44 protein-coding genes are annotated in these 57,671 nt (G+C 56.8%); 28 read left to right on the forward strand and 16 right to left on the reverse strand.

The features are described 5' to 3' along the window. Positions 1-15 precede the first annotated feature (15 nt). From ACQKLP_RS25770 to ACQKLP_RS25820, 11 genes are all read left to right on the forward strand, one after another. Positions 16-417 (forward strand): GPW/gp25 family protein, encoded by a 402-nt coding sequence (locus ACQKLP_RS25770; protein ID WP_126247612.1) that lies wholly within the window; start codon positions 16-18, stop codon positions 415-417. Between the two features lies 1 nt (position 418). Continuing rightward, complete coding sequence (locus ACQKLP_RS25775; RefSeq protein WP_427326027.1) at positions 419-3,691, forward strand: baseplate J/gp47 family protein; 3,273 nt, start codon at positions 419-421, stop codon at positions 3,689-3,691. A gap of 18 nt (positions 3,692-3,709) precedes the next feature. Continuing rightward, positions 3,710-4,783, forward strand: coding sequence for a tail fiber domain-containing protein (locus ACQKLP_RS25780; RefSeq protein WP_427326029.1), 1,074 nt, complete (start codon positions 3,710-3,712; stop codon positions 4,781-4,783). Positions 4,784-4,789: 6 nt separating this feature from the next. Next, on the forward strand, positions 4,790-8,116 hold the full coding sequence (locus ACQKLP_RS25785) for a hypothetical protein (RefSeq protein ID WP_427326031.1): 3,327 nt from the start codon (positions 4,790-4,792) through the stop codon (positions 8,114-8,116). Beyond that, positions 8,109-9,722 (forward strand): contractile injection system tape measure protein, encoded by a 1,614-nt coding sequence (locus ACQKLP_RS25790; RefSeq protein ID WP_427326033.1) that lies wholly within the window; start codon positions 8,109-8,111, stop codon positions 9,720-9,722. Before ACQKLP_RS25785 ends, ACQKLP_RS25790 begins: the two co-directional genes overlap by 8 nt. Positions 9,723-9,745: 23 nt before the next feature. Further along, positions 9,746-12,082 (forward strand): vWA domain-containing protein, encoded by a 2,337-nt coding sequence (locus tag ACQKLP_RS25795; RefSeq protein WP_427326035.1) that lies wholly within the window; start codon positions 9,746-9,748, stop codon positions 12,080-12,082. Positions 12,083-12,188: 106 nt separating this feature from the next. After that, positions 12,189-13,640, forward strand: a complete 1,452-nt coding sequence (locus tag ACQKLP_RS25800) for a DUF4157 domain-containing protein (RefSeq protein WP_427326037.1) — start codon at positions 12,189-12,191, stop codon at positions 13,638-13,640. Further along, positions 13,633-14,997, forward strand: coding sequence for an ATP-binding protein (locus tag ACQKLP_RS25805; RefSeq protein ID WP_427326039.1), 1,365 nt, complete (start codon positions 13,633-13,635; stop codon positions 14,995-14,997). The genes ACQKLP_RS25800 and ACQKLP_RS25805 overlap by 8 nt, the downstream gene beginning before the upstream one ends. An 18-nt stretch (positions 14,998-15,015) precedes the next feature. Next, positions 15,016-15,690 carry a chitosanase gene (locus ACQKLP_RS25810; protein ID WP_427326041.1) on the forward strand — a complete coding sequence of 225 codons (675 nt, stop codon included), beginning with the start codon at positions 15,016-15,018 and terminating at the stop codon, positions 15,688-15,690. A gap of 5 nt (positions 15,691-15,695) precedes the next feature. Beyond that, positions 15,696-19,646: a DUF4157 domain-containing protein gene (locus tag ACQKLP_RS25815; protein ID WP_427326043.1), complete on the forward strand. Its 3,951-nt coding sequence runs from the start codon at positions 15,696-15,698 to the stop codon at positions 19,644-19,646. 78 nt (positions 19,647-19,724) lie between these two features. Continuing rightward, positions 19,725-21,602 (forward strand): M1 family metallopeptidase, encoded by a 1,878-nt coding sequence (locus tag ACQKLP_RS25820; RefSeq protein WP_427326045.1) that lies wholly within the window; start codon positions 19,725-19,727, stop codon positions 21,600-21,602. Positions 21,603-21,670: 68 nt separating this feature from the next. Here ACQKLP_RS25820 and ACQKLP_RS25825 read toward each other — a convergent pair whose 3' ends face one another. The 8 genes from ACQKLP_RS25825 to ACQKLP_RS25860 form a co-directional block, all read right to left on the reverse strand. After that, positions 21,671-22,684 (reverse strand): radical SAM/SPASM domain-containing protein, encoded by a 1,014-nt coding sequence (locus ACQKLP_RS25825; protein ID WP_427326046.1) that lies wholly within the window; start codon positions 22,682-22,684, stop codon positions 21,671-21,673. A gap of 70 nt (positions 22,685-22,754) precedes the next feature. Continuing rightward, a complete protein-coding gene (locus ACQKLP_RS25830; protein WP_427326048.1) occupies positions 22,755-24,317 on the reverse strand; it encodes a hypothetical protein in 1,563 nt (520 codons plus the stop codon). Continuing rightward, positions 24,310-25,266, reverse strand: coding sequence for a FecR domain-containing protein (locus ACQKLP_RS25835; RefSeq protein ID WP_427326050.1), 957 nt, complete (start codon positions 25,264-25,266; stop codon positions 24,310-24,312). Before ACQKLP_RS25835 ends, ACQKLP_RS25830 begins: the two co-directional genes overlap by 8 nt. A gap of 8 nt (positions 25,267-25,274) precedes the next feature. Beyond that, positions 25,275-25,841: an RNA polymerase sigma-70 factor gene (locus tag ACQKLP_RS25840; RefSeq protein WP_427326052.1), complete on the reverse strand. Its 567-nt coding sequence runs from the start codon at positions 25,839-25,841 to the stop codon at positions 25,275-25,277. Between the two features lie 91 nt (positions 25,842-25,932). Further along, positions 25,933-26,493, reverse strand: coding sequence for a DinB family protein (locus ACQKLP_RS25845; protein WP_427326053.1), 561 nt, complete (start codon positions 26,491-26,493; stop codon positions 25,933-25,935). Between the two features lie 13 nt (positions 26,494-26,506). Next, positions 26,507-26,749, reverse strand: coding sequence for a hypothetical protein (locus ACQKLP_RS25850; protein ID WP_126247582.1), 243 nt, complete (start codon positions 26,747-26,749; stop codon positions 26,507-26,509). A gap of 26 nt (positions 26,750-26,775) precedes the next feature. Then, complete coding sequence (locus ACQKLP_RS25855; protein WP_427326056.1) at positions 26,776-27,153, reverse strand: hypothetical protein; 378 nt, start codon at positions 27,151-27,153, stop codon at positions 26,776-26,778. 4 nt (positions 27,154-27,157) lie between these two features. Beyond that, positions 27,158-27,718: an RNA polymerase sigma factor gene (locus ACQKLP_RS25860; RefSeq protein ID WP_341841283.1), complete on the reverse strand. Its 561-nt coding sequence runs from the start codon at positions 27,716-27,718 to the stop codon at positions 27,158-27,160. A 110-nt stretch (positions 27,719-27,828) separates the two neighbouring features. On the opposite strand from ACQKLP_RS25860, the gene ACQKLP_RS25865 reads away from it, so the two are divergent. Continuing rightward, positions 27,829-28,602 (forward strand): cation diffusion facilitator family transporter, encoded by a 774-nt coding sequence (locus ACQKLP_RS25865; protein ID WP_427326058.1) that lies wholly within the window; start codon positions 27,829-27,831, stop codon positions 28,600-28,602. Continuing rightward, positions 28,556-28,729, forward strand: a complete 174-nt coding sequence (locus ACQKLP_RS25870; RefSeq protein ID WP_427326060.1) for a hypothetical protein — start codon at positions 28,556-28,558, stop codon at positions 28,727-28,729. Before ACQKLP_RS25865 ends, ACQKLP_RS25870 begins: the two co-directional genes overlap by 47 nt. On the opposite strand, the gene rsmG is transcribed toward ACQKLP_RS25870, so the two are convergent. Together rsmG and ACQKLP_RS25880 are read right to left on the reverse strand one after the other, a co-directional pair. Next, complete coding sequence (gene rsmG, locus ACQKLP_RS25875) at positions 28,730-29,347, reverse strand: 16S rRNA (guanine(527)-N(7))-methyltransferase RsmG (protein WP_427326061.1); 618 nt, start codon at positions 29,345-29,347, stop codon at positions 28,730-28,732. 1 nt (position 29,348) lies between these two features. After that, positions 29,349-30,488 (reverse strand): glycosyltransferase, encoded by a 1,140-nt coding sequence (locus tag ACQKLP_RS25880; RefSeq protein ID WP_427326062.1) that lies wholly within the window; start codon positions 30,486-30,488, stop codon positions 29,349-29,351. 169 nt (positions 30,489-30,657) lie between these two features. Between ACQKLP_RS25880 and tgt the strand changes: the two genes are divergently transcribed. The 14 genes from tgt to ACQKLP_RS25950 all read left to right on the forward strand — a co-directional run bounded on the left by tgt (position 30,658) and on the right by ACQKLP_RS25950 (position 50,384). Then, positions 30,658-31,785: a tRNA guanosine(34) transglycosylase Tgt gene (gene tgt, locus ACQKLP_RS25885; protein ID WP_427326064.1), complete on the forward strand. Its 1,128-nt coding sequence runs from the start codon at positions 30,658-30,660 to the stop codon at positions 31,783-31,785. A gap of 101 nt (positions 31,786-31,886) precedes the next feature. Beyond that, entirely contained in the window at positions 31,887-32,966 is a 1,080-nt protein-coding gene (locus tag ACQKLP_RS25890) for an LptF/LptG family permease (RefSeq protein ID WP_427326065.1), read from the forward strand. Positions 32,967-33,100: 134 nt separating this feature from the next. Beyond that, positions 33,101-34,426 (forward strand): citrate (Si)-synthase, eukaryotic, encoded by a 1,326-nt coding sequence (locus tag ACQKLP_RS25895; protein ID WP_427326066.1) that lies wholly within the window; start codon positions 33,101-33,103, stop codon positions 34,424-34,426. Between the two features lie 140 nt (positions 34,427-34,566). Continuing rightward, positions 34,567-36,657 (forward strand): ATP-dependent DNA helicase RecG, encoded by a 2,091-nt coding sequence (gene recG / locus ACQKLP_RS25900; RefSeq protein WP_427326067.1) that lies wholly within the window; start codon positions 34,567-34,569, stop codon positions 36,655-36,657. 195 nt (positions 36,658-36,852) lie between these two features. Next, positions 36,853-40,542 carry a PKD domain-containing protein gene (locus ACQKLP_RS25905; protein WP_427326068.1) on the forward strand — a complete coding sequence of 1,230 codons (3,690 nt, stop codon included), beginning with the start codon at positions 36,853-36,855 and terminating at the stop codon, positions 40,540-40,542. A 6-nt stretch (positions 40,543-40,548) separates the two neighbouring features. Continuing rightward, complete coding sequence (locus ACQKLP_RS25910; RefSeq protein ID WP_427326069.1) at positions 40,549-41,568, forward strand: PorP/SprF family type IX secretion system membrane protein; 1,020 nt, start codon at positions 40,549-40,551, stop codon at positions 41,566-41,568. Between the two features lie 72 nt (positions 41,569-41,640). Further along, positions 41,641-42,204, forward strand: a complete 564-nt coding sequence (locus ACQKLP_RS25915) for a hypothetical protein (RefSeq protein WP_427326070.1) — start codon at positions 41,641-41,643, stop codon at positions 42,202-42,204. Positions 42,205-42,265: 61 nt separating this feature from the next. Next, positions 42,266-43,387, forward strand: a complete 1,122-nt coding sequence (locus ACQKLP_RS25920) for a TIGR03364 family FAD-dependent oxidoreductase (RefSeq protein WP_427326071.1) — start codon at positions 42,266-42,268, stop codon at positions 43,385-43,387. 119 nt (positions 43,388-43,506) lie between these two features. After that, positions 43,507-44,997, forward strand: coding sequence for a sodium:solute symporter (locus tag ACQKLP_RS25925; RefSeq protein ID WP_427326072.1), 1,491 nt, complete (start codon positions 43,507-43,509; stop codon positions 44,995-44,997). Positions 44,998-45,032: 35 nt separating this feature from the next. Further along, entirely contained in the window at positions 45,033-45,731 is a 699-nt protein-coding gene (locus tag ACQKLP_RS25930) for a TIGR00730 family Rossman fold protein (protein ID WP_427326074.1), read from the forward strand. 240 nt (positions 45,732-45,971) lie between these two features. Then, positions 45,972-46,613 carry an O-methyltransferase gene (locus ACQKLP_RS25935; RefSeq protein WP_427326076.1) on the forward strand — a complete coding sequence of 214 codons (642 nt, stop codon included), beginning with the start codon at positions 45,972-45,974 and terminating at the stop codon, positions 46,611-46,613. 25 nt (positions 46,614-46,638) lie between these two features. After that, positions 46,639-47,997: a glucosaminidase domain-containing protein gene (locus ACQKLP_RS25940; protein ID WP_427326077.1), complete on the forward strand. Its 1,359-nt coding sequence runs from the start codon at positions 46,639-46,641 to the stop codon at positions 47,995-47,997. A 21-nt stretch (positions 47,998-48,018) separates the two neighbouring features. Then, on the forward strand, positions 48,019-48,549 hold the full coding sequence (gene hpt, locus ACQKLP_RS25945) for a hypoxanthine phosphoribosyltransferase (RefSeq protein WP_427326078.1): 531 nt from the start codon (positions 48,019-48,021) through the stop codon (positions 48,547-48,549). A 71-nt stretch (positions 48,550-48,620) separates the two neighbouring features. Next, positions 48,621-50,384 carry a YfbK domain-containing protein gene (locus ACQKLP_RS25950; RefSeq protein ID WP_427326079.1) on the forward strand — a complete coding sequence of 588 codons (1,764 nt, stop codon included), beginning with the start codon at positions 48,621-48,623 and terminating at the stop codon, positions 50,382-50,384. Between the two features lie 4 nt (positions 50,385-50,388). Here ACQKLP_RS25950 and ACQKLP_RS25955 read toward each other — a convergent pair whose 3' ends face one another. From ACQKLP_RS25955 to ACQKLP_RS25970, 4 genes are all read right to left on the reverse strand, one after another. Further along, entirely contained in the window at positions 50,389-51,780 is a 1,392-nt protein-coding gene (locus ACQKLP_RS25955) for a sodium:solute symporter family protein (protein ID WP_427326081.1), read from the reverse strand. Positions 51,781-51,786: 6 nt separating this feature from the next. Then, positions 51,787-52,743, reverse strand: a complete 957-nt coding sequence (locus ACQKLP_RS25960) for a class I SAM-dependent methyltransferase (protein ID WP_427326082.1) — start codon at positions 52,741-52,743, stop codon at positions 51,787-51,789. 98 nt (positions 52,744-52,841) lie between these two features. Beyond that, positions 52,842-54,011 carry a molecular chaperone DnaJ gene (gene dnaJ, locus ACQKLP_RS25965; protein ID WP_341841263.1) on the reverse strand — a complete coding sequence of 390 codons (1,170 nt, stop codon included), beginning with the start codon at positions 54,009-54,011 and terminating at the stop codon, positions 52,842-52,844. A 79-nt stretch (positions 54,012-54,090) separates the two neighbouring features. Next, positions 54,091-54,657, reverse strand: a complete 567-nt coding sequence (locus ACQKLP_RS25970; protein WP_427326083.1) for a nucleotide exchange factor GrpE — start codon at positions 54,655-54,657, stop codon at positions 54,091-54,093. A gap of 125 nt (positions 54,658-54,782) precedes the next feature. Between ACQKLP_RS25970 and ACQKLP_RS25975 the strand changes: the two genes are divergently transcribed. Then, positions 54,783-55,955, forward strand: a complete 1,173-nt coding sequence (locus ACQKLP_RS25975) for a class I SAM-dependent rRNA methyltransferase (RefSeq protein ID WP_126247541.1) — start codon at positions 54,783-54,785, stop codon at positions 55,953-55,955. Positions 55,956-56,101: 146 nt separating this feature from the next. On the opposite strand, the gene ACQKLP_RS25980 is transcribed toward ACQKLP_RS25975, so the two are convergent. After that, positions 56,102-56,464 carry a T9SS type A sorting domain-containing protein gene (locus ACQKLP_RS25980; protein WP_427326084.1) on the reverse strand — a complete coding sequence of 121 codons (363 nt, stop codon included), beginning with the start codon at positions 56,462-56,464 and terminating at the stop codon, positions 56,102-56,104. A 162-nt stretch (positions 56,465-56,626) separates the two neighbouring features. Next, positions 56,627-57,667 (reverse strand): PorP/SprF family type IX secretion system membrane protein, encoded by a 1,041-nt coding sequence (locus ACQKLP_RS25985; protein WP_427326086.1) that lies wholly within the window; start codon positions 57,665-57,667, stop codon positions 56,627-56,629. Positions 57,668-57,671 lie beyond the last annotated feature (4 nt).

Genomic DNA, 57,671 nt, shown 5'->3' on the forward strand with positions numbered 1-57,671 from the left:
TTAAAAAGATTTGTTATGCCCCAGGAAAACGCATTTCTCGGAAGAGGCTGGAGCTTCCCGCCCAGTTTCTCCAAACAGGACAAGTCGGTAAAAATGCTCGATGCCGAAGCCGACATCGAAAGCTGCATCTCGATCGTGCTCTCCACCGAATTGGGGGAACGGGTGATGCAACCCTCTTTCGGCTGGAAAAGGGACCGCTGGATCTTCGAATCCCTCGGCACCACCACGGCTACGGCCATCCAGTCGGAAATCGAAACCGCATTGATCGTGTACGAACCACGCATCCAGCTCAATAAAGTAGTGTTGCAGCAAGACCCCGCAGAAGCGGGGAAAGTGATCATCATCGTCGATTACACGATCAGAAGCACCAATGCGCGCCACAACCTTGTTTACCCGTTCTATCTAACCGAAAAATAACATGAGCGCTTCCGCACATATCTTGCAGTACCTGCTGTCGGCCGACGGCCTGAACCAGCCCGGCCGCTCGCAGCCCGCCCTTGACCCCGCCGCGCTTCCGGTAGACGGCCGCAGCCTGGGCGACCTCGCTGCGTTCATCCACAAAATGGCGGCACAGGTGCGGTATTACGACGAACAGCGGCATCCGCAGGGCGACTGGCAGGCGTTTTTCGAACAGATCAGCGGCGCCAGCGAATCCGAATTGCAGGCGATGCTCGCCGGCCCGGGGAACCTTTCGCCCCACCTGGCCTTGCTCATGGCTTATTTCAGGGCGTTCTCCATCGTTCGTTCAGATATCAACCAGCTGACCAAAAAACGACTCGATTATTACTACGAAGAAGTGCTGCGCCTGCGCCGTACTTCCGCCCGGCCCGATAAAGTGCATGTATTGTTCGAACCGTCGAAATTTGCGAAGCCCCTCCTCCTGAAAGCCGGCACGGAACTCGACGGCGGCAAGGCACAGAACGGAAAACCCCTCCACTACGCGCTCGACAGCGACCTGGTGGTCACTCAAGCGAAAATCAGCGGCCTCCGCAACAGCTACCGCGATTTCAATACCAACGGCAAAAGCATCCTGTTCCGTTCGATGGACGCATCCACCGTACGCATCGGCACCCGCACCGCGTGGCGGCCGCTCGGCGCCCGGCAGTTGCCCATCCCGGAAGACAGCGGGCGGATGGAAACCGCTACCATCGGATGGGCTGCAGCTTCGCCGAACCTCCTGCTTTCCGAAGGGCTGCGGACGGTTAAGATGACCGTTCGGATGAAAGCCCCTGTCATCACCACCGCCGTTATCATTACACCACACCTGAAAGTGGCGCTGAGCACGGAAAAGGGTTGGATGGAGACAGGCTTCGCCTACAACGCCATGCTCAAACCGAAAGGCCTGCAGCAACCGGACGCAGACAATGAAGCTACGCTGGAAGTGACGGTGACCATTCCCGTGGAGCTGCCTGCCATCACCGCGTATAAGGAAGCGGTGCATAAAGGCGCCTTCCGCACGCAATGGCCCGTCATGAAAGTGGGCCTCGAGCCCCAGAGCTTCCTCATCGAGCAACTGAGCGCCTATACGCTGATAGACGTGACGCTCGACGTCGGCGCGCAGGGCATGAAGAAACTGGTGCTCCAAAACGACCAGGCGCTGCAGGCGGCCGATAAACCCGTTTCGCCGTTTACCAGCTTGCCGCGCATCGGTTCGGCATTTTACGTGGGCAGCCAGGAAGCGTTCAGCAAAACATTGACGTCGATGAAACTGACGCTGGAATGGCAGGACCCGCCGGCCGATTTCAGCGAATACTACGAAGGTTATGGGAACGATAATGTGCAGAACGGCGTGTTCCGGGCGGATGTTCACCTGCTGAACAACCGCAACTGGGACATCCGGTTGCTGAACAAGGCGCTGCTGTTCGTGGGCAACAACCCCCTCGCGCCCGCGCCCATCACCGTCATCGAAAGTACTTTCACAGCACAGACCGCCGCCCAGCCCTATCGCCGCAATCCCTCGCTGGCGTTGGGCGACGGCTTCACCCACGATGTGAACCAGGGATTCGTCCGCCTGTCGCTCGTAACGCCGACCGCCGCCGAGCTGGACAACATGCCGGCGGAAGAGCCTTTCGAAGCGTTCGGACATAAAACTTACCCTGTCGTATATACGAAAACGGTCATCGCGATCAGCAAAATGACCAGCGGCACGCCTCCGCCGTTGCCCAAAACGCCCTATAACCCCATGCTCAAAAGTGTGGCGATGGATTATACGGCGAAAGATACTTTCCTGCCCGGCGAGCCCAACGGCATCGACCAGTTCTTTCTGCAAGACCTGTTTGGCCCGGCGGAACCCGCAGCCCATAAGTCTTCAGGCATATTGCCCGAGCATCCCGGCGGCGGCGCGCTGTACCTGGGCCTCGAAGGCGCGGAAGCGCCGCAGACCGTTTCGCTGCTCCTCCAGATCGAAGAAGGCAGCCTCGAAAGCGATACCCTGTTGCGCAGCGCCGATTTGCACTGGAGCTACCTTTCCGGCAGCGAGTGGCGGGCCATCACGGGGACCGATATTCTCGAAGAAAGCACCAACGGGCTGCAGCGCCCCGGCATCATCCGCCTGAACATCGGCGCGGACGCCAGCCTGGAACACAGCAGGATGCCTTCGGGCATGCGCTGGCTGCGGCTGCATGTAGACGATAATCCAGGCGGGGCGGCGTCTGTAAAAGACATTTTCACGCAGGCAGCCACTGCCACCCTGCTGTTGCCGGAAACGGGCAGCGGCGGGTTCGAAAACCATCTGGCGGCGCCCCTGGCAGCGGGCTCCATCAGCAAACTGGTACGGAAAATTCCGTCGCTGAAGAAAGTGACGCAGCCTTTCGCTTCGTTCGACGGGCAAAGCCAGGAATCGGATACTTCGTTCTACCGCCGTGTGAGCGAACGGTTGCGGCATAAGAACAGGGCCGTGTCTACCGAAGATTTCGAACGGATGCTGCTGGAATATTTCCCCGGCATCTACAAAGTGAAATGCATCCCGCACAACACGCGCGATGGCTGGATGGAACCCGGACAGGTGCGGATGGTGGTGGTGCCGGACTGGCGGAAACGCCCGACCGGCGACCCCTTGCAGCCAAAAGCGAATTTGCACCAGCTGCGCGAAATGGGGGATTTTCTCAAAGGGGCGTTCACTTCGCCGTTCGTCAATCTGCAAATCGACAACCCGACATACGAAACCCTGCTGATCGATTGCCAGGTCAGCTTCAACCCCGGATTCGATCCCGGATATTACGGCCAGGTGCTGGAGGAAGATCTGAAACGCTTCCTCAGTCCATGGGCGTACGACGAAGGGCAAGACATCGTTTTCGGCGGCAAACTGCATGCATCGGAGATACAGTCGTTCATCGAAGGGCGCGATTACGTGAATTACATCGTCGATTTCGCCCTTTACCACCGCCATGATACGGAACTGGGCGGAGGGATCGGTGATATGAAGATCGGGACGGATTTCATCGTGGGGATCACGCCCGAACCGGCGATCGCATCTTCGGAAGACAATACCATCGCAGGAAAGGCCATCGGCGTCGACTTCGTGATCGGGGAACCGGTAGACGTTGCTTCAGCTACCCGGCCGGATGCCATCCTGGTTTCCAACGGCAGTCACCGCATCATGGCGCTGCCCGACGGAGCCATTACCTGCAGCGGATTGCAGGATGGCATCGGGCAAATGGTCATCGGGCTCGATTTCATCATTTTTTCTTAATCCTAAAAAACTTGCATCATGGCAGAACGTAGCAAAGCCCATTTGAAACAGGAGTTCCGGGACGGCGAGCGCCCGACCGGTAAAGACTTCGAAGACCTGATCGACTCCTTCGTCTGCAAAACGGACGATGCGGTGACGGTAGACGCGCTCACCCACAACCTCAACATTCCCGGCGGCATCAACCTCGCAGACACGGCACAGGGCAAAGCCGGCACGCTGCGTTTCAACAGCGGCCAGGTGCAGGTGCACGACGGCGCAACCTGGGGCGCCATCAGTGGCGGCAACGAGGTGTTCCAACAGATCAACAACACCCCGAACGTCGGCTACAGCGCCGGTAATGTGGGCATCAACGTCGGCAACGTTGCGCCCACCTCGCGCCTCGAAGTGCGGTTCAACACCGTTGCCCCCACGGCCGTCGACATGGCCAAGTTCGGGAATGCGGCCGTTGCCAACGGAGCTTCCGGCTTTACGGATTTCGCGGTGTTCGGCCATGCCACTCACGTTGGACAGGCCAACAACTACGCCCTCCGCCAGGGCCCGAACGGCGACGTGTCTATCAACGCGCCTTCTACCCAGAACATTTCCTTCACCCACAGCCGCCTTTCCAACCGGATGACGCTCCATACCAGCGGCGCGGTGCTCGTGAACACCAATGCATTGCTGCCCGGCTCCATCATGAACGATGTGAACGGCAACAACCACATGCTGCAGGTTTCCGGCCATGCCGCCAAAACCCGCGGCGGCGGCACCTGGGCCGATCTGTCGGACTTCCGCGCCAAGCAGGATATCCGCAACCTCGAAGATGGCCTGGAGAAGCTGATGAAGGTACGCACCGTCCGTTACCGCTACAACGGCAAATACAATACTTCCACAGACCATGAAGAATTCGGCATCATCGGGCAGGAAATCCGCGAAATCTTTCCCTACATGGTTTCTACCGGCAAAGCGATCGATGAAGCCACGGGCAAGGAAGACGATGTCGTGATGTTCAATGCCAGTCCGCTGACATTCGTCATGGTAAACGCCATCCAGGAACTGACCAACCGCGTGCAGGAACTGGAAAAAAGATTAAGCGCGCTCGAAGGAAAATAACACATCATGGAACCGATCACGCAAATACCGGCCGGTGCGCCGCCCATGAAAGGACAGGATTTCAACCTGTTGCGGGCGGAAGGGCTGAAAGTGCTGCAGGCTGCAGCCGGCGCCAGCTGGACGAACCACAACCTCAGCGATCCCGGCATCACGCTGCTGGAGGCCTGCTGCTACGCCCTCACCGAAGTGGGGCTCAAAGCGGGCATCCCCATGCGCGACCTACTGGTGAGCGATGCCAGCGGGAAGGAACAGGAAAGTCCCACCCCGGGCGTGGTATTGCCCATGGCGCCGCTCACCATCAACGATTTCCGCAAAACCCTCATCGATCACCCGCTGGTGCGGAACGCGTGGGTTTTTCCGGTGGATGCTGCGCTGGGGGGATTGTTGAAAGTGCTCCTCGAATTCGAAGACAAGCAGCTCAATACCAATACCTTCAACGTGCAGCTGAACGTAGACGTGAGCACACCGCCCGATCCGCCGCAGATCGTGAATGTTTCGATAGACGTGGCGCTGCCGTTCTGGGACGAAGCGGCCGTACGGCCGTTCAGCACCGACATCCAGCTGCAAACCGTCGCGTTCCAGGATTTGGGCGGGGGGGCGAACTGGGCGCTGATCGAGAATTCCACTTCCTACCTCGCACGCATCAACGTCAATTACCAGCCGCCCGCCGCTTCGGTGACGGAACTGGTAGTGGTGGTGCAGATCAATACGCCGCTGGCGGACCCGTTGCAACAGGTCCCGAAAGTGCTGCAGGCGCTGCAAACGCATATTTCCACGCTGGGCGACAATTCCCCGGCCGACCAATCGCTCCTCAAGCAATACAACCGCTGGGTGATCGCCGCATCTACGGCCGTCCGCTGCGTGGAAGTCTACATGCGCGGATACCGGAACCTTTGCGAGCGCTTCGCCACCTTCAAGCCCGTCCGGCTGCAGGAAGTGGCCATAGCGGCGGGGATCGAGATCAATGCAGGCGTGGCGCCGGAAGAACTGATCGCATCGATCCTGTTCAACATCGACCAGCATATTACGCCTGTGGCCGTGATCAAGGGGATTTCGGAAATGGGGGCCGATGTTCCGGTAGACGAGCTGTTTGAAGGGCCGCCGCTGCACGGGGGATTTCTTCCGGATGCAACGCTCGTAGCCACGAACCTCCCGGAACGCCTGTTCAGCTCCGACATCCTGCGCATCATCCTCCGCCACCGCAATGCCGGTAACGAAGACGTGAACGTCCGCGAGAACGTGAACGAACGGAGGATCGTGTCGGTGCTCAGTCTTGGCATGTCTTTGTACATAGACAACCGCATCGTCACCGAAACCGCCCGGGACACCCTGTGCCTCGCCAACAGCCAGCAACACATCCCGCATCTGAGCTATTCCAAATCACGCATTACCTTATTCCGGAACGGGATTCCCGTTCCGTACGACTGGGCACAGGTGCTGGCCCGCGTGGAACAATTGAAAGACGATTGGCTGAACGGCAGTCTGGGTACGGGCGACGACCTGGCCCTGCCTGCCGGTGAAAATATTCCCGTGAAGGATTATTACCCCATCCAGGAAGATCTGCCGCTGGTGTATGGCGTGGGCTCCGCCGGCCTTCCCGATTCTGCGACTACCCTGCGAAAGGCGCAGGCGCTGCAGTTGCAGGGCTATATGTTGTTTTTCGAGCAGCTGACGGCGGGATTGACCAGTCAGCTCGCCAACCTGAATTCTTTCTTCTCCGCCAGTCCCGACATCGACCGTACCATTTTCAACCAGGCGCTGCCGCAATTACCGCAGGCGCAGCTGATCCTGGGAGACGGTTATCATCAAGCATTGCAAACGGCGGCGGAAACGCCCGTCCAGTTCCAGCAACGGAGGAACCGGGTGTTGAATCACCTGCTGGCTGCGTTCGGGGAGAATATGAACGATACTTCCAGCTTCGCGTTCCACGACGCGTTGCAGCCAGACGAGGCTACGCCTTTGTTGCTGGGAGATCTGCTGGCGCATCAGCAGGCGCAGATGGAAAAGGCGTCGTTGCAGCTCATCCGGGAGAAATCCGCTTTTTATTACGCGTTGCCCGTGTTGAGCCGGCACCGGGCGCAATCTTTCGGGAACCCGGTCTGGATGCAGGATTCGCTGGTAGACATTACGTTATCTGCCGGGCAATACAACTGGACGGTCCTCAATGCCGCGGGGCAACCGTTGCTGCGCGGATATACGGCTGAAGAGGAGCCGAGCTCCGCCCACGCCCGCGAAACGGCGATGAAAGCCCTCATGCAGGCGGCCGCCGCAATGAGCCTGGCGCGCTACAGCGAAGGGTTTGCACCCCGGCCCGGCGCCGCGCCGTTCCACCTGCAGTTGCGCGAACATCCCGATGCGCCGCCCTACGGGCGCTCCGTGGCGCAGTATCCCGACGTGCCTACGGCCAATGCAGACATCGCAGCCATCACCGCGGCCATCCGCGGCCACTGGCAACGGTACGCGCTTTCGCCGCTGGAAAGGAAACTGAGCCATTTGCTGGAAATCGTGGTGCAGGAGAAAAGGCCGCTGCTGGCGCCTTTCATGGACTATTTCGAAGTGTTCGACGAGCCGCCGCCCATTCAAAAGAAATTCCGGCTGTTTTCGGCAGCTGTTCATGCAGGAACGGTTTTACTCGTGAGTGAAGGTGTATATACCGGCGCCAACGATCCCGCGGCGGTGGCCGCAGCGGAAGGCGGCATCCGGCTGGCATTGAAAAAGGGATTGAAGCTGGAGAACTACCGCATCGTTCCGGCGGGGAACGCGTTCCATGTACAATTGATGCAATCTGCCGATACGGTACTGGCGTCGTCTGGCACTGCCTTACCGACGATGGACGCCGCAAAGGCACGCCTGCGGGAGATCTGGACGATGCTGAACCGGTTGTTCAGCGGCGAAGGGCTTTACCTGACCGAGCACCTGTTGCTCGCGCCGGGCGATGCACCTGCGCCGGAACTGGTGATCCCCGATGCGGGAGATCCCTATTCCTTCCAGGTGAGCGTGGTTTTCCCGTCTGGTTTCGCCAACGATTTCAACGGCGGGCCTTTGCAGGAGATCATGCCGGCGAAATACCGCGATCCCGAATTCCGCCGGTTCGCGGAAAAGCAGGTGCGGACGGCTTGTCCGGCGCATGTGCTGCCGCGGATTTACTGGGTCGACCGTGAACTGCCGGGCGCTCCGGCCGGCGCTCCGGGTTTCACGCGCTTTGAAACGGCCTGGCTGGCCTGGCAGAACGCGTGGCTGACCGATGAAACGGACGTAGCACAGTTGCAGGCGCCGCGCGATGCGCTGGTGGCTGTTTTGAATGATATAACCGCCGCTGCTGAAAATGAATGACCTCCGTCATATGATCCATCGCCAGCTGTTTGAGCTGACGGCGCAGACGGGGCAACCTGCCTGGGAATGGGACCGTGCTACCGCGGATTTCCACCGCGATCTCCTGTTGCCTGTGCTGGAAGCATGTTTCCGGGAGGCAGACAAAAGCGGGGTTCACCTGGTGATCGACCGGCTGGAAATCGATTTGGGTGTTTTCGGTGGAAAGGAAGCTTTCAGGAAGGAGGCCGGTGAGCGGCTGCGGGATCGGCTGGCAGAGGGTTTGCGGATGAAACGACAGGAGGCCTCCGCGCGGGGGGATCTCGCTTCCACCGCAAAATCATCCTCCCGGCCGTCCGGAAAAAATAATACCATTTCCGCGGCAAATCCTATATCAAACGGAAAAAATCACACTGCAAACGAACTTCTCCGCGAATTGCCGCCCGCTTTGCTGGACGGGAAAGAAGCACCGCTCGCCGCATTCCTCTTTTTCCTGGCAGAAGGCCGTTTGCCGTGGTGGTACGCAGAAGAAGGAAAAGACGCTTTTGGCAAATTATTCCAGCAGCAATTAACGGGATCGGATATACGGAAAATACGGCACGCAATAGCAGATGGAAGGGAGATGGAAAATGCAACATCCATCCCCGGTAATATTTACATCTCCGCGGAATGCATCCGCTGCATACGGTCTTTGGAAGACACGGCGCTGTTGCGGATAGCTGAAGAGAAAGGATGGGATATCGCGGAATTGCAGGCCGAATGGGAATTGCTGGGTACCGCCGCGCAGGGGTTCCCCGGATTCTTCCCTGCGTTCCGCCAACGATACTGGGCGCTCGTACTGCAGTTGCCCTCCACGTCCGGGATCAGCCAAAGCCAATGGGAATGGATCTTCCCCCAACATCAAACCCCGGAAAGCCTGCACAACCTTTTATCAGATAAAGCCCGGGAGGTGAAACGCCCGTCACTGCAAGCTTTCCTTACATCAAAATGGTTTACGGCCGAAAACGAAGTTGCTCCGGAATGGCGCGCACCCATCTCCGGAGAAAAGACAGCGGAACCTGAGATTGACTCCAGGCCCCGAAAGACCCCATCATCAAAAGAAATTACCAAACCGAATATAACATCCGGACCGGAAGGCCTATACGTAGAAGCCGCCGGCCTGGTGCTGCTGCATCCTTTCCTGTCGGAACTCTTTGCCAGCACCGGTTGCCGCGAAGGCAAGGACTGGGCGCCGGGCGGCCGGCAGACTGCCGTTCGCCTGCTCGGTTACCTTTCAGACAACGACGCCGACCTTCCCGAGTACCGGCTGGTTTTCCATAAGGTGCTGGCAGGTATGGCGCCGGAAGAGCCCCTCGAGGCCATCGCCCCCGCCACCACCGCCATGCTGGACGCCTGCAACGAACTGCTCGACGCCGTGCTCAGCCATTGGAGCGCCCTGAAAAACACGGGCCGCGACGGCTTGCGCGAAGGCTTCCTGCAACGCCCCGGCATGTTGCGGACCGCATCCGACGGCTTGCAGCTTGAAATGGAGAAACGTGCGCAGGACGTGCTGATCAACCGGCTGCCATGGAGTTGCTCGATGGTACGGCTGACGTGGATGGAGCAGCTGCTGGCGGTAAACTGGATATGAAAATTTTTTAAAACACACATATCATGAAGACTCCCAATTACATTGTTTGGAAGCGTGGCAGGAATCTTTTCGGTTTTTTGCTGCTGCTCATTTTCCCCAGCCTGGTTTTTAGCCAGTACACCGTCAACATCGGGTCGTCGCAGACGATCCATTTACCGGCGGTGAAAGTCGGCGATCCCATTCCGCCCATGTCTATCACCATCGGTGTAGGCGGTGCGTTGGGCCAGGTGCAATGGACGATCCAGGACCCGGCGCCTCCGGGCCTTTCCGGTCCTGATCCCGGGGAATTCGGTTTCAAGAAAGACGGCTGGAAAGGCAAGTTTCCGGCGGATGAAGGTGCCACAACGCCTGCGACCGGCGTTATGTCGGTAGAAGGAACGCCGCTCGTGGCAGGTGCCTGGGAAATCAATATCCGCGTGCGGGATGTCGACAATCCTTCTGCGGACATCGCCGTCAATTCCGCGCAGATCAAAGTGATTTTCGAAGCCGTGTATCCGCTCGACCTCGTGCTCGTGCTCGACCGTTCCGGCAGTATGACTTCGAGAACGAGTGGCGAGCCCACTTCGCCCTCGCGCTGGCAGGCGTTGAAAGACGCCGTGTCCAATTTCTCCAATATGTACAAGGAGCACGCCATCCCCGGCAGCCGCCTGGGGATCGTGTATTTCCATACCGACGTATCGCCGGTTTCTCCCTGCTGCGGCGTCCTGAAAAACGTGGACGGAACGCTCCCCGCTATCGTGACCGGTGAGCTTGCGACCGTAAACCCCGCCGATATGACGGCGATAGGCCTGGGCATGAAGGAAGCCGTGGGGAAACTCAATACGCCTCAACGTGCCCGTGGTATTTTGCTGTTTACGGACGGAGAGCAGAACATCCATCCGTATGTGTTGACGGAAGGGAACGGCATTGAAGGCCAGCCGCCGTTCCCGGGTGGGGCGGGCGGCATCAAGATCGCCACGATCGGTATCGGCAGTCCCGCCGGCGAATACCACACCGTACTCATGAACCTGGCGAATAACAACCGCGGGAAGTATAATACCACCCTGAATGGTATGGATTATACACCGCAGCCCGGCGGCGACGACGATGGTTCCCTCAGCATGGGCAGCGGCTTCACGCAGCAGTTTATCAACATGCTGTCCGAATTCAGTCCACAGCTGGTGACCTCTTCCGTGAAATTCGTGTCCAGCGCCGGGCGTACCGAACTGGCGAAATTCTCGCTGAACAAGGATGTGCCCAAACTGGTACTGGAATTCACCGGGAATATGCAATTCTCTTCCACCCAGCTGCCTTATCTCCGCCAGCTGATCGAAGTAAAGAAAAATGGTTTGAACGTCGCGCAGAAAGCCCGGCTGAGCTATGTGGGCAATGCTACCCGCAATTTCCTGCTCGTGTTCGATTTCGGCGCGAATGAAGATACGCTGACTTCCGGCGGGGATTGGGAAGTAGCTTATTTCGAGCCGGTGATCGGTGTGGCGGCTACCCATGCTGCGGCCAACGTTCCGAAATCCCTTCGCCTGGGCCTCAACGTAGTGGCAGACGACCATTATGTGGATATGACCAGCTCCTTCGCTCCCAAAGCCCCCCGCGTGAAGAACCCCCTGAAGCTGACCGTAAACCTCACGCGCCTGCAGATCCCGCTGACCGGCGCCATCGTTAAAGCAGCGGTGATCGAGCCTGGAAAAGACGTGGGAGACGTGCTGGCCCGCAATGCGCTCATCATCAAACCCAACGCGGCGGATTCCACTTCGCCCGGCGTGCAGAAATGGGAAGAGCTGATGAAGGATTCCGCCTTCCGCGCCCAGTTCAATGGCAACAGCAATATCGTAACCCTCAGCCATGTGGCCGACGGTAAATATGAAGGTACTTTCGACAGCCTGAAAGTTTCCGGCGTGTACCAGATCGTGTATTTCGTAACGGCGGAAACGCCTGCCATGGGCAAACTGGAGCGCACGTTCACCGAAGCGGTGTATGTGGCCTTCGGGGATGTGGACATGGCAGCGTCCAACGTGGTGACGCAAATTGTAAATGGTACGCTGGTGATGACTTTCCGGCCGATCACGAGCTACGGAATGTATCTGGGCCCGGCCATGGGAAGCGCTTTCTCCGTAACCAATCCCAATATTACCATTCAAAGCGTGGTAGACCATCAGGACGGTAGTTATACGATCACCTTCGGTGGAAAGATCGAAGAGGAAACGAAACTCGTTGTGGCAGGCCACGAAATCTATACCGGCAAGCTCGAAAACGCGGGCAAGGAGCCGGGATCGGTGATGGGGCTGCCGCAGTGGCTGATCTGGCTGCTGTTGCTGCTGATCATCATCATCCTGTTCCTGCTGCTGCGCAGAAAGAAAAAATAGGAGGGAAGGCTGGCGGATATGCCGGCGCCCTTTTATCACAGGAGGACTCATGAAGCCGCGCGCCCATGTGGCGTGCGGCTTTTGATGAAACTTAAAATGCATCCGGATGAAAAAGGAAAGAAGCGCGACCCCGGCGGCCGCTCATGCCGCCGCTCCGCGCGGGATGCCGTTCTTCCAGGCTAAGCTCGCCGTGAACGAGCCGGGAGACGCACATGAGAAAGAGGCAGACGCGATGGCCGACCATGTGATGCGGATGCCCTCGCCCCAGGCCACTTTCGGCGGGGCCGGCGTTCCCGTGCAGCGGAAATGCGCCGCCTGCGAGCAGGAAGACGAAAAGTTACACCGTATGCCCCTGGCAGAGCGGATCACGCCGGTAACAGCGCCCGCAGCACAACGCAAATGCGCGGCTTGCGAAGGGGAAGAAGAGGCCCACCGTTCCGGAGATACGCCGGCGCCCGCCGTGGGCGCGGGAACGGAAAGCGCCATCAATGGCATGCGCGGGGGCGGACAGCCCATGCCCGCCGAAACGCGCGGGTTCATGGAAAGCCGCTTCGGCAGCGATTTCGGGAATGTGCGCGTGCATACCGGCGGCGACGCCGGCCAGCTCAGCAGGAACCTCAGCGCCAGGGCCTTTACGACCGGCAACGATATTTTCTTCAACGACGGGGAATATGCACCCCACAGCCATGCCGGCCGCCAATTGCTGGCGCACGAGCTCACGCACGTGGTACAGCAGCGCGGCACATTGGCGCGTAAAAAGATCCAACGCTACCAATGGCCGTTCCGCCTGCGGCAATCGCGCGAGGTGTCTGAAGCACGGACGGAAACCATTTCCGGTGCGCCCGCTGCTTACGCCGCCTGGAACGGTACTTTCAACTGGACATCGAGATTCAACATTGTGCTGGACGCGCTGCGCGGACGGGCCAATCTCATCATGCGCCTCCATTCCACGGCCACGCCTGCCGTACAAAGAGCCTGGGCCGCGGCGATCGAGAGCAGGTGGAGCAACCATATGTACCTGCGGATACAGCCCGTGCAGCCAAGGCTCGGCCCCTGCAAAATGCCCATTCATGTGGATATTCAATGGCAGCGGAGAGCGGCCGACGCACATTATTCCATCAACCCGCAAGGCGCCGGCGGCACCACCGGCGGGCGGGCTGGCGTGGGTGGAACGTCGAGCATGACGGATTGGGGAACGGCAGACAGGACAGACATCACCCACGAATTCGGTCACATGATCGGCAATCCCGAAGAATATTTTACCACCAACGGCACGAACTACGCCACCGGCGGCCGCAGAGGCTTCCGCGACGTAGGGGGCGGCATCATGAACAATCCCGCGGAAGCGGCCCGCCTGCGACATTTCAATTTATTCCGCGAACAGGTGGCCATCATGCTGCGCATCCCTCAATCCAACGTATCCGTTATTTACGACGACCCGGGCATCGAGCTCTGCAAGGTAGAACTGGGCGATTTCCCCACACCACAGCGGGAACCCGGCGATTTCCCGGAACGGCCCGCAAACCCATCAGAAGACGGAGGAACCGCATATGCTTAAAACATCCAACATAAAACCCCCGCGCGCTTCCGGCAACGGCCTGCAGGAACCCTTCCTCGTTCATACCCTCGGATTCCTCAAAGCCTTTACCATCGCACGGCTGGAAGCCCACTTCCGCCAAACCCCCTTCGCCCGCCCCGATGCGCCCGTGCCCGCGGAAAGCGACGACAGCTCATTTGCCCGGTACGTCCGCCACGCGGAACTGGCTTCCGAAGAACTGCTGCTGCTCGCCTGTGCCCTGGCGCCCGGCGTGGTAGCGGGTTTCTTCGATAACATCGTGCAATCGTACCTCCCGCAGGGCGGCGAATTCCCGGAATTCGGCGGCATGAAAGGCAATCATCACCGCGGTACTTTACCGACCGGTGAAACGGCCATGTTCCTCCTCGCCGGCAACGACGCCGGGCTACGGCTCAGGCTGCTGCCGCTTTTCGGGGATGGCAGCTATCTGTTCAGGAGCCGGATTCTGTCGCTGGAGCCCGTCCGCGCCGGGGAACCCGCGCTCAGCGGCCGCCTCATGGCCGATCCGGAATATGCGGAAGTGTTCATGACAGGCCACATCGCCCGCCCGAAACTCAGCATGCAATTCCCCGCAGAATACATCGAAACGCTGCTGGAGTGGGACGATCTCGTGCTGCCCGACGGCGTGCGCTCCCAGATCCGCGAACTGGAAAGCTGGATCACGCACCAGGGCGCGCTGATGCAGGAGTGGAACATGGGCAGGAAACTGAAACCCGGATACAGGGCCTTGTTTTACGGTCCGCCTGGAACGGGCAAAACCCTCACCGCCACGCTCCTCGGCAAATACACGGGGCGCGACGTGTACCGGGTAGACCTGTCGTCGGTAGTATCCAAATACATCGGTGAAACGGAAAAGAACCTTTCCGCGTTGTTCGACAAGGCGGAGGATAAATCGTGGATCCTGTTTTTCGACGAAGCTGACGCGCTGTTCGGCAAGCGGACCGGCGTCAGAGATGCGCACGACAAATACGCCAACCAGGAAGTGTCGTATTTGTTGCAGCGGATCGAAAGTCACGCCGGCCTCACGATCCTGGCGTCCAACTTCAAGAACAATATGGACGACGCGTTCATCCGCCGGTTCAATTCCATCATTTATTTCCCGCCGCCTCGGGCGGAAGACCGGTTGCTGTTGTGGAAGAAAGCGTTCCCGGCAGCGGCGAAGCTCCAGAAAGACGTGGACCTTAAAGCGATCGCGGAGCAGTTCGAGCTAACGGGGTCGCATATACTGAATGTAGTACAATACGTGTGTTTACAGGCGCTGGACCGGGGGAGCCCCCAGATCGCGCATGCGGACGTATTGCGCGGCGTGAAGCGCGAACTGGAAAAAGAAGGAAAATAACCCATCAATAATTTCATCATGATTACTCCAGCTATCAAACAGAAGATCATTGCCATCGTCAACGTGTTCGAAACGGGATCGGCCGAAGGCGAATACGACGCGATCTCCATTTTCCCTGACGGGCGGCACGGCTCGCGCCAGATCACCTATGGCCGCAGCCAGACCACCGAGCAGGGGAATCTCCGCAATCTCATCGGGCGGTACATAGACCTGAACGGCATGTTCGCGGACGCCTTCCGGCAGTACCTGCCGAAAATCGGTATCGTGCCGCTGGTAGACGACAAGGAATTTAAGCGCCTCCTGAAAGTGAGCGCCCAGCAAGATCCGCTGATGCGCCAGGCGCAGGACGAAACTTTCGAGATCCTGTATTTCGCCCCGGCCATGCACTTTTTCCTCGCCGAACAATTTGCATTGCCCTTGAGCTTGCTGGTGATTTACGATAGTTTCATCCATTCCGGCACCGTTCCGGGATTCCTGCGCGCACGGTTCGCGGAGCGGACGCCCCTGCGCGGCGGCGATGAAAAAGCATGGACATCCGCCTATACCCAAACGCGGCAGCACTGGCTGGCCACGCATCCGAAAAAGGTGTTGCGGCCCACGGTGTACCGTACCAAGACTTTCCTGAACGAAATGAACAAAGGCAACTGGATGCTCGATCAGCCGGTTAAAACGCAAGGCGTAACGATCCCGTAATCAACATGCATTCCAACCCCGCACCGCATATCGGGCAAGTACATCCCGGTAACCAGCCTGCGCAGGAACGCGCGGAAAGCACCGGCCACGAAGAGCGTCCGTTCTTCGGCGGCATGCCCGTGCAGGCGAAGCTGGAAGTGAGCCCGCCAGACGATCCGCACGAGCGGGAAGCCGATGCCGTGGCCGATGTGGTCATGCGATCGCCCGACCCGTCTGCCCCGCCGGAAATGCCCGGTGGCGCAGGTGCCTTCGCACAGCGGGATTATGCCGGCGCACCGGCGATGGCCGTGCAACGGTCTTGCGCGGCCTGCGATGCCGAAGATATGGTACAGCGGTCGACGTATGCGGGCGCTCCGGCGGAAGGGGTGCAACGGAAATGTGCGCAATGCGATATGGAAGGGGAATCGCCCGTCCAGCGGAAATGCGAACAATGCGGACCGGAAGACAAAGTGCAGCGGTCGGCATACGCAGGCGGTTTGACGGACCTGGTGCAACGGAAGTGCGCGCTTTGCGAGGCGCAGGACGACAGGCCGGTGCAGCGGAAATGCGAAACCTGTGAAAAGGAGGAAATGGTGCAACGCTCGCCCTACAGCAGCGTAACGGGCAGGAACGTCATCGAGCGGGATTGCGACGAATGCAAGATCGGGGAGGCGACGAAAGAGGAAAACGACGAGGAGGCCGAAACCGAAACGATAGGAGAAGAAGCGCAGCCGGAGGAAACGGGCGGCGGGGACGCGGGCGGTACCGTGAGCCCCAAAGCCGCGCCTGGCGGCGCAGGGCCCGCCAGCTCAGGGTTCGAATCGGCCTTGGGCGCCAGCAAAGGCGGCGGGCATCCGCTGCCGGCCGATGTGCGCGCCAACATGGAAGGCCGGTTTGCGCAGGACTTCAGTCATGTGCGCGTGCACCAGGGCGCCAAAGCCGCAGGAATGGCCGCGAGCATCAATGCGCAGGCCTTCACCCACGGATCAGACATCTATTTCAACCAGAATAAATTCGACGGCAGATCAGACGCCGGGAAAAGACTGCTGGCGCACGAACTGACGCACGTTGTCCAGCAAACCGGCGCAGCGCCCATCCAACCGAAGGTCCAGCGCGCAGAAGAAGTGAAGATCGGGAACTGGGCGCATCATAACATACAGGCCGGCATGCGGGGGAAAGACAAAAACCTCATCACCGAAGCCGGCATTCCCGGCGCCACACGCCACGGCGCCAAGATCAACAACGCCGGCTTCGCGGATTTGTATAAGGCCGACGGGCACGTGGTTTCCGCCGTTCAGGCCGAGATCCGCGGCGCGGGCGGCGATAAGGACGATGTGGATTACACCTACAAAGGGTTCATGCAGTCGGGCGTGCGCGCCAATGCCATGAAACAGAATGCCAACGCCATTAAGCGCGGACCGAAATACACCGCTAAAACCGATACCTGGGACTGGTCTCCCAACTTTCCGGATAACTTCTGGATCGGGGAGATCAAGCCGCTGTTCCTGTTCGATTTTCCCGGATCGGCCGGCACGCTCAGTGGTGCGTACAACCAGCAAAGCCACTACATCGAAGGGTTCCAGGAATTCGTGAAGCAAGTTTACAAAGACACGAACCGCCCCGGTAAAACCGGCAGCAAGGCGCCCGCCAAGATCAGCGGCCACGTGCTGGACCTGGACCCGCTCATCCCCGATGCCATCAACTACAAAAAATTCGATTCGCAATACAACCAGTACGGAAAGGACGCCATCCTGAAAAAAGATACCAAACAGCGTGTCTGGATTTATAATGTAGGCCACGGCATCGCCGTATACTTCCTTATCAACGACCCTTACGCTCCGCCGAAATATCCCGAACATATCGAAAACCAGCTCAAGCAGCTCGACCCGCTGTTGAAAGACCTCCGCAAGAAGAAACCCGACATGAACCCCGTGCTAGGCACAAAGCGCATCCAGAAGAAAGACGAAAAAACGGACTGGGATGCCGCGCACAAGAAATGGGAAGAGAAGCGCAAATCCTGGGCCGGCGGGCATGCGGGCGTGGAGAAACCGAAGAAATTCCTGAAAGAACAGGCCAAAGGGGTTTTCAAACGGGGGAAAGTAGACAAGGAACTGAAGATCACATCGTCTGCCGACCAGGCCAAAAAGCTGAAGCAGGTGAAAGACATCCGCTTCTGGAGCGGATTACGGGGGCGGATTTTCGGTGCATTGCGGTTTAAATTCTCCAAAACGTTCGATAGGGTAGAGGCGCTATTCGAAAAAGTGCGCGACAAATTCCGCAAGCACAAGCAAAAGGCCGAAACGCTGAAATCCGGTTCCGGCGTGTTCGACGGATGGAAGAAAGTAGCCACCAAGGTCATTATCCGCCTCGCGGTGAAAATATTCCAGGACATGGTCAGCATCGCGTTCGAGGGCTTCGTGAAATGCATGAACGGCATCCTGGGCGTGATCGTGAAGAAATACGAAAAGGGGCTGGAGGAAAAAGCGGACGAAATCCTGAAGGAGTTGCGCCCGCAATGCTGCGAGGTAATGGGTTTCAAGGAAATGTTCGACAAGGAGGTGGAGAAGCACGAAGAGGAGATAAAAATGTTCACCGATGCCATGGAAACCATCCAGCAATGGCGCGAAATCCTGGACAAGGTGGAAATCGCCGTAAGGTTGGGGGTACAGATCATGTCTTGCGGAGCGCCCCCCGCACTGGGTTGCCTTTGGGGATTGGTGGCGCAATTGGGCATTTCGGCGGGCTTGAGTTTACTGTCGAGGACCGATTATTTCGAGACGAACATCGCCCGGCCCGCGGCACAGGCGCTGATGGACGCCATCGTAGGCGAAAAGCTGCATAATTTCATGATCGACCTGCTGGAGGGCACGCCGCTCAAACCGTACCTCGCGGAAGCGGAAGGCTGTCAAAGGATGAAGAAAGGCAGTGGCGGCGGAATGGGGGCCATTGGCGCGGGGCTCGACAAGATCAATCCCAACGATCCCGCCGTGGCAAAAGCCCGCAAGGAATGGGAAGCCGAACATAAAGACGAAATCCTCGCCGACCTGAACAAAGTCTTCAAAAAAGGCGATAAAGCCATGACGGAAGAAGACTTCAAATCCATGGTAGACGCGCTGAAGAAATCGGGGAAGAAACCCGAAGAACTGAAACGCCTCCTGGAAACCGGTAAGGAAACGGCTTCCGGACAGATCGATTTCGACAAGGCCTTCAAAGCCGTAAGCCGCAAGATCGACCACGACAAAGCCAAGCGCACCAACCCCCGGTACGAAAAAGCCATCGGCTGGAAACCGGAGCTCTTCCAGCCCGGCGCCACCGACGCATCTTCCGAAGAATTCGCCAACGCCGTGTACGACCTCCAGGAATCCATGGGCGAATATGCGGACGGCATCGCCGGGCCCGGCACCACCCAGAAAGTCTACGAAAAGAAAGGCCTCGAAAAAGACCAGGTGTACAAAAACGCCAAAGCCCTCGAAGCTTCGGAAAAAGCCGAAAAAGCAAAAGCGAAACTGCTCAAGGAAATCGAGAACTTCTACAAAATCAAGGAAGTACAGGACGCCATGGCGAAAACGTACCCTTCAGACGATGAGATCCGCAAGGAGCTGAACACCGTCAACTGGGACGCCGTTCCCAACGGCGGCGCGCGCTTCCTGCAACGCAGCTACGGCGCCCTGCTGCTCATGAAAACCGACGCCGGTTCGCGGATGGGCGGAGCGGCGAAAGTGGCAGACCTGCTGTACGAAGGCGTTCAGTCGAAAGTAGTGGTCGATGTTTCCAACTGCTGGGTGCTCGACGATATCAGGGACTGGATGCAGGACCCCTCCGGCAAGGGGCCCGAGAGCTTCATCCGGGTAACGATCACCACGGAAGGCAAAGCCGAGAAACCCGCATACTTCATGTTCTCCGGCGAAAAGGCCGGCACGCAGACCAACCTCACCGGGGTCTTCCTTTTCTGGCGCTTCAAGGAATTCGATAAATAATCATTTTCCGCGCATCCCAATTCTGTGAGCCCAACCCCGAATTTTCCCTATTTTCGCCCCTTTACCAATCTAGTCGACATGAAAAGATTAATTGGCCCGGTTGTCTTGTTTTTGCTGGGCACCGCCGCCGCCAACGCGCAAACCGACCGTTGGCAGCAGCGCGTAAAATACAAAATGGATATCGCGATGGACGTAAAGTCGCATCGCTTTACCGGCAAACAGCAATTGGCATACACCAACAATTCTCCCGACACCCTTTTCCGCGTGTTTTATCACCTGTACTGGAACGCGTTCCAGCCCGGCAGCATGATGGACCAGCGCAGCCAGGAGCTGGGCAAGAAAATCGTAGGCAAAGATGCCCAGGGCAATAACCGCCACGACTGGGACGCCCGCGTTACCGACCGCATTTCCAGGCTCACTCCCGACGAGATCGGCTACCAGAAAGTATTGTCGCTCAAAATGGACGGCCGCCAGCAGTCCTGGAAAACGGAAGAAACGATCCTCGTGGTGCAGCTGGACAAGCCCATCCTCCCGCACAGCACCGTTACTTTCGACATGGAGTTCGAGGCGCAGGTGCCTGTTCAGATCCGCCGCAGCGGCCGGAACAACAAGGAAGGCGTAGATTATTCAATGGCCCAGTGGTACCCGAAAATGTGCGAATACGATTATGAAGGCTGGCATCCCACGCCGTACATCGCCCGGGAATTTTACGGGGTTTGGGGCGATTATGATGTGAAGATCTCTATCGACAGGAAATTCGTGCTGGCAGGTACCGGTTACCTCCAGAACCCCAATTCGATCGGGTACGGTTATGAAACGCCGGGCACGAAAGTAACGCGCCCTTCCGGAAACACGCTCACCTGGCACTTCATCGCGCCAAACGTGCACGATTTCGTCTGGGCGGCCGATCCGGAATACAAGCACATCAGTAAAAAAGTGGATAACTTCACCGCCCACTTCTTCTACCTCGAAAACGAAACCACCCGCGAAACCTGGCCGAAGCTGGCGGAGATGATCCCCACTGCCTACGCCTACATCAAAAAGCATTACGGCGAATACGCCTGGGACCAATATTCCTTCATCCAGGGCGGTGACGGCGGCATGGAATATCCCATGGCCACGCTCATCATGGGCAACGGCAAGATCGACGGACTGTACGGCGTGGCCATCCACGAATGGATGCACTCCTGGTACCAGGGTATGCTGGCCACCAACGAGAGCCTGTACCCATGGATGGACGAAGGTTTCACCACTTTCGCGGAAGACAATACCATCGGCGAAACGATCGATTCGCTGAAAGGGAAATGGCACCACGAAGGCAGCTACAACAACTATTTCATGCTGGTGCGCCGCGGCTTCGAGGAGCCGATCAGCACGCATTCCGATCATTATAACACCAACTTCGGCTACAGCATCAGCTCCTATTCCAAGGGCGCGGTGTTCCTCGAGCAGCTGGGCTACGTGATCGGCGCGGCCAACCGCGACGCGGGCCTGCACCGCTATTACCGCGACTGGCGCTTCAAGCATCCCAACGCGAAGGATTTCGTGCGCGTGATGGAAAAGGAAAGCGGGCTGCAGCTGGATTGGTACCTGCAATACATGATGAACACCACCCGCCATATCAATTATGCGCTGGACAGTGTATACGAATCCAACGGTAAAACCATCGTCGTGATCCGCAACGCCGGCGATTTCCCCATGCCCATCGATCTGATGGTGGAAATGAAAGACGGCCGGAAGGAACTGCATTACATCCCGCTGACGCTTATGTTCGGCATCAAACCCGCTGAAGACGAAAGCGTGCAGCGCATCGTGCACGACGGCTGGAAATGGACGCAGCCCAGCTACCGCGTGGAGCTGAACCACCCGCTGTCGCAATTGCAATCCGTGGAGATCGATCCCAGCCAGCGGTTGGCGGATATCGACCGGAGCAACAACAAAGCGGTTTCCCGGTAAAGGAAATTATCCAGATATAGGAAAGGCTCCCGGCACCGGGAGCCTTTTTTTATGCATATAGTTGCAGGTTAAAAGGTTTCGCAGTCGCGGCAAAGGTCCAGCTGCGATTTGCGGCGGCGCAGCAGGAGGTTGAGGTAGCGTTTGCGGTTTTCGGAGTGGAGGATGGAAACGAGGTCTTGTTGTTGGAGGTTGCCCACCACGCCTTTGCTGTTGAGGTCGCTGCAGCAAACGGTGATGTCGCCGTTGGGGAGGAGCACCATTTGTTTCATAAGCATGCTGCAACCGATTTTATGGCGTTTCTCGCGCACGGAAACCGTCGAAATTTCGCCGGCCCAGTTGTGGAGGCGGCGCAGTTCGAACCAGTCGAGCCCGTCGTACAGTTCCCGGAATTGGGGGTGCATCCATTTGGTGTGGAGTGGATTTCCGGCGGGGATGCAGGTAATGCCGTACAGGCGGACCGGTTTGCCGAGGCGGGCGTTGACGGCCTGAAGGTTTTTCACGTTTTGGAAGAAGACGGGCCAGATGGCGTTTTTGCGCATGGTTTCGAAGGCTTCCGGCGTTCCACCGTCGAAGCTGAGGCCGATCACGTCTACCACTCCGAGTTGCAGGATTTCTTCCGCCAGTTTTTCGCGCAGGAGCATGCCGTTGGTGAGCATGCGGATCTCGGGGAAGGGGAGGCGGAGGGCGCGGGCCTGCTGTTTGTATTTGCCGATGACCGCCAGCATTTCCAGCCGTTTGGGATGCAGGAGGATCTCCCCGCCGTTGTGGAGATTGATGACTTCCACTTTCCGGAACCGGCTATCGGCCATCATCTGGGAAAAGAACAAATCGAGGGTTTCGGCGCTGATGGCCTGTTTGGGCTTAAAATGATCGAGCGAACAAAAGGAACAGCGCAGGTTGCATTGACTGGCGAACTCGATATTGATCTCCCGCACGCTGAGGCGGTTTTTATGGCCGGGCATGCGGTAGTAATAGAAATAGTCTGCCACGTAGGCGAGGCCCTGGAGGGTTTCGATGAAGGGCCACAGCACGGGCGCGTGGTAGAACCATTTTTTGAATTGCTGGCGAAGCGAGATGTACATGGTTTCTCCGAATTGGTTTCCCAGTAACACACGCGTCTGCCGGCTTACCCTGAACGGTGGCGGAAAAAAATTACAGCCGGAAGTATAAACCGACGTGAACGCCAATCCAGCGGTCTTTCCAGGTTTTATTGCCTTCGCTGAATTTGGAGGAAATGGTGTAGAACGGTTTCATGGCGCGGTAGCCTTCTTCGGGAACGGGATCGTCGAAGATACGGTCGCCCGGTGATAAGCGTGTGCCGTTGTCGGTGTTGGTCCGGTTAAGCATGTTCCACGACAATCCGCCGACGAGGCCCCAGCGTTTGCCCAGCGTCCGTTCCGCCTGGAGGCCGATGCGGTGGAGCCTTTCCCTGACGTCGATGGTTTTCTGGATGATGATGCCTGAGTCCGATTCGAGTTTCTTTTCTACGATCCCGGTAGTGAAACTTGCCTGTACATGCCAGCGTTCGCTGAAAGTCCACCGGGTGCCGGCGCCGTAGCGCAACGAGCCGTAAGTGCCGTTGCTGCTGTAGCCGATGATGCCGTGCAGGATAGAAACGCCGGCTTTGAAGGCGCCGTTGGCGGGAAAATATTCCGTGGCTTCGATGCCTGCGGCCGTGTATCTGGCGAAGATGCCGTTGTTGATATCGAATGGCGATTTGCGTTCACGGATGGCGGGAGCGCTGCCGGTAACGGTTTGTGGTGCCGGGCGACGCTCCGGTACCAGGCGATACGCCCGCTGGCGGATGCGCTCGTCGGCATGTGCGGTAGGGAAGGGCAGCGGGAGCGATAGTTGGTTTGACGAAGTTCCTCCAATTGCCAGGTCGCCGGAAGAGGGGGCGGTATTTTGTTTGGAAGCGGGTTTGTCCGGCTTCGCGGCGCCGTTCAGTTGAGGAGGCGCGCTTTGTTCATTTGGAGATGCTGTAGTGGAAGTTTTTGAGATTATACTGTCGGAAAGGGCGCTGGTCCGCTCATCCGCAGCACTCTTCGTCCCATTTTGTGCCGTCTTGTCTTGCGAATGCTTTCCTTTCAATTCATCGGCTTTGTCGGTTGAAGTACTGACTGGGTCAGATTTCCTATCCGCAGCACCCTTCTTCCCAATCTGTGCCGTCATGTTTTGCGAATTGCTTTTCCCATCCTGCGCAGATTTCTTTCCTTGCAATACACCAGCGTTGCCGGTTGATGTGCCAGCTGGGTCGGATTTCCTATCTGCCGTACCCTTCTTCCCGTTTTGTGCAATAATCTTCGGGGAATTGAGTTTTCCGTCCGCTGAGGCTTTCCCTTCTTTCCTTGCATTAACATTATCCGCGGATGTGTTACCGTTCCGCGCTTCCGTGGCTGCTTTGTTTCGCTTTGTGAATATGATATGGTCTTCGTAAATCCTGTAATCTGCTTTCAGTTGCTGCTGCATTTCGTCCAGCAACGACTTCGCGGTATAGTTTTTTTGTGGAAGCCGGATGAGTTGCCCGGGCCGGATGGTGTTGGAACCGAAGGAAAACTGGAGCCCCGTTTGCCGGGAGATCTCCTTGCGCAGTTCGCCCGCCGTGATCACCGTGGAAGGCAGCGAAACCCGCTTGCGCAGCGCGTCCTGGCCCGCCGAACGAAGCGCGGAAAAGAGTAATAGCAGGGGCCACCATCGCAGTAATCGCCTATTCACAAGCATTTCCATAAATGTAAACCGTGTCGTTCGCTTTGCGATATTCCAGCCGCAGGGATTCCGTGATCACGGTCAGCACATAATCCAGCGGTTTGTCGGTAAAATGGGTGTTGATGCGGCAGTTGGCCAATGCGGGATTGTCGAGCACAACGGGGATGCCGTAAGCGGCTGTCAACCGTTGCACGGCTTCTCCCAGCGGCGTGTCGTTGAATTCGAACACCGTTTTGGAAGGTTTCAGTCCGGCTGCGGGAACGGGTGTGCCGGAGAATCGCGCTTCGCGCAGCAGGTAATTCCCTTTCATACCCGCTTTGAGCAACAACGAATCCGATTCCCCGATCGCCAGTACGGCGCCTTCGCTCACTGAAACCGTGATGCTGTCGGCGTATTGCTGCACATCGAAAACGGTGCCAACCACTTTGATCATCAACGGGCCCGCATGCACGCTGAAAGGGTTTTCGGGATCTGATTTGGCTTCGAATTCCGCGCTGCCACTCAGTTCCACATGCCGGCCGTCTACGAAAGCCGCTTTGGCGCCGGGTTGCAGCCTGGCCAGCGATCCGTCGGGCAGTGTGAAAGATTGTGGTTGTTTTCCGGACTCGAAAGTGGCTACGGGGTTGTTCGCAGGCGAAAAGTTGCGCAGGAGGAACCACGCGCTCCCGGCCAGCAAAACCACAGCCGCCGCCGCGGCCCATCGCGGCCAGAGCCGGCGAAGGTTGGAGGGCTGCCGCGCCTGTTGCCATTGCTCCCATGCGGCTGGTACGTCTGGCGCGGCATAAGGGCGCCCCGGGCCGGAGGAATCCCAGGCCTGTTGCAGCTTTTCGAAAGCAGCGGCGTTGGCGGGCGTTTCCAGCCACCGGCCTACGGCCATAGCCTCTTCAGGACCCGCCTCTCCGGCCAGGAATCTTACGAGCAGCTCGTCGGTGACAGTAATATGTGGTTGTGCGCTCAAGTCCGGTTTTAAGATAGCAATTTATCGATATATAAGTACGCCGCGCCGCCCAAAGCGATGTAATCCGCGAGTTTTTCCCGCAGGATGCGCAGCGCCTTGCTCATTTGCGTTTCCACGGTTTTAACGGAAAGCGATAACGTTTCCGCGATTTCCGTGTATTTCTTGCCCTGTTCCCGGCTGAGGGTAAAGATCAGGCGGCATTGCGGGGGCAATGCGTCGAGGGCTTCCCCGATCCTGGCGCTCAGTTCCGCTACGGCCAGTTTGGCGCCCGCGTCTCCCGTGGCGCCGGCGTCGTGGCGCGCCAGCCAGTCCGCATACTTTTTGCCGTTCCCTTCCTTCCGGATGCGGTTGAGGCAATGGTTGTGGACGGAGCGGTAGAGGTACGGTCCGATATCTTCCAGGTCTTTCAGTTCCTCCATCTTTTCCCATAACCGCGAAAACACGGCCTGCACGGCGTCGCTGGCTTCGTCGGGGTCTTTCAGCAATGTATGTGCATAGCGATGCAGTTTTCCATACCAGGTATGGAAAACGGACTGAAAGTTAGTAGCCAGGTATTTTTTTCCGTTGCTGTCCAATGTCGGGTTATGCGGCGCCGATAAACGGGCCGGCCTTCGCAATGTATGACACGCGAGCGGAAATATACCCCTATCGTCCCCGGAAAAATTTTTAGAAAATCACGCGTTCGAGCTGGGTTGGCCAGGGTTGCTCGGGTTTTTCGCGCAACTGGAGGGTGTGGAGGTGGTGATAATTGTGGTAAATGGTGAAATAGAGCACTTCCCGGGCCGTTAATTTTCCCAGCAGGGGATGGGGAAGCTGGTAGCGGTCGAGCTCAGGCTCGTCCCAGTTGCCTACCAGCCCGATCATTTTCGATTTCTGCTGGTCGAACTGTTTGAGGAGCGTTTCGCGCTGCCCGATTCCCGTTACGGGCGGGATGTAGGGCCGGGTAGACACAGCGCCATGCTGTAACAGGTCGCGGTACACGTCGCGGATCTGTTCGAAACTGCGCGAAGCTTTGGCGGGCTTGCCGAACCAGCGGAGGAAGAACCTGGGCATGGACAGGGCTTTATTGACGGGTTTGGCGCTGCGGATCAGGTGGTCGAGCTGCTGGCCGGCCGACCATTTCCCTTCCGGGGAAACAATGAACCGATGGTCGGACAGGGAGCCGATAAAGGTGGTAAAATCTGAAAAGCTTTTATCTAAAAGTTGCTGAATCTCTGGTTTTTGCATAATTGGGCGGGTTTCATTCCAACACATCGCATTCGAAGCCCTGCTCGCGTACGAAGCGGATCATGGACCCTTCGTCGACTTTCATGTCCACGACACGAAGCACCTTGTCGCAGTCTTCGATGTCAACGTTGCAGGACGTTACTTCAAAGGTATTACAAATTGCGCTGATAATGGTTTTACGGGCTTTCATGGTGCCGATATTGGTTTTGAATATCCCAATATTGGCTTTTACAGATACGGAGAGATGGCGTTGCATATGTCAGGTTTTGGATGTTTGAAAGGTTATTCCGCCGGTTTTTCGGCAGGCGTTTCTTCGTCGCGCTCCCATCTTCTTCCCCATCCGCAACGATCGAAATGGCTTTTCAGTTTTTCTTTCTGTTCGGGCGACAGGTGCTCCATTTTTTCCTGCATCCGTTCCCATTTTCTTCTTTTCCAGTTATTTTTCCTCTCATGGTCTTTCATGAATCCGCCGAAGAGGATTTTGGAAAGGATGAACAGGCCGAGGGCTTGCCAGAAGTTGATGACGGGGCCGTGGAAAAGCTCGGGTACGAGCCAGTTCCAGAGTAGCATGACGGCGAATCCGAATGCGGTGACGCAGGCGATGCCGAGGATGACGAATCCTACGATTTTCAATGCTTTCAGTCCTTTATTGTGCCTCATCTTATTATGCGTTTTTCAATTCGTTATACAATTGTGCCAGCCTTTCCCGGAGGTAAAGCACGGCGTATCTTTTGCGGGAGAGCAGCGTGTTCACGGGCACGCCGGTCATTTCCGCGATCTGTTTGAACGGTTTGCCTTCCACTTCGTGCTGAAGGAATACAAACCGTTGATCTTCCGGTAGTTCGTCGATCGCTTCCGTGATGGCTTCCGACATGAACTTGCGGAGCATGGGCTCGTCTGTCCGGGAATCCGCGGCGGCGAGGATGTCTGACAGGTAGAGGGGGCCGTCGCCATCCGCGCCCTCGAGTGCGTGGTCGGAGAAACGGTCTTCCTTCTTCTTTCTGAACCAGTCTGTTATACGGTTCCGGGCCACGGCGAAGAGCCATCCGGTGAGGGATTCGATCGGCGAGCCCCCGCGGAGGTACTGGGTGAACTGGTACAGCACGTCTTGCAGAATATCTTCCGCATCGGCGCTGTCGTCCACCCGTTTCCGGATGAATTGCAGGAGCCGTTGGCGTTCTTTTTCCACCGTTCGCTGTATGCGCTCGTTTTGTTCCAGGGCCATTGGTTTTTTTATGGAGAGCCAATCGTTCATCTTATGGTTAAAGACGAACGGGCAGGCCGCATATTGTAGGATTTCCGAACTTTTTTTACCGGTCCTTGTAATTTTAGGTGATGCACGACCACGCCCCATCTTCCACACCGCTATCCGGCCAGCTGAACCGGGCCTTCCTCATAGGGATCGGCCTGAACCTCCTGTTCGTGACCGTGGAAGCCGCTATGGGCGTGGCCACCGGCTCACTCGCACTGTTGTCTGACGCCGGCCATAACCTGAGCGACGTGGCCAGCCTGGGCCTGTCGATGGTCGCCTTCCGGCTGGCGCGCATCCCGCCAACCTCACAGTATACGTACGGCTACCGAAAAAGTACCATCCTCATTTCATTATTAAATGCCGTCATTCTACTGGTGGCCGTGGGCGCCATCGGCATATCGGCGGTCCGCCGGCTGCAACATCCGGTGCCGCTGCCGGGGGGAACGGTGGCCATCGTGGCCGGGGTGGGCATCCTCATCAATGCTGCTTCAGCGCTGCTGTTCCTGAAAGATAAAGATAAAGACCTGAATATCAAGGGCGCATACCTCCACCTGGTGGCGGACGCCCTCGTTTCCCTGGGCACCGTGGTGGCGGGGCTCGTTATGCTGTTTACCGGCTGGTTCTGGATAGACGCCGCCGTGAGCCTGCTCGTGATGATCGTGATCGTGTACAGCACCTGGGGGCTGATGCGGGACAGCCTGCGCCTGTCGCTCGACGGCGTTCCGGGCGGCATAACGGTGGAAAAAGGTGCAGGAACAGGCGCGTGGGATCCCCGGGGTGGTAGACATGCATCACGTCCACATCTGGGCGGTGAGCACCACGGAAAACGCCCTGACGGCGCATGTAACGATCGATGAGGCGCTGACGGGGGAGGAGGTGGAACGGGTGAAGCGCGACCTCAAGCAGCTGCTCGAATCGCTCAATATCGTTCACGCCACACTGGAAACGGAATACAGCCATGCCGGCGAACATGCCGGGTTCTGACTATTGGACCGATACCACGTATTTTTCCTGGAAAAATTCTTCGGGGAAGAGTTTATAGATCGGCACCATTTTGGGGCGGACGCCGCTTTCGCTGATCTCGGCCGCCAGGTCGCCTCCCTTGAGGCAGATAAGGCCGGTGGGGCCGCCTGCCGCGGGTTTTTTAATGAGGGGCTTGCTCCAGCGCCAGAGGTCTTTCAGGGGCGCTACCGCGCGGGAAACCACCAGGTCGAACTTACGGTTTTTGATGTCTTCGACGCGGGTGTGCTGGACGGTCACGTTTTGCAATCCCAATCCTTCCGCAACCGCTTCCACCACTTTCAGTTTTTTACCGATAGAATCCACGAGATGGAACTTCACTTCGGGGAAGAAGATCGCCAGCGGAATGCCGGGGAAGCCGCCCCCCGTGCCCAGGTCTACCACCTGCCAGCCGGCGGGCAGATCGGCCACGGCGGCGATGGCCAGCGAGTGAAGGACGTGCTTTTCGTAGAGCGACTCGATGTCTTTCCGGGAGATCACGTTGATCTTCTCGTTCCACTCTTTGTATAAAGGCCCCAGCTGTTCGAACTGCTCGAGCTGCCGGGGGGTAAAATCACTGAAATACTGTAAAATATGCTCCATGCTATTTCCACTTGTTCTTTCCTTTCGCGAAGAACAATGCGGGCGTGAAGATAACATAATATAGGAACATGAGAATGTCCATCAGCCACACGTACCAGAACAGGTCGCGCTCGTCGAGGGTTTTGAGGGCGAAGCCGGAAATGATGGTTTGGGTGATGATGCGAAGCCCCAGGATGCCGAGCGTGAAATACAGCATGGGCGTGTAAAACAACGCGAGCACGAGGGCGGGGTAGAAGAGGAAGTGCGTGAGGGAAAAGAGCCCGAGCAGGAATTTGTGCGCCGGGCGGTAATAACGGCCCGTAGACATATGCCGGGTTTTCTGGCCGAACCAGTGCTTCCACTTGCGTTTCGGCTCGGAATAGGCGAAAGCCATTTTATCGATCACCACGGCGGTATTCTTGCTGGTGGCGGCGCGGTTCACGAACAGGTCGTCGTCGCCCGAAGCGATGTGCTGGTGCGCGGTGAATCCCTTGTGCCGGAAAAACAGGTCTTTCTTATACGCCAGGTTGCGGCCTACGCCCATGTACGGGATGCCGGAAAGGGCGAAAGACAGGTATTGGAGGGCGCTGAAAAAAGTCTCGTAACGGATGACCTTGTTCAGGAAGCCGGGTTTCTTGTAATAGGGGCCGTATCCCAGCACGATCTCCTTGCCGTCGGTGAATCCCTGCGCCATCATCGACAGCCAGTGGATGGAACCGGGTTTGCAGTCGGCGTCCGTCAATACCACGGTGTCGTGCTTCGCGCCTTTGATGCCGATGGACAGGGGGTATTTTTTCCCGGGGATGAATTTGGCGGCCTGCTTGATCTCGATGTGGCGGTAATGTGGATAACCGTTCTCGATGGAAGCGAGGTAATATTTGGAATCGTCTTCCGAATTATCGTTCACCACGATCACTTCGTACGAAGGATTGGCGTGCACATGGTATCGCTGCTGCAGCACGGTGGGGAGGTTCATGGGAAGGCTCCTTTCCTCATTTTTGGCGCAGATGATGACCGACATTTCTTCCGCCGGAGGATGGTCGAGGTCGAAGTCGCGGCGGTAAAACGCTACGCGGGAAAAGAATATCAGGTAATACAATACCTGGATGCCCGCGATCGCGGCGAAAGTATAGAAGAAGATCAAGCCCAGATTATCTGACATAAGGGTCAAAAATATATGTTTTTATTTATCTATATAATGTTGTGGAAAAAATTAATATATCCACGAGGGGTGCGAATCCGGAATTTGCCGGGCGGGCAGCAAATGTACAGTCAATTCAGGGACAATTTTAAATTCAATACCTTTGCGTCCTGAAAAAAACAGCGAGGCTTTGGATTTCAAACTGATTACCACAGACCCCTCGGGCGCAAGAGCCGGGGTCATCACCACCGGCCACGGCGCCATCGAAACGCCTATCTTCATGCCCGTGGGCACCGTCGGCTCCGTAAAGGCCGTTACCCAGGAACAGCTCCGCAGCGATATCAATGCGCAGATCATCCTCGGCAACACCTATCACCTTTACCTCCGTCCCGGCACCGGTGTCCTCGAAAAAGCCGGCGGCCTCCACAAGTTCAACGGCTGGGAACGCCCCATCCTCACAGACTCCGGCGGCTACCAGGTATTTTCCCTCGCCGCCAACCGGAAGATCAAGGAAGAAGGCGTTGTGTTCCAAAGCCATATCGACGGGTCCCGCCACCTGTTCACCCCCGAAAACGTCATGGACATCCAGCGCAGCATCGGGGCCGATATCATTATGGCGTTCGATGAATGCCCGCCGTACCCCAGCGAATACAAATATGCCAAAAAAAGCATGGAGCTGACCCATCGCTGGCTCGACCGGTGCATCCGCCGCCTCGCGGAAACCGGCCCTATGTACGGTCACGAGCAAACGCTTTTCCCCATCGTGCAGGGCAGTACGTATAAAGATCTCCGCCGCGCCTCCGCCGAAGCCATCGCCAGCCGGAATTGCGCCGGCAATGCGATCGGGGGCCTCAGCGTGGGCGAGCCCGAAAACGAAATGTACGAGATGTGCGGCATCGTGACGGAGCTCCTCCCCAAAGAGAAGCCCCGCTACCTCATGGGCGTCGGCACTCCCTGGAACATCCTTAATAATATTGAGCTTGGCATCGATATGTTCGACTGCGTGATGCCCACCCGCAACGGCCGGAACGGCATGTTGTTTACGTGGGACGGTGTCGTGAACATCAAGAATAAGAAATGGGCGGAAGATTTTTCGCCGATCGACGCCAAAACGCCCTGCTTCGCCAGCCAGCACTATACCCGGGCCTATCTGCGCCACCTTTTCGTGGCCGGCGAGTTCCTGGCCCTCACGCTGGCGAGCATCCACAACCTGGCGTTTTATCTCGACCTGGTGAAAACCGCCCGGCAGCAGATCCTGGCCGGCACCTACGGGGAATGGAAGCGGAAGATGGTGCCGCAGTTGCAGACGCGCCTGTAACAAGTATGTTAAAATTGATCGTTATACGATATATTGCCCCGGCAATCCGCCGGGATTGTTAGCTTTGCAACCTGGCGGCAAGGCCGTTCCGAATAATCCATATGAAGAAGATCGACTGGTATATATTACGTAAGTTCATCGGTACCTTTATTTACTCGCTGATGGTGCTGCTGGTCATTTCCGTGGTGATCGACATCACGGAGAAGATCGACGACTTCCTGGAGCACGATCTCTCTTTCGGGTTCGTGTTCATGAACTATTATATCGGCTTCATCCCGCATATCGCGGCGCTGCTGTTCCCGCTGTTCATCTTCATTTCGGTGATCTTCTTCACCTCCAAAATGGCCTACCGCACGGAGATCGTGGCCATCCTCAGCGCCGGCGTGAGCTTCCGCCGGTTCCTGCGGCCCTACTGGGTAGGCGCTATCCTCTTCGGCGGTATCCTCTGGGCGGCCAACCAATGGGTGGTGCCCCGCGCCAACCGCATCCGCACCACTTTCGAAGCCAAGTACGTGAGCGCGCCCAAGGAACATAAAGCTTTGGAAGACAAATCGCTCCGGGTAGACACAAATACCTACATCACTTTCGGATATTACGATCCCAACTACCGTACGGGCACCAGCTTCATCCTCAACCGTATCGACGAGCAGAAACTGCTCTACACGCTGCGCGCGGAAAGGGTGAATTATGACACCGCCACCAAAAAGTGGAAACTGGAAGGGGTGACCGAACGGAAGATCAACGGGATGAAGGAAACGTTCACTACCCGGCAAGACACCGCGCTGAAGCTTTCGCTCGAACCGTCGGAACTGATCGAGGTGAAGAACAAGCAGGAGGCGATGACCACGCCCGAGCTCGACCGTTACCTCGCAATGGAAGAGTTGCGCGGGGCGGAAGGGCTCAATGTATATTATGTGGAAAAGTACCGGCGGACGTCGGCCGCCGTGGCCGTGGTGATCCTGGTACTGATCGGCGCCATCCTCTCCAGCCGGAAGGTGCGGGGCGGGAGCGGGCTGCACCTGGCGATCGGGATCGTCATCAGCGCTACGTATATCCTTTTCATGCAATTCTCCACCGTATTCGCCACAAAAGCCGACCTTGACCCGCTTTTGGCGGCATGGATTCCCAACTTTGTTTTCGCCGGACTGGCCTTTTATCTCTATTTAAGGGCGCCCAAGTAAACCGGCTGACCATTTTTGGCCAAAAACCGGAATTCCTCCGTTAAATCTGTCTTAAAACGGCGGGATTTAATTTTTTAATCATTACTTTTGTTCATTGATCGAATACGTTAATTTTTCTAAATCATTGTGGGAAAATGAGTTATATAAAAGAGAAATTCAAGGCAAAGGCAGATGAACTGGGCGCAGAGGTTAAGGACCTGCTCAAGAATCATGGAACAAAGAAATTAGACGATGTTACAGTGGCCCAGGCATACCAGGGCATGCGTGGCATTACAGGGCTGGTTACGGAAACGTCCCTGCTGGATGCGAACGAGGGTATCCGTTTCCGCGGATATTCCATCCCCGAGTTGCGCGAACATCTCCCGAAAGCTCCCGGAGGCGCGGAACCCCTGCCCGAAGGCCTGTTTTACCTGATGCTGATCGGTGAACTGCCCACGGAAGCAGACGTTCAGAACCTCAGCAGCGTGCTCGGCCGCCGCTCTCACGTGCCCAACCACGTGTTCGACGCCGTGAACGCCCTGCCGCTCAGCGCGCACCCCATGACCATGTTCACCGTGGCCGTGATGGCGCTGCAAACCGAATCCGTGTTCGCCAAAGCTTACGCCGAAGGCATGAACAAAAAGGATTACTGGAGCTATATGTATGAGGACACCCTGAACCTCATCGCCCGCCTCCCCCGCGTAGCCGCTTATATCTATCGCCGCAAATACAAGAACGACCAGCATATTCAGCCCGACGGCATGCTCGACTGGGCTGCCAACTTCGCCCACATGCTCGGCTATGAGGACGAAGGGTTCAAGGAACTGATGCGCCTGTACATGGTTATCCACGCAGACCACGAAGGTGGTAACGTGAGCGCCCACACGACGCACCTCGTAGGCTCCGCCCTCAGCGACGCTTACCTGTCGTTCGCAGCCGGCATGAACGGCCTCGCAGGTCCGCTCCACGGCCTGGCCAACCAGGAAGTGATCAAATGGATCCTCGACATGCGCGAAGAACTGGGTGGCGGCGTTCCGTCCAAAGAACAGATCGCTGCGTTCGTGAAAAAGACCCTCTCCGAAGGTAAGGTTGTGCCCGGCTACGGTCACGCCGTTCTCCGCAAAACCGATCCCCGCTTCACCGCGCAACAGGAATTCGCGAAGAAACACCTGGCCAACGACGAACTGGTACAGATCGTTTGGAGCGTATACGAAACCGTTCCCGGCATCCTGGGCGACCTCGGCAAGGTTAAAAACCCCTGGCCCAACGTGGACGCGCACTCCGGCGCGCTGCTCCTGCATTACGGCCTGAAAGAATACGAATTCTACACCGTACTGTTCGGCGTGTCCCGCGCACTGGGCGTGCTCGCTTCCCTCTGCTGGGACCGTGCGCTCGGCCTGTCCCTCGAACGTCCGAAATCCGTGACCACAGAGTGGATGAAGCAATTCGTCGAAGGTAAGGTGGAAGCTTCCGCCGATTAATCCGGTCGGACCTTAACATACGATATCAGCCCGGAAGCCATGGCTTCCGGGCTTTTTCATGACACGGAGCGTTTGCCTTTTCCTCTTAAATTGCCGTACTTCGTACCTTCGAATCAGCCGTGAGTTTCATCGCATCCATATTGAACAATCCGATCGAATACCTGAAGGGCGTTGGCCCGCAGCGGGGAGAGCTGCTGCGCAAGGAGATCAATATCCACACCTTCCGCGACCTGCTCGAATATTTCCCGTTCCGGTACATCGACCGCACCCGGATCGACAAGATCCGCGAACTCAGCGGGATGGAAGAATTCGTCCAGATCCGCGGGCGCATCACGCATATGGAGGTAGTGGGGGAGAAGCGCGCCAAACGGCTCGTGGCCACTTTCCAGGATGAAACCAGCCGCATGGAACTGGTCTGGTTCCAGGGATGGCAGTGGATGGAAAAATCGCTCCGCGAAAACGTGCAATACCTCGTGTACGGCCGCATGTCGCAGTTCAACGGCAAGCTGCAGATTTCCCATCCCGACATGGAACTGGTGACCGAGGCTACGGCAGACGGGAAGCAAACGCTGGAGCCCGTTTACTACACCACGGAAAAACTCAAGACCAGGGGGCTTACCGCCAAAGCCATCGGCAAGCTGACCCGCAACCTGCTCGAACAGCTTTCCCTGTCCGAAATCCGCGAAAACATTCCCGCGCCCGTTTTGCAGCTGTACCGGCTCATGCCGCGCGCGCAGGCTTATTTCAAGATACATCTCCCCGCCAGCGAGGAAGAGGCCCGGCAGGCGCAGCGCCGGCTGAAGTTCGAAGAGCTTTTTGTGGCGCAGGTCCGCATCCTCCGGCTCAAAATCCGCCGGCATAAAAATTCCCATGGCTTCGTTTTCAACGCCGTGGGCGATGTTTTCAATACTTTCTACAATCAACACCTGCCTTTCCCGCTGACGGGCGCGCAAAAACGCGTGCTGAAGGAAATCCGGAAAGATACCACCACCGGCCACCAGATGAACCGGCTCGTGCAGGGAGACGTAGGCAGCGGCAAAACGATGGTGGCGCTGCTGTCGCTGCTCATAGCGATAGACAACGGTTTCCAGGGATGCCTCATGGCGCCGACCGAAATCCTCGCGCAGCAGCACTTCAAAGGCATTTCCGAGCTCCTGAAGGATATGCCCGTCAACGTAGCGCTGCTGACCGGCAACATCAAGGGCAAGGCCCGCAAGGAAATCCTCGCCGCCACGGCGGAAGGGAATATCCACATCCTCATCGGCACCCACGCACTGCTGGAAAAAGAAGTGGTTTTCAGGAAGCTGGGCATGGCCATCGTGGACGAGCAGCACCGTTTTGGCGTGGCGCAACGGGCAAGGCTATGGGAAAAAAGCGACACGCCGCCGCACATCCTCGTCATGACCGCCACGCCCATTCCGCGGACGCTGGCCATGACCGTTTACGGCGACCTCGACGTGTCGGTGATCGACGAAATGCCGCCGGGCAGAAAGCCCATTACCACCGTGCATAAGACGGAATACCAGCGCCCGCAGGTGATGGATTTTATTAAGGAGCAGATAAAACTGGGACGGCAGGCGTATATCGTGTATCCATTGATCGAGGAGTCGGCCAGCCTGGATTTCGAAAACCTGACGAAGGGATATGAGGAAGTGAAAGCCTTTTTCCCAGAACCGAAATATTACATCAGCATGGTCCACGGCAAGCAGCCGCAAGACCAGAAGGAAGCGAATATGCACCGTTTCGTGACGAACGATACCCAGATCATGGTGGCCACCACGGTGATCGAGGTAGGGGTGAACGTGCCCAATGCCTCGGTGATGGTGATCGAAAGCACGGAGCGTTTCGGGCTGTCGCAGTTGCACCAGCTGCGGGGGCGCGTAGGTCGCGGGGCGGAACAGAGCTACTGCATCTTGATGACAGGCAACAAGATCGGCAAGGATTCGCAGGAGCGGGTGAAGGTGATGGTGCAGACGAACGACGGGTTCGTTATTTCCGAGAAAGACATGGAACTGAGGGGGCCCGGCGATATCGAGGGCACCCGGCAGAGCGGCCTGCTCGACCTCAAGCTGGCCGACATCGTCCAGGACCGCGCCATACTGGCCGCAGCGCGCGAAGTGGCGGAAAAAATCCTGTCGGACGATCCCGATCTTTCCCTCCCGGAAAACGCGCCGTTATACGATTTTCTCGCCACCCAACGGTCAAAATCGGCATGGAGCAAAATATCCTGACGGCTTTTGCGTTGTTCATCATGGAATGACCGGCAGGGATGGTTTGTTTTGCATGTTGAGCCCGCCTGATACCTAATTGTGGACCGTCCACTGCCGGTCGCCAACCAAATCCCGGACCGTAACATTTTACTGCTCCCGTCCGTTAATTAAAGTATACTAGTTTTAAGGGACCATCTTTAAAAAATATATACCGTCTTGAAATCTACTCGCCCTATCAGCATTTTCAGCCTGCTACAGATCGGAATACTGGTGTTGATCGCCGGGAAAGCATGGTCTCAGGAAGCGGCGCACGACCACAGTGCCATGCGTTCCGCGATCGAATTCATTGAGAATAAAGGGCAGTGGGACGGCGCCTTCGTCTACCGCGCCAACCTCGGTGGCGGTAATATCTTCCTGAGAAAGAACGCCATCCGGATGTTGTTCTACAACCCGCAAGACATGCAGCGGATGGTAGAAGCCAACCATGGCCACCCCCGCAGCGGAGATACCACTTATAACCCCGACGGCGGGAAATTCGGCACCCGCTCCGCCGGAGCGCAACAGCCCGGAACGGAAAATGGCGCCGTTGGCGGCGGAGGCGGCGGTGGATATGTTCCCGGGAAAGTGAGGGGGCATGTGTATGATATTACCTTCCTCAACGCCAACCCCGACCCGGTCATCTCCCCGTCCAAACCTTCCCAGGAGAATATCAACTATTTTATCGGTAACGACCCCTCGCGCTGGAAATCCGGCCTTTCTTCGTATACGGCCGTAGGGTACGAAAACCTCTACCGGAACATCGATATGCAGGTCTATTCCGAAAGCGGCCAGCTGAAATACGACCTGATCGTACGCCCCGGCGGCGACCCCTCCGCCATCCGGATGCAATACACCGGCGCACAATCCCTCGCCCTGAAAAAAGGGAATCTGCATATCCAGACCTCGGTAGGCGAAATCATGGAGCTGCAGCCCTACGCCTACCAGCTCATCGACAATCAACGCAAAAAAGTAAACGTTCAATACAAACTGAAAGGCAACGAGCTGAGCTTCAGCGTATCCGGCCGGTACGATCCGCAATACCCGTTAGTGATAGACCCCGTGGTCGTATTCGCCACGCTGACCGGTTCGCGGGCGGATAACTGGGGCTTCACCGCCACTTATGACGACGCCGGCAATTTTTACGGCGGCGGCATCGTGTTCGGGCCAGGATACCCGGTTTCTCCCGGGGCGATAGACGATGCTTTCAACGGCGGCAAATACGATATCGGCATCACGAAATTCAACCCCACCGGCAGCAGGATTTTGTACAGCACCTATATCGGTGGCGGCGGGGAAGACCAGCCGCATTCCCTGTTCGCGGACGGCGCCGGCAACCTCGTGATCTCCGGCCGCAGCAACTCCGGTGGCAGCTATCCCGCGCCCAATACCCACGGCCCAGGCGGCGGGCACGATATCGTGGTGACCAAGCTCAATGCCAACGGCACCGCCATCATCGGCTCCATCCGCATCGGCGGAACGGGGACGGACGGGGCCAATATGCAGGCCAATAAAGTTTCCGGAATCGACGGGCTGCTCCGCAATTATGGTGACGATGCCCGCAGCGAAGTAGTGCTCGATGGAAACGGGAATATCTATATCGCAGGGTCTACCCAGTCCCAGGATTTCCTGGCGACGGCAGGCGTGGTTCAGGGCACTTACGGCGGCGGCAGGCAGGATGCGGTGGTCATCAAGATCAACCCCAACTGTAATGCCGTGATCTGGGCCACTTTCCTCGGCGGCAGCCTGGAAGACGCGGCCTATGTGCTCGCCGTCAACGGCTCCAATTCCGTGTACGTGGCAGGCGGCACTGCCAGCAGCAATTTCCCCACGCGGAACGGTGTGTACAATTCCTACCGTGGCGGCTCCTGCGATGGATATATTACCGAGCTATCGTCCGACGGCAGGAACATCATCGCATCCACCTTCATGGGCTCGGATAACGGGAAGGCCGACCAGGTATACGGCATTCAGCTGGACAGGAACAACAACGTCTATGTGATGGGCACTACCGAAGGCAACTGGCCGATCAAACAGCCAGCCGGTACCCCTACTTTTTATAACGACAATTCCCGCCAGTTCATCACCAAGCTCCGGCCCAACCTGTCGGATATTATTTATTCCACCACTTTCGGGAAGGCGGGGCCCACGCCCAGCATTTCTCCCGTGGCGTTCCTGGTAGACCGTTGCGAGAATGTGTACGTGTCGGGTTGGGGTGGACGGCTGAACGGAGGGTTCAACGCCTCTAACACCCGCGGCCTGCCGATTACGCCGGACGCGCGGCAGTCGCGCACGGATGGCGACGATTTTTATTTCTTCGTGATGAAGCGCGACGCGCTCGGCATTTTGTACGGGACCTATTTCGGTGGGAACGGACTGGCGGAGCACGTAGACGGGGGCACCAGCCGGTTCGACCGCAACGGCGTCATCTACCAGGCCATTTGTGCATCCTGCCAGCTCGACCTGCCGCGGAGAACGCGTTTCCCCAGCACGCCGGGCTCTTATTATACCGGGATGACCGACCTCTGCAACCTCGGTTCCCTCAAGATCGCGTTCAACCTCGATGGTGTGCGCGCAGGGTTCACGACGCAGGAGCGGAAACGGAACTATTGCGCCCCGGCCGATATTACGTTTATCGACACTACCAACGTAAACGCCACGGCCTGGATCTGGAATTTCGGGGACGGGACCCCCGAGATCAGGAATACCAGTCCCACAATGCAGCACCGCTACAACAACATCGGCGACTACAACGTCATGCTGGTGAAATACGATCCGGCGAGCTGTAACGTGTACGATACGGCGTACCTGCCGCTGCGGGTCCGGAACGACCAGGCAACCGTGAACTTCACGGAGCAGCGCCAGCCGCCCTGCACGGCGCTGGAATACCTGTTTACCAATACGTCTACGGCGCCTGCGGGCAAGCCGTTTACCGATACGTCTTTCGTCTGGGATTTCGGCGACAATACGCCGCTGGTGAGGGCAGGCCTGCAGCCGCAAACGCACCGGTATGCGCAAGAAGGTTTATATACCGTTCGGCTGCGGCTGGTAGATACGAATTATTGCAACGCGCCGGATGAAAGGGCGATACAGTTGCGTGTGGCGGCCAATGTGGTGGCGCTTTTCAATGTGCAGGACAGTTCCTGTGCGCCGTTCACCGCGCATTTCGACAATATCTCGAAAGGCGGCGTTACGTTTGAGTGGGATTTCGGGGACGGAAGCCCGATTTCCAACGAAATCTACCCCACGCATACTTATACGACACCCGGCCGGTACCCGGTCCGTCTCCGCGCGTTCGATCCCAATACCTGTAACCTGCAGGACGATACGACCGGTTTCATTACCGTGTTGCCCGGTCCTACCGCCGCCTATTCCTTCCTGCCCACCAAGCCTATCGAGAATACGCCTACCACATTTACCAACGAATCGCGCAATGCCGTGCGGTACCGCTGGGATTTCGGGGACGGCAATTCCACTACCGATCCGAACCCCACGCACCAGTACCTGCGTTCCGGTGTGTATGAAGTCTGCCTGACGGCCTATACGGAATACGGTTGTGAAGACTCCGTGTGCCAGGAAGTTTCGGCGATCGTGAACCCGCTTTACGACGTGCCCACCGCCTTCTCCCCGAACGGCGACGGCATTAATGACAAGTGGGAGATCAAAGGGTTCGGGATTATGCGGTACGACATGAAAGTCTTCAACCGCTGGGGGCAGCTCCTGTTCCAGTCGAACGATCAGAAACTGGGATGGGATGGCCGTTTCAACGGAACGGTGCAGCCGATGGATGCGTATGCGTTTGTATTGAACATCGAATTTACGGACGGTAACAAGATCACCAAAACAGGAAACGTAACTTTGTTAAGATAGCGGGCTATGAGAAAAGCTGTATACCATATATTATTCGTTTGTTGCCTCGGGGCGGCTTTCCCGGCCGTTGCGCAAGACCTGCATTTTTCGCAGTTCTTCAATTCGCCATTGTCTACCAACCCCGCCAATACCGGCTTTATCCCGGACGGCAACTATCGTATCGGCGTCAATTACCGCAACCAGTGGGCAACGATCCCCGTACCGTACAAAACCATGTCGGTTTTCGGCGATTTCCAGCTCTTCCGCGACCGGCTCACGTATGGCTGGGTGGGCCTGGGCGGCATGATCCTCCGCGATGTGGCGGGCAGCGGCAACCTGGCCAGCACCAAAGCGTACGGGTCTGTGGCCTATCACCAGCTCCTCGGGCAAAGCAGCCTGCTGTCTGCCGGTTTTAACGTAGGATATGCAGACAAACGGGTGGATTTGAGCAAACTGACGTTCGGGTCGCAATGGAACGGACAGTTCTTCGATTCGCAGATGTTTTCCGGAGAACCTTTCACACAGGCTTCCGTGGGTTACCTGGACCTGCAGGTGGGGATGAACTATGCTTTCTTCCCCAATGAGCTGGTATACGTGAACGGCGGATTTTCCGTGCACCACGTCAACACCCCCCGCGAATCCTTTTACGACGGCAACAACCAGATCGAACGAAGGTATATCGGCTTTTTTAACGCCAGCCTCAAGATGAGCGATAAAGTGATCCTCAATCCGGGCGCGTATTATGCGCGGCAGGCGAACGTCAGCGAAACGATGTTCGGGGCCTATGCGGCCTATAACCTTTCCGGCGATGGCAACCAGCAGCTTTTCGGCGGAGCTTATTACCGGTTGAAAGACGCTGCGGCGCTGCTCGTTGGCTACCAGGTGGCGAATTTCAGGTTGATGTTCAATTATGATGTGACCACCAGCGCGCTTTCGGCGGCCAACAAACGGCAAGGGGCATACGAAGTGAGCCTGCTGTACCTGGGCCTGTACCCCAACCGGAGTTTCTCTCACGCCAAGCGGTATACGCTTTGTCCATCTTTCTGATAAAGAAAAAGTTAATGTTGAACGGCCGTCGGGAAAAAACCGATAATTTAGCCGTGTATTAAACCGGTGCACATGAAAAGGATTTACCTTTTTGCAGCATTCCTGCTTTCCTTACAGTTCGCCTTCGCGCAAAACCCCTACCGCGTAGATACTGCCCGCGGGTTCGACCCTTCCAAAATGATGGCGGGCGGCAACTTCGGTTTCGCCTTCGGCGATTATTCACTGCTGAACGTTTCGCCGATGATCGGGTACCGCTTCAGCCCGAAATTCGCCGCAGGTATCAGTATCAATGCGCAATTCACCTGGGAGAAATACCGCTACGATAACTTTAAAGACAATACGTCCATCCTCGGCGGCGGCATCTGGGGAAGGTATTACCCGCTGGAAATGCTCTTCGTTCACGCGCAGCCCGAATACAACTCCCTGTCCCTCAAACGCAGGTATTTCGACGATCCCCCGCATACCGTGAAAGACAAGTTCACCGCGCCCAGCCTGCTCCTCGGCGGTGGCTACGCACAGCCCATCGGCGGCAATTCCGCCCTGGTGATCATGCTGCTGTACGACGTACTGCAGGATAATCATTCCCCTTACCGCAACCGCCCCGTGTTTTCCGTCGGCGGGAACTTCGGGTTTTAATTCTCTGTTAAGGGTTAAGAATCACTAAACTTTTATTTACAAATACTGCTATATTTGTTGCATGTACCAGCAAGCAGATACAGCAGTCATCGGCGCAGGCATCGTGGGCCTGGCCACGGCGTACCACCTGGCTTTGAAAGGCCGGAAAGTGGTCGTTTTCGAGCGGAGCCCCCGTGCGCTGGGCGCTTCGTATCGCAATTTCGGTAACGTGTGGACGCTGGGTCAGCAAGACGGCTATATTTACGACCGTGCGCTTTACGGCCGCGGCATCTGGCAGCAACTGGCGCGGGAAACGGGCCTCCCTGCCGAGGAATCCGGCTCGCTGTTGCTGGCCTATCATGCCGACGAAGCCGGCGTGCTCGAAGAATTCGTGTCCACTTCCAGCCGCGATGTCGAAATCCTCACGCCCGAAGCCGCAACCCGCCGCAGCAGGGCTTTCCGGCCCGAGGGACTGAAAGCCGCGCTCTGGAGCCCCCTCGAAATCACCGTAGACCCCCGCGAAGCGTGCGCCCGCCTCGCCGCCTGGCTCGAAAGCGAACATGGCGTCACATTCCGGTTCGGCACCGCCGTCAACGGTATCCAGCTGCCGCATATCGAAACGAAAAACGAAAAGTGGAAGGTGGATAAGGTGTACGTCTGCACCGGGTACGACTTCGAAACGCTGTACCCCGATATCTTCGCTGCGGCGCCCCTTACGCGCTGCAAGCTCCAGATGATGCGCACCGTCCCCCAGCCTGAGGGCTGGCAATTGGGTCCCACGCTGGTAACGGGCATGTCGATGCTGCACTACGCGTCTTTTGCCCACTGCCCGGGGCTAAAATCCGTGAAACGGCGTGTGGACGCCACTTTGCCGGAATACGTAAAATACGGCATCCATCTCATGGTGACGCAGAACGGGGCAGGGGAGCTTTCGCTGGGAGACTCCCATGAATACGGCCTGGCGGTAGACCCCTTCGACAAGGAGCACATCAACGACCTCATCCTTCAATTCATCAACACCTTCCTCCAGGCGCCCGCCATGGGCATCCAGGAGCGTTGGCACGGCATATATCCGAAACTGACCAACGGCGGCCATGATCTCGTCCTGCACCCCGAGCCCGGCGTCACTATCGTGAACGGGATGGGAGGAGCCGGTATGACACTGTCTTTCGGCCTCGCGCGCGACGTGACCGCCGTGGAATAATTTCCCGTATTTGTGATATGCGACAGGGCCTGCTTTTCAGCCGGCCCTTTTTTTATGCGTTTTTATGCGTTTTTATGCGGAAATCCCTATTTTTATTGGGTTTAAACTATACTTACGTAATGTCGCCAATATCACCGGGGATTTTTATCCTTTTCATCGCCTGCTATTTTATCCTGTTATTGTTGGTGTCTTACCTCACCACCCGGAAGGTCGACGAGCAGTCGTATTTCATCGGGAACCGGAACTCCGTGTGGTACCTCGTGGCCATCGGGATGATCAGCGACTCCCTGTCGGGCGTCACATTCATTTCCGTACCGGGCAAGGTGGAAGTAGCTTCCTTTTCGTACCTGCAAACGATTTTGGGATATATTCTCGGCTACGTCGTGATCGCCACGGTGTTGTTGCCGTTGTATTATAACCGGAACCTCACTTCGATTTACACGTATCTGCAGCAGCGGTTCGGGCCGGTGACGCAGAAAACAGGGGCGATGTTCTTTATCCTGTCGCGCCTCGTGGGCGCGGCGGCGCGGCTCTTCCTCGTGGCGGGCGTGTTGCAGCTGTTCGTGTTCGATTATTACGGGATCCCGTTCGCGCTGTCGGTTTCCATCATGATCGCGCTGATGCTGGTGTATACCTATCGCGGGGGTATTAAAACCCTCGTGTGGACAGACGCCATGCAATCCATTTTCCTGCTCCTGGCCGTGGTGCTGACCATCGTGGTGATATGCCGCGATCTGAACTGGGGGCTGGGGGATTTGGTCTCCAACGTCGCCGGCAGTCCGCATTCCAAAACGTTCTTCTGGGATTGGAAAGCGGGGAATTTCTTCCCGAAGGAGTTTTTCGGCGGGATGATGATCGCGGTAACGATGACGGGGCTCGATCAGAATATGATGCAGAAGAACCTGAGTTGCCGCTCCCTGAAGGAAGCGCAGAAGAACATTTATTCTTTCAGCATCATGCAGCTCGTCGTGAATGTATTTTTCCTGAGCCTGGGGATTTTGCTCTATCAATATTTACACGCCAACAATATCCCGATGCCGCTGACGGCGAAGGGCGGGCCGGCTACCGACCAGGTGTTCCCGCTGCTGGCGCTGCAGCACCTGGGTACGTTCGCTTCGGTGATTTTCATCGTGGGGCTGACGGCGGCTACGTTCTCCAGTGCAGACAGTGTGCTGACCACGCTCACCACTTCTTTTTACATCGACATCCTGGGATATCCGACAGACGGGATCGACGCGCGCCGCAAGCGCATCAAGAACGCGATCCACGTAGGTTGCGCTGTGGCTTTGCTGGGCACGATCCTGCTGTTCCGCGAGTTCAACAACGATGCGATCATCGATACCGTGCTGTTCCTCGCTACCATAACGTACGGGCCGATGCTGGGGCTGTTCGCGTTCGGGATCCTGAACAAGCGGCCCATCCTCGATTACGGCTCCCTCATCGTTTGCCTCGTTTCCCCGTTGCTGTGCTTTATCCTCAAACAATATTCGGAACAATGGATGGGCGGGTATAGATTCGGCAATGAATTGCTCATCGTGAACGGCCTGTTTACGTATATTGGATTATGGCTGTTCTCCCGCAAAAAGAACGCCCTGCCCGCACTGCAGTAAAAAAGTGTAGATTACAATCACAAAATGAATAGCAGATGAATGATACGTTAAAGAATTTGAAGATGCGCGATTGGACGGAAACGAAAGCGCATTCCAGCTGGCAGATATTCAAAATAATGGCCGAATTCGTGGAAGGGTTTGAAGCCCTCGCCAAAATAGGCCCCTGTATTTCCATCTTCGGCTCGGCGAGAACGCGTTCCGGGAACCCTTACTACGAACTGGCCTGCGAGATCGCGCGTAGATTGGCGGAAGACGGGTTCGGCATCATTTCCGGCGGCGGCCCCGGGATCATGGAAGCGGCCAACAAAGGCGCGCAACTGGCAAACGGAACGAGCGTGGGCCTCAATATCGAACTGCCGCACGAACAATACGCCAACCCTTTCCTCGACCGCGATAAAAGCCTCAACTTCGATTACTTCTTCGTGCGCAAAGTCATGTTCACGAAATATTCCCAGGGCTTCGTCATGATGCCCGGCGGCTTCGGCACCATGGACGAATTCTTCGAAGTGGCCACCCTCATCCAGACGAAAAAAATGACCGAAACGCCGCTCGTGCTCGTGGGGAGCGAATATTGGGGCGGATTGCTCGAGTGGATAGACACGGTGATGATGAAAAAAGAAAGCAATATCCACCCCGAAGACCTCAACCTGCTGAAGGTGTTCGACACGGCAGACGAAGTGGTGGACTACTTCCGCGAGTTCTACGCGTCCAACAAACTGCGCCCCAATTTTTAGATTAATTTTATGTTATATACACATGAAATATATTCATGCATGATGTTGGAATTGCATATATATTTATAAAACACAGCCTAAATGTACCATTAAACGCATTAGTATATGGTCAATAGTTGTGTCTTTAATGGTTAACATGGGGTAAAGAGCCTGGTATTACTATCAGGCTCGATTTATTTTCAATCCTTCACATATATCGCATTTACTTGATAATTGCTTAGGTTTGCAAAAAAATCAGGCATGGAGGTAATACCCGGGGACATTCAGGCGTTTGCAGAGAAGTATACCAGTCCGGAAGCGGACCTGTTATATCGCCTCCACAGGGAAACCTACCTGAAAGTGGACCAGCCGCATATGCTGAGCGGGCACGTGCAGGGTGTTTTTTTGTCGATGGTGAGCCACATGCTCCGGCCGCGCCGTATCCTGGAGATCGGCACCTACACCGGGTATTCGGCGATATGCCTTGCCCAGGGCCTTACGGAAGGCGGGATGCTGCATACCATCGATGTAAATGAAGAGCTGGAAGACATGGCGGCGCGCTATATCGCCGAAGCCGGTCTTACCGCGAAGATCACCCAGCACATCGGCAAAGCCGCAGGCATCATCCCGCAACTCAACGAAACGTTCGACCTTGTTTTCATCGATGCGGACAAGGCCGGGTATATCGGGTATTACGATATGGTGTGGGAGCAGCTTCGGCCCGGAGGGTTCATGCTGGCCGACAATGTGCTGTATCACGGAGAAGTGGTATTGCCGGAAACTGAACATAGCAACAATGCCAAAGCCATGGTCCGCTTCGTGGAAAAGGCCGTGGCAGACGAGCGCGCCGAAACGCTGCTGCTCACCCTGCGCGATGGGGTACTCCTCATCCGCAAAAAATAATTCGACCCATTAAATTCGACATATAATGCAAGTGAAGTCATACTGCCTGGCCATCTGTTTGCTGCTTGGCGGAGCCATAAAAAGCTTTGCCCAAACCATCAGCACCCAACAGTACATCGACACGTACAAGCTGATCGCGATGGAAGAAATGCGCCGGTCCGGCGTTCCCGCATCCATCAAACTCGCACAGGGCATCCTGGAAACGCAGTCCGGCAACGGATGGCTCTGCCTGAACAGCAACAACCACTTCGGCATCAAATGCAAAAATAACTGGACCGGCCCCAGCGTTTCGTACGACGACGACGCCCGCGGCGAATGCTTCCGCAAGTACGGTTCGCCGCAGGAATCCTGGAAAGACCATTCCGAGTTCCTCCGCAACAATCCCCGCTACAAATTCCTGTTCGATCTCAACCCGAACGATTATAAAGCCTGGGCTTACGGCTTGAAAACGGCAGGTTATGCCACCAGCCGCACGTATCCGCAGCAGCTCATCCAGATCATCGAAACCTACCAGCTCCAGCAATACACGGACATCGCGATGGGCAAGGGCGAGATCAGGACCGGCGACGTTTTTGCCGGAGATCCCGGCTCCTACACCCCCGCGCAGCCTTCGACGGCTTCCCGCCCGGTGGTGACGGCCGCCGCGCCCGCGAAGAAGTATCCCGAGACCGGAGAGTTCCGCATCAACAATCGCAAAGCCATCTTTGTTAAAAAGGGAACGGCGCTGATCCAGGTGGCCTCCGCCCGGGACATCCGCCTCAGTTCTTTGCTGAAATATAACGACCTCGCGGCCGACGTGCCCCTGGAAAAAGACATGGTCATCTTCCTGCAAAGCAAAGGCAAGCGCGGCTCCAACGACTTCCACATCGTGGCGGCCGGTGAAAGCCTTCACGATATTGCCCAGGCAGAAGGTGTGCAGCTCCGATGGGTGCGCCGCCGCAACAAACTCCAGGAAGGCGAACAGCCCGCGGCCGGGGAACGCATCGCGCTGGACGGCTACGCATCCGCCAAGCCGCGCCTCGGCAGCAATTCCGTCGCGAAAGTGGATGAGCACGAAGACCTGAAGCCCCGCGAGATCATCCAGGATATCAAAAAGGAAATCGAAAAAGCCTCGGCACAGGCGCCCGTTGCGGAAAACCGTCCGGCCCCGCCGCCGCCCGCACCGGAAAAAGCCCCGTCGGCCCTGCCCCCCGGCATGATCGAAGACCTCAAAAAAGCAGGCGCGCAAACCTCCTCCCGCGAACAAACGCACACCGTCGGCGAAAAGGAAACGCTGTACAGCATCTCCCGCCAATACGGCTGCACGGTGGCGCAACTGCAGCAATGGAACAACCTGCAAGACAATGCCATCAAGATCGGCCAACAACTGATCGTGAAAAAATAACCGCTAAACCGAATACATACGATGATCCAGGTACATGATAAGAAGTTCGTCCCCTATATCACTGAAGAGAAACTGCAGGCGCGGGTCAGGGAAATGGCGCAGCAGATCAGTCTCGATCTCGAAGGGAAAAGACCGCTTTTTATCGCCATCCTCAACGGATCGTTCATGTTCGCCGCCGATATGTTCAAATATCTGCACATCGAAGCGGAAATCTCTTTCATCAAACTGGCGTCTTACAAAGGCACCAAATCCACCGGTAACGTCATCACCGCCATCGGGCTCGACGAAGACCTTTTCGGCCGCACCGTGGTGATCCTCGAAGATATCGTGGACACGGGCAAAACGCTCAGCCAGTTCCTCCCGCAGCTGGAGCACCAACAGCCGGAGAGGCTCATGGTGGCGTCGCTGCTCACCAAGCCCGACGCCGTCACGCATCCCGTCAAGATCGACTACCTTGGCTTCTCCGTTCCCAACAAGTTCCTCCTCGGTTATGGCCTCGATTATGATGGCCTGGGCCGGAATCTCCCCGAAATCTACCAGCTGGCCGAGTAATTTTTTGCCGCTGCGGCCGTCGAAACAAGGAAATGCTTACATTTATATATCGGTGTATGTAAATTATTTCGATGTATAAGCTCCTCATGTTGTTCCTTTGCGCAAGCTGGAGCATGATCGGAGTGGCGCAACAGCGAAAAGTGGTGACCGGCGCCGTGCAGGATAGCCTCCGGCACGATCCGGTATCGGGCGTAAAGGTCACCGTTTGGCCAGACACTGCTTCCGTGCAGACCAATCAATACGGATTATTCAGGATAGAAGTCCCCAACGGCAGCACCCACCTGGTTTTCGAGCACCCCGGTTACGTCCGTAAATCCGTGCCGCTTCAGCATGACCGCATGCTTATTGAGCTCAGTCCGCTAAAGAAAAATTCCGGTGCCGGCAACGAGATTGCCACGGCCAAAGCCCGTGCGCGCTATGCCGCCAGCTCCAATCCCAATTACACGAGCCTCGGCGTCACCATCACCAGCTTTTTCGACGAAACCTATGGCCGGCTATACGAAAACAAGTTCGTGGACACCCGGCGCAAAGCCGTGTCCGACTTCGCGCTGGACGTAGACCGGGCCGCCTATAGCAATATGCGCCGGTTCGCGCGGCTGAAACAGCCCGTGCCGGTGGATGCCGTGCGGATCGAGGAGATGCTGAACTACTTCCATTACAGTTATCCGCTGCCGCGGAAGGATTCGCTGTTCGCCATGTACAGCCATTATACCGGTTGCCCCTGGGAGCCCCGGCACAACCTGCTCCAGGTGGCCGTGCGGGCCCGGCAGATCGAAACCGACAGCCTGCCCTCCAGTAACCTCGTGTTCCTCATTGATTGTTCCGGCAGTATGGGAACGCCCAATAAACTTCCTTTGCTGCAGGCGGCTTTCCGGGTGCTGGTCAATAATCTCCGGCCGCGGGATAAAGTGGCCATCGTGGCGTATGCGGGCACGCCCGGACTGGTGTTGCCCTGTACGCCGGGCAACCAGAAGGAAAAGATCCTCCACGCCATCGATTACCTGAGCGCCGGCGGCGCCACGGGAGGGGAAGCGGCCATCAAGATGGCGTACCACATCGCCGGCGAAAACTTCATCCCCGGCGGCAACAACCGCGTCATCATGGCCACAGACGGCGATTTCAACGTCGGGCAAACGAGCGACCAGGATATGGAAGACCTCATCGAACAGCAGAAAGAAGGCGGCGTACTGCTGACCTGCCTCGGTTTCGGGATGAAGGATTATAAGGATTCGAAGCTGGAAACCCTCGCCAGTAAAGGCAACGGCAATTTCGCGTATATCGACGACCTGGAGGAAGCGAACAAGGTTTTTGCCCGGGAATTCGGCTCCACGCTGTTTACCGTGGCCCGTGAAGTGCACGCCCAGGTGACGTTTGACGCGCGGCGGGTGAAGGCTTACCGCCTGTTGGGGTACGAGAATAAAATCCTGAAAGAAGAGAACGGCGATAGTTTGAAGGTGGCCGGCGGCATCGTGGGGTCGGGGCATTGCGTAGTGGCGATGTATGAGATCGAGCCCGCGAACCCCGGATCAGACGGGCCATTGGCAACGGTTTCGCTCACCTGGCGGCCGGACGGGGAAGAGCGGCAATACCAGCTGGAAAAGACGATCGGTTCCCCCGTCTCCAGTTTCGACGAAGCGCCCGATGACTGCCGGTTCGCGGCTTCCGTGGCGCTTTTCGGGATGTTGCTCCGTAAATCGCAATACGCCGGCAACGGGAATGTGGAAATGGTAACGCGCATCGCGAAACGCTCGCTGGGCCCAGATCCCGGCGGTTACCGCGGAGAATTCCTCAAACTCATCAAACAACTGAAGAAACACACCCCGTGGCTGAAGTAGCCTGTTATGCAGCAGGGGCTTCCTGTGGTTCGGACTTCCAGCACAGCGACCCGATCAGCATCCCCGCAATGCTCCACAACAATCCCACGAACAGCGGCGGCGTAGCGGTATCCATCCATTCCGAATAAATATAACCGGCTGTACCGAGCAAAATCGACAAATTGGCGCCGGCCTGGTTGGCGCGTTTCCAATACAGCCCAGCCGTCAGCGGCACGAACAGCGAAACGAGGCTCAGCACGGACGACGAAGCCACCAGCTCGTAAATGTCCTGGCTGGCGAAAGCCATTCCGATAGAAATGAGCGAAACCAACACGACCGAAAACCGGATGATGAGCAGGAATTTTTTATCGCTGATGTCTTTGAAAAACGGTTTAACGAGGTTTTCGCCCAGCACCGTGGCAGGAGCGAGGATGGCGCCGCTCGTAGTGCTCATGATGGCAGACAGCAGCGCGCCGAAAAAGAGGATCTGGATGAAAAGATTGCCATGCTGCATCACCATTTCAGGCAAAATCGTGGACGGGTCGGCTGCGCCAAGACCGGGATAGAGCTGTTTGGCGCAAAGTACGATCAGCAGCGGCAACGAACCGATCACCAGGTACATCAGCGCACCGAGGTACGAGCTGTATTGCGCCACGCGCTCGCTTTTGGCGCTCATCAGCCGTTGAAATACGTCCTGCTGCGGAATGGAGCCCAGGCCGATCGTGAACCAGGCGGCCATATAATGCAGCCAGCTGTGCCAGTCGCGGTCGGGAAAGAAGCGGAAAGTGCCCGCAGGCGCGCGTTCCACCACCGCGGTGATGCCTCCCGCCTCATTCACCACTAAAAATGCGATGACGAGAATGCCGATGATGATCATGATGGTTTGAATGAAATCCGTGACGGAAACCGACCACATCCCGCCCATGTAGGTGTAGCACATAACAATGAGCCCGCTGGCTACCATGGCCGTTTCCTGCGAAACGCCCATCACCGTATTGATCACGATCCCCATGGCCACGATCTGCGCCGCGATCCAGCCGAAGTAGGAGGGGATCATTAACAGTGCCGACACGATCTCCGCCTTCTTCCCGAAACGTACCCGGAAGTAATCGCAGAACGTCAGCACGTTGACGCGGTACAGTTTCCTTGCATAAAACAACCCCACCAGCAACAAACACAACGATGCGCCGAACGGATCTTCTATCACCCCGAGCAAACCATGCTGCGCAAACTCGCTCGTGGCGCCCAGCATCGTTTCCGAACCGAACCAGGTGGCGAAGATCACGCAGGTGCTGATGCCCAGCGGAAGGCTCCGGCCCGCCACGATGAAGTCGCCGGCGCTTTTCACCCGCCGCGCCGCCCAGCGGCCGATCAGGATAGTGATGAGCAGGTAGATCAGTACGAAGCCCGTGAGCATATGCTGTTATTTGGTGATGCGGAAGCAATGCCGTTGCAGCTTCCCCTGGAAATCGAAAGGAATGGTCTGCGCCGTGATATTCTTGATGGAACTGGCCGCTATGGCGGGCTCGTCCAGCTCGAAACGGCGCAGGTTGTTGCTGAAATACAGCACGCCGTCTTTCTTCATCGCCATGAGCACTTTATTGATCAGCGTCACATGGTCTCGCTGGATATCGAGGAAATCCTTCATCCGCTTGCTGTTCGAGAAGGTGGGCGGGTCCATCACGACCAGGTCGAACGTATTGATCTTCAGATCGTCGAGATATTGCAACACGTCTGCATGCACGTAATGATGTCTGGAAGGATCGTAGATGCCGTTGAGCTCCATATTGTCTTCCGCCCATTTGAGATACGTTTTGGACAGGTCGGCCGACGTAACGGAAGCGGCGCCCCCGGCAGCGGCGTACACGGAAAACGACCCGGTGTAGCAGAACAGGTTGAGGACGTGCTTGCCCGCCGATTCTTCCCGCACCATGTGCCGCGTGATGCGATGGTCGAGGAAAAGGCCGGTATCGAGGTAGTCGGAAAGATTGACTTTGAACGTCAGCCCGTCTTCCTTCACATGGATTTCCGCTTTTTCGAGACTGAGCTTTTCGTACTGGCTTTGCCGGTCGGCCTTGCGCTGGCGGGTACGGAGGAAAATGTCTTCCCGCGGCACTTCCAGCACTTTCCCGACGGCAACCACGCTCTGTTCGAGCCACGCGTCGTACGCATCGTCGTCCATCCCATGGGAGCTGATGTATTCGGCCACAGACACCTTGTCTTCATACAGCTCGATGATGAGCGGGAATTCCGGCAGGTCGCGGTCGTAAAGGCGGAAACAGGTGATCCCCTGCCGCCGGGCGGTCTTGGCCAGGTGCTTGTAGACCTTGGCCAGCCGGTTTTCGAACATCTGGTACTTATCGGACATAATCGTGTGCAAATATGCGATTTTCCTCCCGGATGCGCCAGCGGACGCCTTAAAAAGCAACAGCCGGAACGGGGTCCGTTCCGGCTGTTGCCATATCGTTTGCTGACAAATCAGCTGAAGATGTCTTTCACTTTCTCGAAGAACCCTTTTTCGGATTTCTCGGGATTGGGCTTGAAGTTGCCGGATTCCTGCATCTTTTCGAGCATGGCTTTTTCATCGGCCGTGAGCGTCTGCGGCGTCCAGACATTCACCTGGATGAGCTGATCGCCCTTTTCGTAGCTGTTGACGGAAGGGAACCCTTTGCCTTTGAGCCGGAAGATTTTACCGCTCTGTGTTCCCGGAGGAACCTTGATCTTGGCCTTGCCGTCGATGGTCGGCACTTCGAGCTGAACGCCGAAAGCCGCATCGGGGAAGGAGATGTGCAGGTCGAAGGCTACATTGAGGCCGTCGCGCTGCAGTTCCGGGTGCGGTTCTTCTTCTACGAGAATGAGCAGGTCGCCCGGTGCGCCGCCGCGTTCGCCGGCATTGCCTTTGCCGCTCATGGACAGCTGCATGCCTTCCATGACGCCGGCGGGAATGTCGATCGAAACGGTTTCTTCGCCGTATTGACGGCCTTCACCTTTACAGCTGGTGCATTTATTGGTGATGATCTGTCCTTCCCCGTTACAGGTAGGGCAGGTGGTCACGGTTTGCATCTGGCCGAGGAAAGTCTGGGTCACTTTACGTACCTGGCCGGAGCCGTGGCAGGTGGTGCACGACTGGAAAGCGTTTTTGTCTTTCGCGCCGAGGCCGTTGCAGGTGTTGCAGGTGACGTGTTTTTTGACTTTGATCTTTTTATTGGTGCCTTTGGCGATCTCTTCGAAGTTCAGTTTGATCTTCACGCGGAGGTTGCTGCCGCGGGTGCCCCGCTGCCTGCGCCCGCCGCCGCCGCCACCTCGCTGGCCGCCGCCGCCGAAGAAGCTGCCGAAGATGTCTTCCCCGAAAATATCCCCGAAGTTGGAGAAGATATCGTCCATGTTCATATGGCCGCTGCCGCCGAAGCCGCCGCGGTTGCCCATGCCGGCATGGCCGAAGCGGTCGTATTGGGCGCGCTTGTCGGGGTCGCTGAGCACTTCATATGCTTCCGCCGCCTCTTTGAATTTTTCTTCCGCTTCCTTATTGCCGGGGTTCCGGTCGGGATGGAACTGCATCGCCACCTTGCGGTACGATTTCTTGATTTCATCCTGGGAAGCGGTTTTGGCAACCCCTAATATTTCGTAATAATCTCTCTTGGTCGACATGTTTATACACTTGAAAAGCCCATTCCGGCGGAACAGGCTATGAAAATTCTATGGGACTGGCAAAACTGCTGTCACAACGTCATTTTCCGACTACCACGCGGGCATGGCGGATGATTTTATCGTTGAGGTAGTAGCCTTTTTGCAGTACGTCGAGCACCTTGCCTTTCAGATCGTCTGTAGGAGCAGGGATTTCCGTCACGGCTTCGTGGAGGTCCGGGTTGAATTCCTCGTGCATGGCTTCCATGGGTTTGAGGCCTTTGGATTGCAGTACGTTCTGGAATTTATTGAAAACCAGCATTACACCTTCTTTCACAGCGCTGGCTTCCCCCGACGTTTCCAGCTGTTTGGCGGCTCTTTCGGAATCATCGAGCACGTCGAGGAGGGCAACGATCACCTCTTTGTTGGCAGTGTTGATCAGCTCGATCCGTTCTTTGGCGTTCCGCTTCCTGAAATTATCGAAATCTGCGTTCAGCAGGAGATATTTTTTACGTAATTCGTCGAGGTCCGAACGGAGCTTGTCCGCCTCGTCCTCTTCCGGCAGCGCATCGTTCAAGTGGGAGGAACCGGCCTGGTTTTCATCGGAATTGATGTCCATTTCACGGGGATCCTGCCCATTTGCCTGCATATCTTTGTCTTTTTCTGTCATAATCGTACTTATTGTCTGCAAGTTACCCCTCGACAATAACTTTGCCAACCGCCCGTTTCTGGACAATTTGGCAGGATCGGGAAGGATTCCCTGCATTTTGTACCTTTGCGCTCCAATAATAAACAATGACCAAGGTATTTCTCAAGAAAAAGATAGCGAACCGCGTATTGACGGGGCACCCCTGGGTTTTCGGCAACGAAGTGGGCCAGATCGAAGGGGAAGTGAACGCCGGCGATATCGTGGACGTGTTCACGCATAACGGTATTTTCGTAGGCCGGGGATACATCAACCCCCAATCCCAGATCCTCGTGCGGCTGCTCACCCGCGACCGGAACGAGACCATCGACGAAGGGTTCTTCCTCCACCGCCTCCGCAAAGCCTGGGAATACCGCAAAAAGCTCGGGTATGTGGAAAACTGCCGCCTCATCTTCGGCGAAGCAGATGATATGCCCGCCCTCATCATCGACAAGTTCAACGATTATTTCGTGCTCCAGACCATGGCCCTCGGCATCGACCGCTGGAAGCCCGCCATCGTGAACGCCCTCCACGAAATCTTCCAACCCAAAGGCATCTACGAACGCAACGACGTGCCCGTGCGCGAACTGGAAGGCCTCGAACAAAAGAAAGGCTTCCTCAGCGATCCGTTCGACACCAATATCATCATCAACGAAAACGGCCTGAAATTCCATGTGGATATCGTGGGTGGACAAAAAACCGGTTATTTCCTCGATCAGCAGGATAACCGCCGCGCCATCCAGCACATCGTGAAAGGGGCAGACGTGCTCGAAGCGTTCTGCTATACCGGCACTTTCTCCTGCCACGCAGGGCATTATGGCGCCAAAAGCGTGCTGGGCCTTGATATATCCGAACATGCCGTGAACACGGCCCGCCGCAACGCGGAGCTGAACGGCCTGCAGGATATCTGTAAATTCCAGGCGGTGAACGCGTTCGACCAGCTGAAACAATGGACCCGAGAAGAGCGCAAGTTCGACGTGGTGATCCTCGACCCGCCGGCCTTCACCAAGAGCCGCGAAAACATCCAGAAAGCGATCACGGGATACAAGGAGATCAACCTCCGCGGGATGAAGCTCCTGAAGCCGGGCGGCTTCCTGGTAACGGCGAGCTGTACCAACCTGGTAGACCCGTCCATGTTCCTCGAAACGATCGACATGGCGGCGAAGGACGCGCGCAAACGCCTCCGCCAGGTTACGTTCCAGACGCAGGCGCAAGACCACCCCATCCTCTGGAACATCGAAAACACGACGTACCTGAAGTTCCTCATCGTGGAAGTACAATAATCCGCATCGGCGATAACGATCATAGAAAACGGCGCTCCGGGTATCGGGGCGCCGTTTTTCATGGCATGCAAGAGAAAGAAAAAAGGCCGACGGTGCTTATGCATCCTGTCAGCCTTTTATATCTTAAATATTCCTACTCGTAATGGTTATTTGACGACGTTGAACTTCCCCGATTCCACCAGCGTCCCGTCCTTTTCCCTCAACTGGAAAATGTAAAGACCGCTGTAATAATTGTCCAAAGGAAGTTGTGCGCGGTTGGCAAGGTTCTTCAGGTGGTCCACCTTCTTGCCCAGGAAGTTAAATACAATAATCTCGTAAACCTTATCGTTATTACGCTGAATTTCGAAATAAATCTTAGTTGTAGCGGGATTCGGATATGCCTTCACTACCTTACTCGTATTCTCGCCCTCGGGGAATGTAGAGGGATTGGTAGACTTGCTTTGGGACCATGCCGGTAACGACAGGGCGCAGAAGAAAGTAAATAGGATGAGAGTAACGGTTTTGTACATAGAACCCAAAGATATAAATTTTTTTAAATATTACCCAAATATTTGCGGTTTGGTTGCTATATAAAGATAACAAACGGTCTGCCAAATTGTGCAATTTCCCGGCTCTTTTTTCTGAAATTTTAACGTTTTTAACAATTTTTTCCGCAGCCGTCCGTTGTCAACTTAAAAACTCGGGCAGGTTACACTGTTAAGCGTTGAATTCCAGCGATTTAGGAAATTCTTGAAAACCATCGACACTTCGAATCCTCCCATGGCCTGGCTGGCCGTTCGCAGCCGGCTCACATTCACATCATAGCTCACCCCGATCTCCCAGGCCCCCATATCGAGGCGGAACATGGGCACAACCGCATCGTTCCACCGGTAAAACAGCCCGCCGTACATCCCCCGGTCAGATTCCAGCCCGTCGTCCATGAGCCCGTACCCCACGAACGCGCCGCCGATGAACTCGGAATACGCCCCTTGGTGCACCTGGTTGTAATGCGCGATCACCCGCACCCTTTCAGACACCGGCACCGTAAAGCCCAGGTTGAAGCTCAGCTTCGGGTCGAGCGTCACCTTATCGTCGTCGTAAAAAGACACTTTCGGTTTGTTGAAATGGTAATACGCCGCGCCCACGAACCAGTTGGTAGCCTCGCCCAGCACGCCGTTGTAGCTCATCCCCACGCCCGCGTCCCAGTACCCGTAACCGATCTTGCTCAGGCGGCCTTCCTCGCCGGTCGGCGCTGCGGGGTCGAAGCGCCCGCCGGTATACTGATTGTTGAAGGTGAGATGCGCGGGGTTGAACTGCCGCTGCACATAGCCGCCCATGAAGCCCACCGACAAAAAGCTGCTCTTGTCTTCGCTGAGGGATTTATGATAGTTGAGCGCCGGCAGGAACTGGACGGACTGCAGGTTGGACGAGCCCGCCCGGTCGAACGAAGCCTGTATCCCGGCCGTAACGTGGTCGTTATACTGCCCCACCGGGAATTTCATTTCCCCGCTGAGCGTGCCGGTCTGGTACGGTATCGTGACGCTGTTCCACTGGTTGCGGTACACGGCCTGGAACCGCACATCGCCCTTGAAAAGCCCGATCAGCGCGGGGTTGCGGAGGATGGGCGTTTCCATGAACTGAGACAGGTGGATGTCTTGCGCGCACAACGGCAGCCCGATGCACGCGAGCATTCCGCTTAACCAGTATTTCTTCATGCTTTTCAGCGTTTTCATGTGA

The sequence above is a fragment of the Chitinophaga sp. NPDC101104 genome (genome assembly GCF_050277495.1).
In the GTDB taxonomy this organism is placed as follows: Bacteria; Bacteroidota; Bacteroidia; order Chitinophagales; family Chitinophagaceae; genus Chitinophaga.

Bases quoted from the DNA above. Each gene is read 5' to 3' on its own strand.
- ACQKLP_RS25770 (WP_126247612.1), top strand. From the start codon at position 16: ATGCCCCAGGAAAACGCATTTCTCGGAAGAGGCTGGAGCTTCCCGCCC.
- ACQKLP_RS25775 (WP_427326027.1), top strand. From the start codon at position 419: ATGAGCGCTTCCGCACATATCTTGCAGTACCTGCTGTCGGCCGACGGC.
- ACQKLP_RS25780 (WP_427326029.1), top strand. From the start codon at position 3,710: ATGGCAGAACGTAGCAAAGCCCATTTGAAACAGGAGTTCCGGGACGGC.
- ACQKLP_RS25785 (WP_427326031.1), top strand. From the start codon at position 4,790: ATGGAACCGATCACGCAAATACCGGCCGGTGCGCCGCCCATGAAAGGA.
- ACQKLP_RS25790 (WP_427326033.1), top strand. From the start codon at position 8,109: ATGAATGACCTCCGTCATATGATCCATCGCCAGCTGTTTGAGCTGACG.
- ACQKLP_RS25795 (WP_427326035.1), top strand. From the start codon at position 9,746: ATGAAGACTCCCAATTACATTGTTTGGAAGCGTGGCAGGAATCTTTTC.
- ACQKLP_RS25800 (WP_427326037.1), top strand. From the start codon at position 12,189: ATGAAAAAGGAAAGAAGCGCGACCCCGGCGGCCGCTCATGCCGCCGCT.
- ACQKLP_RS25805 (WP_427326039.1), top strand. From the start codon at position 13,633: ATGCTTAAAACATCCAACATAAAACCCCCGCGCGCTTCCGGCAACGGC.
- ACQKLP_RS25810 (WP_427326041.1), top strand. From the start codon at position 15,016: ATGATTACTCCAGCTATCAAACAGAAGATCATTGCCATCGTCAACGTG.
- ACQKLP_RS25815 (WP_427326043.1), top strand. From the start codon at position 15,696: ATGCATTCCAACCCCGCACCGCATATCGGGCAAGTACATCCCGGTAAC.
- ACQKLP_RS25820 (WP_427326045.1), top strand. From the start codon at position 19,725: ATGAAAAGATTAATTGGCCCGGTTGTCTTGTTTTTGCTGGGCACCGCC.
- ACQKLP_RS25825 (WP_427326046.1), bottom strand. From the start codon at position 22,684: ATGTACATCTCGCTTCGCCAGCAATTCAAAAAATGGTTCTACCACGCG.
- ACQKLP_RS25845 (WP_427326053.1), bottom strand. From the start codon at position 26,493: ATGCAAAAACCAGAGATTCAGCAACTTTTAGATAAAAGCTTTTCAGAT.
- ACQKLP_RS25850 (WP_126247582.1), bottom strand. From the start codon at position 26,749: ATGCAACGCCATCTCTCCGTATCTGTAAAAGCCAATATTGGGATATTC.
- ACQKLP_RS25855 (WP_427326056.1), bottom strand. From the start codon at position 27,153: ATGAGGCACAATAAAGGACTGAAAGCATTGAAAATCGTAGGATTCGTC.
- ACQKLP_RS25860 (WP_341841283.1), bottom strand. From the start codon at position 27,718: ATGGCCCTGGAACAAAACGAGCGCATACAGCGAACGGTGGAAAAAGAA.
- ACQKLP_RS25865 (WP_427326058.1), top strand. From the start codon at position 27,829: ATGCACGACCACGCCCCATCTTCCACACCGCTATCCGGCCAGCTGAAC.
- rsmG (WP_427326061.1), bottom strand. From the start codon at position 29,347: ATGGAGCATATTTTACAGTATTTCAGTGATTTTACCCCCCGGCAGCTC.
- ACQKLP_RS25880 (WP_427326062.1), bottom strand. From the start codon at position 30,488: ATGTCAGATAATCTGGGCTTGATCTTCTTCTATACTTTCGCCGCGATC.
- ACQKLP_RS25890 (WP_427326065.1), top strand. From the start codon at position 31,887: ATGAAGAAGATCGACTGGTATATATTACGTAAGTTCATCGGTACCTTT.
- ACQKLP_RS25895 (WP_427326066.1), top strand. From the start codon at position 33,101: ATGAGTTATATAAAAGAGAAATTCAAGGCAAAGGCAGATGAACTGGGC.
- ACQKLP_RS25910 (WP_427326069.1), top strand. From the start codon at position 40,549: ATGAGAAAAGCTGTATACCATATATTATTCGTTTGTTGCCTCGGGGCG.
- ACQKLP_RS25915 (WP_427326070.1), top strand. From the start codon at position 41,641: ATGAAAAGGATTTACCTTTTTGCAGCATTCCTGCTTTCCTTACAGTTC.
- ACQKLP_RS25920 (WP_427326071.1), top strand. From the start codon at position 42,266: ATGTACCAGCAAGCAGATACAGCAGTCATCGGCGCAGGCATCGTGGGC.
- ACQKLP_RS25925 (WP_427326072.1), top strand. From the start codon at position 43,507: ATGTCGCCAATATCACCGGGGATTTTTATCCTTTTCATCGCCTGCTAT.
- ACQKLP_RS25930 (WP_427326074.1), top strand. From the start codon at position 45,033: ATGAATGATACGTTAAAGAATTTGAAGATGCGCGATTGGACGGAAACG.
- ACQKLP_RS25935 (WP_427326076.1), top strand. From the start codon at position 45,972: ATGGAGGTAATACCCGGGGACATTCAGGCGTTTGCAGAGAAGTATACC.
- ACQKLP_RS25940 (WP_427326077.1), top strand. From the start codon at position 46,639: ATGCAAGTGAAGTCATACTGCCTGGCCATCTGTTTGCTGCTTGGCGGA.
- hpt (WP_427326078.1), top strand. From the start codon at position 48,019: ATGATCCAGGTACATGATAAGAAGTTCGTCCCCTATATCACTGAAGAG.
- ACQKLP_RS25950 (WP_427326079.1), top strand. From the start codon at position 48,621: ATGTATAAGCTCCTCATGTTGTTCCTTTGCGCAAGCTGGAGCATGATC.
- ACQKLP_RS25955 (WP_427326081.1), bottom strand. From the start codon at position 51,780: ATGCTCACGGGCTTCGTACTGATCTACCTGCTCATCACTATCCTGATC.
- dnaJ (WP_341841263.1), bottom strand. From the start codon at position 54,011: ATGTCGACCAAGAGAGATTATTACGAAATATTAGGGGTTGCCAAAACC.
- ACQKLP_RS25970 (WP_427326083.1), bottom strand. From the start codon at position 54,657: ATGACAGAAAAAGACAAAGATATGCAGGCAAATGGGCAGGATCCCCGT.
- ACQKLP_RS25975 (WP_126247541.1), top strand. From the start codon at position 54,783: ATGACCAAGGTATTTCTCAAGAAAAAGATAGCGAACCGCGTATTGACG.
- ACQKLP_RS25980 (WP_427326084.1), bottom strand. From the start codon at position 56,464: ATGTACAAAACCGTTACTCTCATCCTATTTACTTTCTTCTGCGCCCTG.
- ACQKLP_RS25985 (WP_427326086.1), bottom strand. From the start codon at position 57,667: ATGAAAACGCTGAAAAGCATGAAGAAATACTGGTTAAGCGGAATGCTC.